General features: G+C 64.3%; 58 protein-coding genes and 2 riboswitches (1 of these 60 only partly in view). Of the genes, 41 read left to right on the top strand and 17 right to left on the bottom strand.

From position 1 onward, the window contains the following. The first annotated feature begins 104 nt into the window (after window positions 1-104). From purU to AU175_RS13760, 4 genes are all read left to right on the top strand, one after another. A complete protein-coding gene (gene purU / locus AU175_RS13775) occupies window positions 105-1,019 on the top strand; it encodes a formyltetrahydrofolate deformylase (RefSeq protein ID WP_082979161.1) in 915 nt (304 codons plus the stop codon). Window positions 1,020-1,070: 51 nt separating this feature from the next. Further along, complete coding sequence (locus AU175_RS13770; RefSeq protein WP_066289870.1) at window positions 1,071-3,563, top strand: GcvT family protein; 2,493 nt, start codon at window positions 1,071-1,073, stop codon at window positions 3,561-3,563. A gap of 131 nt (window positions 3,564-3,694) precedes the next feature. After that, window positions 3,695-4,321 carry a cyclodeaminase/cyclohydrolase family protein gene (locus AU175_RS13765; RefSeq protein ID WP_066289868.1) on the top strand — a complete coding sequence of 209 codons (627 nt, stop codon included), beginning with the start codon at window positions 3,695-3,697 and terminating at the stop codon, window positions 4,319-4,321. Then, window positions 4,318-5,193, top strand: a complete 876-nt coding sequence (locus AU175_RS13760; RefSeq protein ID WP_066289866.1) for a bifunctional 5,10-methylenetetrahydrofolate dehydrogenase/5,10-methenyltetrahydrofolate cyclohydrolase — start codon at window positions 4,318-4,320, stop codon at window positions 5,191-5,193. Before AU175_RS13765 ends, AU175_RS13760 begins: the two co-directional genes overlap by 4 nt. 102 nt (window positions 5,194-5,295) lie before the next feature. Here the strand turns inward: AU175_RS13760 and AU175_RS13755 are convergent, their stop codons facing one another. Further along, window positions 5,296-5,991 carry a GntR family transcriptional regulator gene (locus AU175_RS13755; RefSeq protein WP_082979160.1) on the bottom strand — a complete coding sequence of 232 codons (696 nt, stop codon included), beginning with the start codon at window positions 5,989-5,991 and terminating at the stop codon, window positions 5,296-5,298. A gap of 177 nt (window positions 5,992-6,168) precedes the next feature. On the opposite strand from AU175_RS13755, the gene AU175_RS13750 reads away from it, so the two are divergent. The 10 genes from AU175_RS13750 to AU175_RS13705 all read left to right on the top strand — a co-directional run bounded on the left by AU175_RS13750 (window position 6,169) and on the right by AU175_RS13705 (window position 17,236). After that, on the top strand, window positions 6,169-7,044 hold the full coding sequence (locus tag AU175_RS13750) for a methylenetetrahydrofolate reductase (RefSeq protein WP_066289864.1): 876 nt from the start codon (window positions 6,169-6,171) through the stop codon (window positions 7,042-7,044). A 14-nt stretch (window positions 7,045-7,058) separates the two neighbouring features. Next, the gene (locus AU175_RS13745) at window positions 7,059-9,386 is read left to right on the top strand and encodes an FdhF/YdeP family oxidoreductase (RefSeq protein ID WP_066289861.1); all 2,328 of its coding nucleotides are present in this window, start codon (window positions 7,059-7,061) and stop codon (window positions 9,384-9,386) included. Then, entirely contained in the window at window positions 9,383-9,985 is a 603-nt protein-coding gene (folE, locus tag AU175_RS13740) for a GTP cyclohydrolase I FolE (RefSeq protein ID WP_231938569.1), read from the top strand. Before AU175_RS13745 ends, folE begins: the two co-directional genes overlap by 4 nt. Window positions 9,986-10,113: 128 nt before the next feature. After that, the gene (locus AU175_RS13735; protein WP_066289856.1) at window positions 10,114-10,518 is read left to right on the top strand and encodes a GlcG/HbpS family heme-binding protein; all 405 of its coding nucleotides are present in this window, start codon (window positions 10,114-10,116) and stop codon (window positions 10,516-10,518) included. Between the two features lie 250 nt (window positions 10,519-10,768). Next, window positions 10,769-11,986 (top strand): formaldehyde dehydrogenase, glutathione-independent, encoded by a 1,218-nt coding sequence (fdhA, locus tag AU175_RS13730; protein WP_066289855.1) that lies wholly within the window; start codon window positions 10,769-10,771, stop codon window positions 11,984-11,986. Window positions 11,987-12,097: 111 nt separating this feature from the next. Further along, the gene (locus AU175_RS13725; RefSeq protein WP_082979159.1) at window positions 12,098-13,414 is read left to right on the top strand and encodes a molybdopterin molybdotransferase MoeA; all 1,317 of its coding nucleotides are present in this window, start codon (window positions 12,098-12,100) and stop codon (window positions 13,412-13,414) included. Further along, a complete protein-coding gene (gene fdhD / locus AU175_RS13720) occupies window positions 13,402-14,283 on the top strand; it encodes a formate dehydrogenase accessory sulfurtransferase FdhD (RefSeq protein ID WP_066289853.1) in 882 nt (293 codons plus the stop codon). The genes AU175_RS13725 and fdhD overlap by 13 nt, the downstream gene beginning before the upstream one ends. Next, a complete protein-coding gene (locus AU175_RS13715) occupies window positions 14,270-14,731 on the top strand; it encodes a molybdenum cofactor biosynthesis protein MoaE (protein WP_066289851.1) in 462 nt (153 codons plus the stop codon). The genes fdhD and AU175_RS13715 overlap by 14 nt, the downstream gene beginning before the upstream one ends. Before the next feature lie 29 nt (window positions 14,732-14,760). After that, window positions 14,761-16,242 (top strand): catalase, encoded by a 1,482-nt coding sequence (locus AU175_RS13710; protein WP_066289850.1) that lies wholly within the window; start codon window positions 14,761-14,763, stop codon window positions 16,240-16,242. Between the two features lie 193 nt (window positions 16,243-16,435). Then, window positions 16,436-17,236: an IclR family transcriptional regulator gene (locus tag AU175_RS13705; RefSeq protein WP_066291116.1), complete on the top strand. Its 801-nt coding sequence runs from the start codon at window positions 16,436-16,438 to the stop codon at window positions 17,234-17,236. Between the two features lie 43 nt (window positions 17,237-17,279). On the opposite strand, the gene AU175_RS13700 is transcribed toward AU175_RS13705, so the two are convergent. Next, window positions 17,280-18,416 carry an aromatic ring-hydroxylating oxygenase subunit alpha gene (locus AU175_RS13700; protein WP_066289847.1) on the bottom strand — a complete coding sequence of 379 codons (1,137 nt, stop codon included), beginning with the start codon at window positions 18,414-18,416 and terminating at the stop codon, window positions 17,280-17,282. 73 nt (window positions 18,417-18,489) lie between these two features. Then, complete coding sequence (locus AU175_RS13695) at window positions 18,490-19,692, bottom strand: NAD(P)/FAD-dependent oxidoreductase (protein ID WP_066289840.1); 1,203 nt, start codon at window positions 19,690-19,692, stop codon at window positions 18,490-18,492. Between the two features lie 255 nt (window positions 19,693-19,947). Between AU175_RS13695 and AU175_RS13690 the strand changes: the two genes are divergently transcribed. From AU175_RS13690 to AU175_RS13665, 6 genes are all read left to right on the top strand, one after another. Beyond that, window positions 19,948-20,298, top strand: a complete 351-nt coding sequence (locus tag AU175_RS13690) for a bifunctional 3-phenylpropionate/cinnamic acid dioxygenase ferredoxin subunit (RefSeq protein ID WP_066289838.1) — start codon at window positions 19,948-19,950, stop codon at window positions 20,296-20,298. Between the two features lie 36 nt (window positions 20,299-20,334). After that, window positions 20,335-22,314, top strand: a complete 1,980-nt coding sequence (locus AU175_RS13685; RefSeq protein WP_066289836.1) for a BCCT family transporter — start codon at window positions 20,335-20,337, stop codon at window positions 22,312-22,314. A 99-nt stretch (window positions 22,315-22,413) separates the two neighbouring features. Beyond that, a complete protein-coding gene (locus AU175_RS13680) occupies window positions 22,414-22,602 on the top strand; it encodes a hypothetical protein (RefSeq protein ID WP_066289834.1) in 189 nt (62 codons plus the stop codon). 88 nt (window positions 22,603-22,690) lie between these two features. Beyond that, window positions 22,691-23,296, top strand: coding sequence for a TetR/AcrR family transcriptional regulator (locus AU175_RS13675; RefSeq protein WP_066289831.1), 606 nt, complete (start codon window positions 22,691-22,693; stop codon window positions 23,294-23,296). Beyond that, window positions 23,293-24,270: a DMT family transporter gene (locus AU175_RS13670; RefSeq protein ID WP_231938568.1), complete on the top strand. Its 978-nt coding sequence runs from the start codon at window positions 23,293-23,295 to the stop codon at window positions 24,268-24,270. The genes AU175_RS13675 and AU175_RS13670 overlap by 4 nt, the downstream gene beginning before the upstream one ends. A gap of 273 nt (window positions 24,271-24,543) precedes the next feature. Next, window positions 24,544-26,715, top strand: coding sequence for an amylo-alpha-1,6-glucosidase (locus AU175_RS13665; protein WP_066289828.1), 2,172 nt, complete (start codon window positions 24,544-24,546; stop codon window positions 26,713-26,715). A 63-nt stretch (window positions 26,716-26,778) separates the two neighbouring features. On the opposite strand, the gene AU175_RS13660 is transcribed toward AU175_RS13665, so the two are convergent. The 3 genes from AU175_RS13660 to AU175_RS13650 all read right to left on the bottom strand — a co-directional run bounded on the left by AU175_RS13660 (window position 26,779) and on the right by AU175_RS13650 (window position 28,951). Continuing rightward, window positions 26,779-27,150, bottom strand: a complete 372-nt coding sequence (locus tag AU175_RS13660; RefSeq protein ID WP_066289825.1) for a VOC family protein — start codon at window positions 27,148-27,150, stop codon at window positions 26,779-26,781. A gap of 157 nt (window positions 27,151-27,307) precedes the next feature. Then, window positions 27,308-28,327, bottom strand: coding sequence for a manganese catalase family protein (locus tag AU175_RS13655; RefSeq protein WP_231938567.1), 1,020 nt, complete (start codon window positions 28,325-28,327; stop codon window positions 27,308-27,310). A 9-nt stretch (window positions 28,328-28,336) separates the two neighbouring features. After that, window positions 28,337-28,951 (bottom strand): MarR family winged helix-turn-helix transcriptional regulator, encoded by a 615-nt coding sequence (locus AU175_RS13650; RefSeq protein ID WP_066289824.1) that lies wholly within the window; start codon window positions 28,949-28,951, stop codon window positions 28,337-28,339. Window positions 28,952-29,199: 248 nt separating this feature from the next. Here AU175_RS13650 and AU175_RS21430 point away from each other — a divergent pair, with 248 nt between their 5' ends. The 8 genes from AU175_RS21430 (at window position 29,200) to AU175_RS21790 (ending at window position 34,171) form a co-directional block, all read left to right on the top strand. Next, on the top strand, window positions 29,200-30,006 hold the full coding sequence (locus AU175_RS21430) for a hypothetical protein (protein ID WP_082979158.1): 807 nt from the start codon (window positions 29,200-29,202) through the stop codon (window positions 30,004-30,006). After that, window positions 30,003-30,434 carry a phage holin family protein gene (locus AU175_RS13640; RefSeq protein WP_066289821.1) on the top strand — a complete coding sequence of 144 codons (432 nt, stop codon included), beginning with the start codon at window positions 30,003-30,005 and terminating at the stop codon, window positions 30,432-30,434. Before AU175_RS21430 ends, AU175_RS13640 begins: the two co-directional genes overlap by 4 nt. After that, the gene (locus AU175_RS13635) at window positions 30,431-31,060 is read left to right on the top strand and encodes a DUF3618 domain-containing protein (protein ID WP_066287479.1); all 630 of its coding nucleotides are present in this window, start codon (window positions 30,431-30,433) and stop codon (window positions 31,058-31,060) included. Before AU175_RS13640 ends, AU175_RS13635 begins: the two co-directional genes overlap by 4 nt. 194 nt (window positions 31,061-31,254) lie before the next feature. Next, window positions 31,255-31,731 carry a hypothetical protein gene (locus AU175_RS21795; protein WP_197497107.1) on the top strand — a complete coding sequence of 159 codons (477 nt, stop codon included), beginning with the start codon at window positions 31,255-31,257 and terminating at the stop codon, window positions 31,729-31,731. A gap of 89 nt (window positions 31,732-31,820) precedes the next feature. Then, on the top strand, window positions 31,821-32,276 hold the full coding sequence (locus AU175_RS13625; protein WP_066289817.1) for a DUF4383 domain-containing protein: 456 nt from the start codon (window positions 31,821-31,823) through the stop codon (window positions 32,274-32,276). 78 nt (window positions 32,277-32,354) lie between these two features. Next, window positions 32,355-33,410, top strand: a complete 1,056-nt coding sequence (locus tag AU175_RS13620) for an iron-containing redox enzyme family protein (protein ID WP_066289814.1) — start codon at window positions 32,355-32,357, stop codon at window positions 33,408-33,410. Beyond that, on the top strand, window positions 33,407-33,661 hold the full coding sequence (locus AU175_RS13615) for a CDGSH iron-sulfur domain-containing protein (RefSeq protein ID WP_066289809.1): 255 nt from the start codon (window positions 33,407-33,409) through the stop codon (window positions 33,659-33,661). The genes AU175_RS13620 and AU175_RS13615 overlap by 4 nt, the downstream gene beginning before the upstream one ends. A 246-nt stretch (window positions 33,662-33,907) precedes the next feature. Then, entirely contained in the window at window positions 33,908-34,171 is a 264-nt protein-coding gene (locus AU175_RS21790; protein WP_156642321.1) for a hypothetical protein, read from the top strand. Window positions 34,172-34,402: 231 nt separating this feature from the next. Here AU175_RS21790 and AU175_RS13610 read toward each other — a convergent pair whose 3' ends face one another. Then, window positions 34,403-34,645, bottom strand: coding sequence for a hypothetical protein (locus AU175_RS13610; protein ID WP_066289806.1), 243 nt, complete (start codon window positions 34,643-34,645; stop codon window positions 34,403-34,405). A 154-nt stretch (window positions 34,646-34,799) separates the two neighbouring features. Next, window positions 34,800-35,669 carry a methylenetetrahydrofolate reductase gene (locus AU175_RS13605; RefSeq protein ID WP_231938566.1) on the bottom strand — a complete coding sequence of 290 codons (870 nt, stop codon included), beginning with the start codon at window positions 35,667-35,669 and terminating at the stop codon, window positions 34,800-34,802. A 51-nt stretch (window positions 35,670-35,720) separates the two neighbouring features. Continuing rightward, a riboswitch (glycine riboswitch) is annotated at window positions 35,721-35,827 on the bottom strand. 1 nt (window position 35,828) lies between these two features. After that, a riboswitch (glycine riboswitch) is annotated at window positions 35,829-35,927 on the bottom strand. 192 nt (window positions 35,928-36,119) lie between these two features. Between AU175_RS13605 and AU175_RS13600 the strand changes: the two genes are divergently transcribed. From AU175_RS13600 to AU175_RS13590, 3 genes are all read left to right on the top strand, one after another. Further along, the gene (locus AU175_RS13600) at window positions 36,120-37,316 is read left to right on the top strand and encodes an AI-2E family transporter (RefSeq protein ID WP_066289800.1); all 1,197 of its coding nucleotides are present in this window, start codon (window positions 36,120-36,122) and stop codon (window positions 37,314-37,316) included. A gap of 250 nt (window positions 37,317-37,566) precedes the next feature. After that, window positions 37,567-38,934 carry a pectate lyase family protein gene (locus AU175_RS13595; protein ID WP_066289798.1) on the top strand — a complete coding sequence of 456 codons (1,368 nt, stop codon included), beginning with the start codon at window positions 37,567-37,569 and terminating at the stop codon, window positions 38,932-38,934. After that, on the top strand, window positions 38,934-40,814 hold the full coding sequence (locus tag AU175_RS13590; protein ID WP_066289796.1) for a pectinesterase family protein: 1,881 nt from the start codon (window positions 38,934-38,936) through the stop codon (window positions 40,812-40,814). Before AU175_RS13595 ends, AU175_RS13590 begins: the two co-directional genes overlap by 1 nt. A gap of 89 nt (window positions 40,815-40,903) precedes the next feature. On the opposite strand, the gene AU175_RS13585 is transcribed toward AU175_RS13590, so the two are convergent. The 5 genes from AU175_RS13585 to AU175_RS13570 all read right to left on the bottom strand — a co-directional run bounded on the left by AU175_RS13585 (window position 40,904) and on the right by AU175_RS13570 (window position 44,977). Then, a complete protein-coding gene (locus AU175_RS13585; protein ID WP_066289793.1) occupies window positions 40,904-41,431 on the bottom strand; it encodes an OsmC family protein in 528 nt (175 codons plus the stop codon). A gap of 202 nt (window positions 41,432-41,633) precedes the next feature. After that, a complete protein-coding gene (locus AU175_RS13580) occupies window positions 41,634-41,978 on the bottom strand; it encodes a hypothetical protein (protein WP_066289790.1) in 345 nt (114 codons plus the stop codon). Between the two features lie 139 nt (window positions 41,979-42,117). After that, window positions 42,118-42,252: a hypothetical protein gene (locus AU175_RS22555; RefSeq protein WP_269449484.1), complete on the bottom strand. Its 135-nt coding sequence runs from the start codon at window positions 42,250-42,252 to the stop codon at window positions 42,118-42,120. A 316-nt stretch (window positions 42,253-42,568) separates the two neighbouring features. Continuing rightward, the gene (locus tag AU175_RS13575) at window positions 42,569-43,690 is read right to left on the bottom strand and encodes a sensor histidine kinase (protein ID WP_066289788.1); all 1,122 of its coding nucleotides are present in this window, start codon (window positions 43,688-43,690) and stop codon (window positions 42,569-42,571) included. Window positions 43,691-43,939: 249 nt separating this feature from the next. Next, window positions 43,940-44,977, bottom strand: coding sequence for a metallophosphoesterase (locus AU175_RS13570; RefSeq protein WP_066289786.1), 1,038 nt, complete (start codon window positions 44,975-44,977; stop codon window positions 43,940-43,942). A 349-nt stretch (window positions 44,978-45,326) separates the two neighbouring features. Here AU175_RS13570 and AU175_RS13565 point away from each other — a divergent pair, with 349 nt between their 5' ends. Together AU175_RS13565 and AU175_RS13560 are read left to right on the top strand one after the other, a co-directional pair. Then, window positions 45,327-45,791: a hypothetical protein gene (locus tag AU175_RS13565; protein ID WP_066289783.1), complete on the top strand. Its 465-nt coding sequence runs from the start codon at window positions 45,327-45,329 to the stop codon at window positions 45,789-45,791. Then, window positions 45,788-47,476, top strand: coding sequence for a DUF5671 domain-containing protein (locus AU175_RS13560; protein ID WP_066289780.1), 1,689 nt, complete (start codon window positions 45,788-45,790; stop codon window positions 47,474-47,476). Before AU175_RS13565 ends, AU175_RS13560 begins: the two co-directional genes overlap by 4 nt. A 12-nt stretch (window positions 47,477-47,488) precedes the next feature. Here AU175_RS13560 and AU175_RS13555 read toward each other — a convergent pair whose 3' ends face one another. Then, on the bottom strand, window positions 47,489-48,265 hold the full coding sequence (locus AU175_RS13555; protein WP_066289777.1) for a GOLPH3/VPS74 family protein: 777 nt from the start codon (window positions 48,263-48,265) through the stop codon (window positions 47,489-47,491). A 123-nt stretch (window positions 48,266-48,388) separates the two neighbouring features. Here AU175_RS13555 and AU175_RS13550 point away from each other — a divergent pair, with 123 nt between their 5' ends. Beyond that, complete coding sequence (locus AU175_RS13550) at window positions 48,389-48,706, top strand: hypothetical protein (RefSeq protein WP_066289774.1); 318 nt, start codon at window positions 48,389-48,391, stop codon at window positions 48,704-48,706. Window positions 48,707-48,772: 66 nt separating this feature from the next. Here AU175_RS13550 and AU175_RS22435 read toward each other — a convergent pair whose 3' ends face one another. Beyond that, window positions 48,773-49,096: a recombinase family protein gene (locus AU175_RS22435; protein WP_156642317.1), complete on the bottom strand. Its 324-nt coding sequence runs from the start codon at window positions 49,094-49,096 to the stop codon at window positions 48,773-48,775. Window positions 49,097-49,367: 271 nt separating this feature from the next. Between AU175_RS22435 and AU175_RS21780 the strand changes: the two genes are divergently transcribed. The 5 genes from AU175_RS21780 (at window position 49,368) to AU175_RS13520 (ending at window position 53,121) form a co-directional block, all read left to right on the top strand. Beyond that, window positions 49,368-49,820 (top strand): DUF6278 family protein, encoded by a 453-nt coding sequence (locus tag AU175_RS21780; protein WP_156642315.1) that lies wholly within the window; start codon window positions 49,368-49,370, stop codon window positions 49,818-49,820. 131 nt (window positions 49,821-49,951) lie between these two features. Next, entirely contained in the window at window positions 49,952-50,473 is a 522-nt protein-coding gene (locus AU175_RS13535; RefSeq protein WP_197497106.1) for a GNAT family N-acetyltransferase, read from the top strand. A 468-nt stretch (window positions 50,474-50,941) separates the two neighbouring features. Next, window positions 50,942-51,817, top strand: coding sequence for a glycosyltransferase (locus AU175_RS13530; RefSeq protein ID WP_156642313.1), 876 nt, complete (start codon window positions 50,942-50,944; stop codon window positions 51,815-51,817). Window positions 51,818-51,987: 170 nt separating this feature from the next. After that, window positions 51,988-52,680, top strand: a complete 693-nt coding sequence (locus tag AU175_RS13525) for an LmeA family phospholipid-binding protein (RefSeq protein ID WP_082979154.1) — start codon at window positions 51,988-51,990, stop codon at window positions 52,678-52,680. Between the two features lie 240 nt (window positions 52,681-52,920). After that, entirely contained in the window at window positions 52,921-53,121 is a 201-nt protein-coding gene (locus tag AU175_RS13520) for a hypothetical protein (RefSeq protein ID WP_066289758.1), read from the top strand. A 99-nt stretch (window positions 53,122-53,220) separates the two neighbouring features. On the opposite strand, the gene AU175_RS13515 is transcribed toward AU175_RS13520, so the two are convergent. After that, a complete protein-coding gene (locus AU175_RS13515; protein WP_066289755.1) occupies window positions 53,221-53,787 on the bottom strand; it encodes a hypothetical protein in 567 nt (188 codons plus the stop codon). A 225-nt stretch (window positions 53,788-54,012) separates the two neighbouring features. Then, the gene (locus AU175_RS13510) at window positions 54,013-54,804 is read right to left on the bottom strand and encodes an alpha/beta fold hydrolase (protein WP_066289753.1); all 792 of its coding nucleotides are present in this window, start codon (window positions 54,802-54,804) and stop codon (window positions 54,013-54,015) included. A gap of 80 nt (window positions 54,805-54,884) precedes the next feature. Between AU175_RS13510 and AU175_RS13505 the strand changes: the two genes are divergently transcribed. After that, on the top strand, window positions 54,885-55,439 hold the full coding sequence (locus AU175_RS13505; RefSeq protein ID WP_066289752.1) for a hypothetical protein: 555 nt from the start codon (window positions 54,885-54,887) through the stop codon (window positions 55,437-55,439). Further along, window positions 55,436-55,752, top strand: partial view of an ATP-binding cassette domain-containing protein gene (locus AU175_RS13500; RefSeq protein WP_066289751.1) — the 5' portion only. 2,521 nt of this gene lie beyond the right edge of the window; the window shows 317 of its 2,838 coding nt (coding positions 1-317); it begins with the start codon at window positions 55,436-55,438; its stop codon lies off the right edge, out of view. The genes AU175_RS13505 and AU175_RS13500 overlap by 4 nt, the downstream gene beginning before the upstream one ends.

Below are 55,752 nucleotides of genomic sequence, written 5' to 3'. Positions count from 1 at the left end.
TTCAAGCCAAACAGGCTATTGACCTCGCCCACTGACCAGTATACGCTGATTCCCAACCCTAATATATCAGTTTATGATCTTGGAATATATCTAAAGGAGGAGACATGACCCTAATGGCAACAGACTCAACAACGAGCACGCTGGCTCAGACCGAACCCCGCGTGGAAGACAAGGCCCAGAAGTTCGTACTCACACTGTCGTGCGTCGAACGTGCCGGTATCGTCCAGGCCGTCACTACCTTTCTCTTCGAACGTGGCTTCAACATCGACGAGCACCAGCAGTTCGACGACGGGCTCCGCCAGACGCTGCACCTGCGCACGGCATTCTCGGGTTCCCCCGAGTACACGCCGGAGCGGCTCCAGGAGGAGTTCAGCGCCATTGCGGACCGCTTCGAGATGAAATTCAGCTTCCATGACCAGACCAAGCAGCGCATCCTGGTGATGGTGTCCAAGTTCGGCCATTGCCTGAATGACCTGCTCTTCCGCTGGCGCGGCGGCAGCCTCGGCGGCGATATTGTCCTGATCGTTTCCAATCACGAAACCCACCGGGCGATGGCCGAGGCTGCAGGCCTCCCCTTCCTCTATGTTCCGGTGACGCCCGAGACCAAGGCAGACGCCGAACAGCGTCTGCTGGACCTCATCGACGAATATGACATCGACCTCGTGGTGCTCGCTCGGTACATGCAGGTGCTCTCCGATGACCTCTGCCGCTCCCTTGAGGGCCGGGCCATCAACATCCACCACTCCTTCCTCCCTGGATTCAAGGGAGCACGCCCGTACCACCAGGCGTATGACCGCGGCGTCAAGCTGGTAGGCGCCACAGCCCACTACGTGACTGCGGAGCTGGATGAGGGGCCAATCATCGAACAGGAAGTCATCCGGGTCGATCACAGCTACGGCCCCACCGCACTGTCCACCGTCGGGCGGGACGCGGAAGCGCTGGCACTGTCCCGCGCCGTGCGCTGGCACTGCGAGCACCGTGTGTTGCTGGACCAAACCAGCACTGTCGTGTTCCGGTAGCCACGACCACCAATCAGCAGACAACACACGAAAATCAGCAGGAGAAACCACATGGCTTCGACGCCAAGCATTGTCATTATTGGAGCAGGAATCGTCGGCACGAACCTGGCCGATGAACTGGTCACGCGGGGTTGGAACAACATCACTGTCCTGGACCAGGGCCCCCTGAACATGCCCGGGGGTTCCACCTCGCACGCACCGGGACTGGTTTTCCAGACCAACCCCTCAAAGTCCATGGCACTTTTCGCCAAGTACACGGTGGAAAAGCTCCTGTCCCTCACGGAGGATGGCCAAAGCTGCTTCAACCAGGTGGGCGGCCTTGAAGTTGCCACCACGGAAACCCGCCTCGCGGACCTGAAGCGGAAGCTCGGCTATGCCGCCGCATGGGGTATCGACGGCAAGATCCTCTCCCGCGAAGAGTGCAAGGAGCTCTACCCGCTGATCAACGAGGAAGACATCCTGGGCGGCCTCCATGTACCTACCGACGGCCTGGCCCTGGCTGCTCGCGCAGTCCAGTTGCTCATCAAGCGCACCGAAGCAGCCGGCGTGAAGTACATCGGCAACACCGAGGTGACCGGGATCGAACAGTCCAACCGCCGCGTCACCGGCGTCGAGACCGCCGACGGCGTGATCCCGGCGGACATCGTGGTTTCCTGCGCAGGCTTCTGGGGCGCTAAGGTGGGCGAGCTGATCGGGATGTCCGTCCCGCTTCTCCCGCTGGCCCACCAGTACGTCAAGACCACGCCGGTTCCCGCCCAGAAGGGCAAGAACGAACTGCCCAACGGCGCCCAGCTCCCCATCCTGCGCCACCAGGACCAGGACCTCTACTACCGCGAGCACGGCGAGCGCTACGGCATCGGCTCCTACGCACACCGACCCATGCCCGTAGACCTGGACGAACTGGGCAGCTACGAGCCCAGCAGCATCAGCGAACACAACATGCCTTCCCGCCTGGACTTCACCCTGGAAGACTTCCTTCCCGCGTGGGAAGCAACCAAGCAGATCCTGCCGGCACTGCGTGAAAGCGAAATCGAGGATGGCTTCAACGGCATCTTCTCCTTCACCCCGGACGGCGGCTCCCTGGTGGGCGAGTCCAAGGAAGTGGACGGCTTCTTCGTTGCCGAGGCTGTGTGGGTCACACACTCCGCCGGCATCGCCCGTGCTGTGGCAGAGCTCCTCGTGGACGGAAAGTCGCAGATTGACCTCGGCGACTGCGATATCCACCGCTTCGAAGAGGTCCAGCTGACCCCCGAGTACGTCAGCGAGACCTCCCAGCAGAACTTCGTGGAAATCTACGATGTCCTGCACCCGCTTCAGCCCAAGCTCTCTCCGCGCAACCTTCGCGTCAGCCCCTTCCACGCCCGCCACAAGCAGCTGGGCGGCTACTTCCTGGAGGGCGGCGGATGGGAGCGCCCCTACTGGTTCGAAGCCAACGCCGAACTGCTCAAGGAGATGCCTGACGAATGGCAGCCGCCGGCACGTGACGCCTGGTCCGGGATGTTCAGCTCGCCCATCGCCGCGGCCGAAGCTTGGAAGACCCGCACCGCAGTTGCCATGTACGACATGACTCCGCTCAAGCGCCTTGAGGTCTCCGGCCCCGGAGCCATGAAGCTGCTGCAGGAGCTGACCACCGCCGACATGACCAAGAAGCCGGGGGCCGTCACCTACACCCTCCTGCTGGACCACGCCGGCGGGATCCGAAGCGACATCACCGTGGCCCGCCTGAGCGAAGACACGTTCCAGCTCGGAGCCAACGGAAACATCGACACGGCCTACTTTGAGCGGGCCGCACGCCACCAGACGGAAAACGGAACCGCCAGCGACTGGGTCCAGGTGCGCGACACCACCGGCGGGACATGCTGCATCGGTCTCTGGGGACCCCTCGCCCGGGACCTGATCAGCACCGTCAGCAGCGACGACTTCTCCAACGACGGCCTGCGCTACTTCCGGGCGAAGAAGGTTGTCATCGGAGGCGTCACCGTCACCGCAATGCGGCTCTCCTACGTCGGCGAGCTGGGCTGGGAACTGTACACCAGCGCGGACAACGGCCAGCGCCTGTGGGACGCACTGTGGAAGGCAGGGCAGCCGTTCGGCGTGATCGCTGCCGGCCGCGCCGCGTTCAGCTCGCTGCGCCTGGAAAAGGGCTACCGCTCCTGGGGCACCGACATGACCACCGAGCACGACCCGCTGGAAGCGGGACTCGGTTTCGCCGTGAAGATGACCAAGGAAAACTTCGTCGGCAAGGCAGCACTGGAAGGCCGGACCGAGGAAAACTCCGCCCGCCGCCTGCGCTGCCTGACGGTCGACGACGGACGCAGCATCGTGCTGGGCAAGGAACCTGTCTTCTACAAGGACCAGGCAGTTGGCTACGTCACGAGCGCCGCTTATGGCTACACCGTGGCCAAGCCGATCGCCTACGCGTACCTGCCCGCCGCCGTCTCCGTGGGTGACTCGGTTGAAATCGAGTACTTTGGCCGGCGCATCCAGGCCACAGTCACCGCGGATCCACTGTACGACCCCACGATGAGCCGGCTCCGCGGCTAACAGCCGCAGGGCCATTCAAGGGCACGCGGCCCGGACTCACTCCCTCGCAACCAGAGTCCGGGCCGCTGCTTTTCCATGGCCCGTCCCATGCCCCAGGCCAGTCGACTAGAGCTTCAGCCCCAGGAAGACACATGATCAGTTCAGAAACAATAAACGACTATCTCGCCAGGCTTGCCTCGCGCGAACCCACCCCAGGCGGCGGCGCAGCCGCGGCGCTCCACGCCGCCCAGGGGGCGGCGCTTGTCGCCATGGTGGCCAGGTACACCACCGGCACCAAATACGAGCAGCATGCCGAACTCGTGACAAGAATCATGAGCACCGCAGACGAACTGGTGGTCCAGGCCCTGCACCTCGCGGACGCCGACCAGCATGCGTTCCAAGGCGTCATTGATGCCTACAAGCTCCCGACCGGTACTGACGACCTCAAGGCCGCACGGACAGCATCCATCCAGGACGCGCTCATCCTGGCCGCGCAGACACCGGCACAACTGATCCTCCTGGCCGGCGCCGTCGTGGATCTTGCCACGGAACTGTTCGAGGTGGCCAACGCCAACGTCATCAGCGACGTCGCGGCCGCCGTCGACGCAGCCCGGGCAGCTGCCACCACTGCACGGGTGAACATCGACATTAATGTGGTGGCCATCAAGGACACCGAAGCCCGTTCCCGGCTGGCCGAGCAGACCGACGGCCTTGAGGACAAGGTCATCCTGGCGGCCGACTCTCTCGTGAAGCGCGTGCGCGAAAGGATTCTCGGTTGAGCACCACACTCCTTCCTGGACGAACACTGGCAAAGCTTATCCAGCAGAAAGCCCACGACGATGCCCGGGAGCTCGAAAGTGACGGCCTGCGCCCCACCCTTGCGGTGGTTGTGGCCACCGACGACGGCTCCACGCACTGGTATGTGCGGTCCATCGAACGGGCTGCAGAAAGCGCGGGCATCAATTGCCGGATCGTGGACCTGGGCCACGACGCAACAGGACAGGTACTGGCCTCAGTCCTGAAAGACCTCAGCGCCGAGCCATCGGTCAACGGCATCATCCTGCAGACGCCACTGCCTCCAGGCGTCGATCCAGCTGCCCTGGTTGGGCACATCGCCCCTGAAAAGGACATCGACGGCGCGAATCCACTGAGCCTCGGCCGCCTGGCGGTCGGCCAGCCCTCGTTCGCGCCTGCAACGGCCCAGGCCGTCATCGAGATCCTTGACCACTTCGATATCCCGGTGGCGGGCCGCAACGTCGTCGTGATTGGGCGTTCCGCCGTCGTCGGAAAACCGCTGTCCCTGCTGCTGCTGGAACGCGACGCCGCGGTCACCGTCTGCCACTCCAGGTCAGGGCCGCTGGAGGAATACACCAAGACGGCCGACGTCGTGGTGGTCGCCGCCGGGCGCACCGGCCTGCTGAACGGCGGTCATATTTCCTCGAAAGCCGTAGTGGTCGACGTCGGCACCAACGTCCTTGCCGACGGCTCCCTCGTGGGGGACGTGGACGAAGCCAGTGTCCGGGGCATCGCCGCGGCGCTGACGCCCGTTCCGGGCGGCGTCGGTTCAGTCACGACGTCCCTGCTCCTAAAACACACCGTCGACGCCGCGCGGGAACAGTCGCGCGCCTTGGTCCGGGGCACTGCCGGCTGATTCCAGGGCAGGTACCCCTGCTTGGCTTAGGCCAGTCGTCAGCGCGCCCGTGCAGATCGATGCGATCTGCACGGGCGCGGACGCCGTTGTCCTCCCAATGGGCTACAGGACCGCCCTGATCAGGTTCTCGAAGTCCGTCACGTGCTTGGTGGTCAGCCGCGCAGCAGCTTCGGAATCCCCTTCCGCGATGCACTCGAGCAGCTCAATGTGCTGGGCAATATGCTCGGATACGGGAGGAAGTTTCTCCAGCACAAGGCTCCAGATCCGCGTCGCCAGGTTGTCGTACCGGATCAGGACATCCTCAAGATGCCGGCTCCCTGTGGCCCGGTAGATCATCCGGTGCACGCGCATGTCCAGGCGCATAAGGTCCCGCTGGGAGTGCATCCCTGGCAGGAGCTCTCCAACTTCCCTGGCAAATTCCTTGATCTCCTGCCGGAGCTGCGGCGACGCCATCCGGGCAGCCCGTGCTGCGGCCGCAGGCTCCAAAAGCTGCCGGATTTCGGAAATTTCGGCCAGATCCGTGATGTCCACCCCCGCGGCGAATGTTCCCCGGCGGGGATACGCCACCACCAGGTGGTCGCTCTCCAGGCGCTTCATGGCCTCCCGGATGGGTGTCCTCCCCACTCCGAGCCGCCTGGAAATCACTTCGTCATTCAATGGTTCGCCCGGCTTGATGTCCAAAACGATGAGTTCATCGCAGAGCACCCTGTAGGCGAAGTCGGCGAAGGACTCGTCCTCCTGCCTCCCGGGCAGGAAGGGCCCCCCAACTTCCGTCGGTAGTTCTCCAGCGCTTGCCATTTTCAAGTCTCCTCCCGGTGCACGGCTGAGCCTTGACGCGAAGGCCTCGTGTACATAGTATTCCTAGAACTGATATATCAATATTCCATCAAAAAAATGTCAACCCTCCGGTAGGTACCAGTTGGAGATTTTCGCTCCGGCAGGCAGTGTTGCGGTGATGCCGAAGAACGGAGAGTAATGAGCAAGGAAGCTGTTGCAAGGGTACGGCTGGAAGTGGTTCCGTCCGCCGACCTGCTCACGCAACTCCCTGCGGCTTTTGGCACCTCGGGATCCGTCAGCGTCACGTGCCTTCCGCACCACGGGCCCGCACGGACCGTGGAGGCGGCCGTCAACCTTGCCCGCCTGGGGTACCACACCGTCCCCCACCTCGCGGCCCGCAGCATCACGGGTGAGGCCGAACTCCATTCCCTCCTGCAGCAACTGCAGGAGGCCGGCGTCTCGGAGCTGTTTCTCGTTGCCGGCGACCGGCGCACGCCCGCCGGCCCTTACAGCTGGAGCGGACAACTCCTTGAGGCCGTGAATGCCTATTCACCCGACTTCTCCATAGGAATTGCCGGTTACCCGGAAGGCCACCCGCAGCTTAGCCAGGAGCAACTCAGCAGCAGCCTCCACATGAAAGCGCCCTTGGCGTCCTCCTTGGTCACGCAGATGTGTTTTTCCGCCGGGTCCATCAGCCGATACCTCAAGGCAATCCGAAACAGCGGCATCCAGATACCCGTGTGGGTTGGAGTCCCCGGTCCAGTCTCCGTCAGGAAGCTGGTATCCCTGGGAGCACGCCTCGGGGTCGGCCGCTCGCTCAAGCTTGCCCGCGGGACAGGGATGGCGGGAGCCCTCTGGCGGCGGGACGACTTCCTCAGCTATGACAGCGCCGGCCTGATTCGCGAGATTCACCAGGAGTTGGCGGGCGATCCCCTCTTTGCCGGGTTCCATGTCTACACCTTCAACGACCTCGGCCGGTTGCCTGGCCTCCTGCATGGTCTGCAGGCACTGCAGCCGGCCACCACGTTGTCCCCAGGCAACATCTCCATTCCACTGTTTCCTGCCAAGATCTGAAGGGAAAGATCCCCATGGCTTCAAAAGCCCCCAAGCAGAACATCGACGAGTCAAAGCTGAGCCTGACTAAGCCCAAAACGACTGCGGTCGGCCTTCCTGCTGTTGCAAACGCGTTGAAGATTTCCCTTGAGCAGATGGGGCCGCTGCGCAGCATCCAGACGCTCCTGGCAGTCAACCAGGTTGACGGCTTTGACTGCATGGGCTGTGCCTGGCCTGAACACGAAAAGCGCAATGCTGCGGAATTCTGCGAGAACGGCGCCAAGGCGGTGGCCGAAGAAGCCACGCGCCGCCGCGTCACGCCCGAATTCTTTGCAGAGCACTCCATTGCGGACCTGAAAACGCGCGACGACTACTGGCTGGGCCAACAGGGCCGGCTGACGCACCCGATGCTGCTTGACGAAGGCGCCACCCACTACAGGCCCATCGAGTGGGACGACGCCTACGAGCTGATCGCCCAGGAGATCAGGGACATGGAGCACCCGGACCAGTCAGTCTTCTACACCTCGGGGCGGACATCGAACGAGGCAGCCTTCGCCTACCAGCTGCTCGTTCGCGGCATCGGGACAAACAATTTGCCCGACTGCTCCAACATGTGCCACGAATCGTCCGGCTCGGCCCTGGTCGAAACCATCGGCATCGGCAAAGGCTCCGTCAGCCTCACGGACCTGGAGACGGCGTCGCTGATCTTCGTTGCAGGTCAAAATCCCGGCACCAACCACCCGCGCATGCTCAGCGCGCTGGAGAAGGCGAAGAAGAACGGCGCCGTCATCATCTCCGTGAATCCGCTTCCCGAGGCCGGGCTCCTTCGGTTCGAGAATCCGCAGAACATTTCCGGCATGGTGGTGGGCACACAGCTGACCGACGACTTCCTCCAGATCCGTGCCGGCGGGGATCAGGCCCTCTTCCAGGGGCTTGGCAAGTACCTTCTCGAAGCCGAAGCGCAAGGGCGCAAGACACCCGGCCTCCCCACCGTGCTGGACCATGAATTCATCAAGGACCACACCGTGGGCATCGACGAATACCTGCGGTACCTCGAAAAGGCGGAATGGGACGACATCGTCGAAGCCACCGGACTGACACTGGAACAGATCAGGTCCACTGGCGAGCGGCTCCTGGCCTCGAGCGCCACCATCGTCTGCTGGGCCATGGGCCTGACCCAGCACAAGCACTCGGTTCCCACCCTCCGCGACGTGGTCAACGTCCTGCTTCTCCAGGGCAACATCGGCAAACCGGGAGCCGGGGTCTGCCCCGTCCGCGGCCACTCCAACGTCCAGGGTGACCGGACCATGGGCATCTTCGAGAAGATGCCGGAGAACTTCCATGACCGGCTTGACCATGAGTTCGAATTCCTCTCCCCCCGGGCACACGGCTTCGACACCGTGGCCGCCATCCGCGCCATGCGGGACGGCAAGGTCCGCGTTTTCATCGGCATGGGCGGCAACTTCGTGCGGGCGGCCCCGGATTCAGAGGTCACGGAACAGGCGCTGGCGAACACCCGCCTGACGGTGCAGATCTCCACGAAACTGAACCATTCCCACGTATCGACGGGCCGTCGTGCGCTGATTCTTCCGACACTCGGGCGTACCGAGAAGGACACCCAGCGCACGGGCGACCAGAGGGTGACCGTGGAGGATTCCATGAGTGCGGTGCACGCCTCCCGCGGACGCCTTAAGCCCGCCAGTGAGCACCTCCATTCCGAGGTGGCCATCGTGTGCAACATCGCCCACAGACTCTTCACCGACAGCGACAACCGCCGGCTGCCCAATACCCCCAAAGCCGACTGGCTTGCCATGAGGGACGACTACTCCATCATCAGGAAACACATCGAGGCGGTCCTCAGCGGCTTCGAGAATTTCGAGGAACGGATCCAGAACCCTGGCGGGTTCGTCCTTCCCCACCCGCCCCGGGACGCCAGGAAGTTCGACACCGCTTCGGGCAAGGCCCACTTCACAGGCAACGAACTGGAATTCATCAGGGTCCCCGCGGGACGCCTCGTCCTCCAGACCCTGCGCTCCCATGACCAGTACAACACCACCATCTACGGCAAGGATGACCGCTACCGGGGCATCCATGGCGGGCGCCGAGTCGTGATGATCAATGCCGACGACATTACTGAGCTGGGGTTCACGGACGGGGACATGGTTCACCTCATCTCCGAATTCCAGGGGACCGAACGCCGGGCCGAAAACTTCCGCATCGTTTCATACTCGACGCCCAAGGGCTGCGCGGCGGCTTACTACCCGGAAACCAACGTCCTCGTGCCGCTTGATTCCGTAGCCGACACGAGCGGGACACCGACGTCCAAGTCCGTTATCGTGCGGCTGGAGCGGGCCGAATCGTGAGCGCTGTCCTGACGACGGAAAAAATCGATGCCAAGGGCGTCGACGGGCCAAGGGTGGAACGGGCTGTCCGCGAATATCTTCTGGCCATCGGGGAGGACCCGGAAAGGCCCGGACTGGCGGACACTCCGGCCCGCGTGGCACGCGCCGCCGCGGAAATGTTTGGCGGGCTCCATGAGGATCCCCTTGCCGTCCTGGACAGGACCTTCGACCTCGGCCACGGTGAAATGGTCATCGTCAAGGACATCCCGTTCTATTCCACCTGCGAGCATCACCTGGTGCCGTTCCATGGCGTGGCACATGTGGGCTACATCCCGTCCGCCGAGGGACTCGTGACCGGCCTCAGCAAGCTGGCAAGGCTGGTGGACGTCTTCGCGCGAAGGCCGCAGGTTCAGGAACGGCTGACAACGCAGGTGGTGGACGCGCTGGTCACCTCGCTGCGGCCGCTCGGCGCAATTGTGGTGGTCGAGTGCGAGCACCTGTGCATGTCCATGCGGGGTATCCGCAAGCCGGGGGCAAAGACCATCACGTCCGCAGTCCGCGGTGAACTGCGCCTGCCGGCGGCCCGGGCCGAGGCGCTGAGCCTGATCCACGGCCGCTAAGAAATCCCTAGACATGACCTTTGGGCTGCCCTACGATGTACTGATATATCGTTACTGCATATGTAAAAATATCAGCCCTTTTCGCACAGCTCAGCCCCACCCCACCAGACACCATCAAGGGAGAAGCAATGTCTGATATCACTCAAGCCCAGGCCGATGCCGTCCTCGGCGCCGCCCGCGAGTCGGCCCGCGAAACCGGCACTGCAATGAACATCGCGGTGGTGGACGCCGGAGGCAACCTCAAGGCCTTCACCCGCATGGACGGTGCCTGGCTCGGCAGCATCGACATTTCCATCAAGAAGGCCCGCACTGCCCGCTACTTCGACATGGCCACGGGATCGATCGGTGAACTGTCCCAGCCAGGCGGCCCGCTGTTCAACATCGAACACTCCAATGGCGGACTCATCACGTTCCCGGGCGGACTCCCGCTGCACGATGGGGACGGCACCATCATCGGTGCGATCGGCGTCAGCGGCAGCACCGTGGAGAACGACCACACCGTAGCTTCCGCGGGCGCCGCTGCCCAGCGCTAGGAAGGACCGGGATGCTGTGCCAACCGGCGCCGCATCCCACTGACAGCCTTCGTCCTCGCGAAGGATGATCTGTCCCGTACCCGTGAATGGTGCTTCGATGGCCTGAAACCTGGGGAGGTATCCTCATCGAAGCACCGCTTTCGGGCAACGGGGCAGCGCCGGCAACTTTGCCGGACCAGTGCAAGGCAATCCGACAATGGCGGGCCTGGCACGAAATCCCAGCACCACCCCCGTAGCCAAAGGAGTGTCCATGTCAGGAAATAGAGCGGTCGCCTACAAGGAACCCGGTGTCGTCGAAATCATCAATACCGACTACCCGACGTTCGAACTGAAAGACGGGCCTGGCGTCAATCCGGCCAACGTCGGCCGGAAAGTACCCCACGGTGCGATCCTGCGCACGGTGACAACCAACATCTGCGGCTCGGACCAGCACATGGTGCGCGGCCGCACCACCGCTCCCCAGGACCTCGTCCTCGGACATGAAATCACCGGCGAAGTGGTGGAAGTCGGTCCGGATGTGGAGTTCATCAAGGTCGGAGACATCGTCTCCGTGCCTTTCAACATCTCCTGTGGCCGGTGCCGGAACTGCAAGGAGCGCAAGACCGGCATCTGCCTGAACGTCAACCCGGACCGCCCGGGCAGCGCCTACGGTTACGTGGACATGGGCGGCTGGGTGGGTGGCCAGGCAGAATACGTGCTCGTCCCCTACGCTGACTGGAACCTGCTCAGGTTCCCGGACCGCGACCAGGCCCTGGAAAAGATCATGGACCTGACCATGCTCTCCGATATCTTCCCCACCGGGTTCCACGGCGCCGTCACAGCCGGAGTCGGCGTCGGGTCCACCGTGTACATCGCCGGAGCCGGCCCGGTCGGCCTCGCCGCCGCCGTCGGCGCGCAGTTGCTTGGTGCCGCCGTCGTGATTGTCGGTGACATGAACGAAGACCGGCTGGCGCAGGCCCGCTCCTTCGGGTGCGAGACGGTGAACGTCTCCAACGGAGATCCGAAGGACCAGATCGAGCAGATCCTTGGCGTTCCTGAGGTGGACTGCGGCGTCGACGCTGTGGGCTTCGAAGCCCGTGGCCATGGCAAGGATGCATCCCACGAGGCTCCGGCCACCGTGCTGAATTCCCTGATGGACATTACAGCCGCAGGTGGGGCCCTGGGCATCCCCGGGCTGTACGTCACCGGCGACCCGGGTGGAATCGACGACGCAGCCAAGCACGGCTCCCTGTCGCTGTCATTGGGCACGGGATGGGCAAAGTCCCTGTCCTTCACCACCGGACAGTGCCCGGTCATGTCTTACAACCGCCAGCTGATGATGGCCATCCTGCATGACAAGGTCCAGATCGCCAAGGCAGTTAACGCCACAGCGATCCCGCTGGAGGACGCACCGCGCGGCTACGCCGAATTCGACGCCGGCTCGGCGACGAAATTCGTGCTGAACCCGAACGGATACATCAAGGCCTAGTACCCCAACTGGTGGGGCCGGGGACTGTGGGGCAAGTACCGCGTGGTGCAACCCTCACAGTCCCCGGCCCCACCTTTCAGCGCACCACTAAGTTTAGAAAAGGGGGCACCGTTGCTCGCCCGAGAAATCGACACCGACGGCCGCGCTTCGGAGTTGCACTCCGTCTGGCGCGCCGCGCGAGATCCCGCCCCTACGTGGGCCGAAGCCCGGCAGCTGGCCTTCGATTCCGCTGTCCCGCTCGCGCCGGTGGATGCGCCGCTCCACTCGGCGGCCGGCTACACCCTGGTCCGCGAAGTCGCCGCCCTGCAGGAACTCCCCCACTACGACTCCTCTGCCATGGACGGCTGGGCCGTCAATGGCATCGGTCCATGGATCCTTACCGACCCTGGGCCCTTTTTGTTCCCCGGGCAGGCCAGCGTCATCGCCACCGGCGGACTGGTACCTTCCGGCGCCCAATCGATCCTCCGCAAGGAAAGCGGCCAGATCCACCAAGACGCTGATGGCCGCCCGCTCCTGCTGCTCAATGACAACGCAAAGCAGGGCGAGCCGTGGCCGGGCCAGCACATCCGCCCCGCGGGCCAAGAAGCTTCGGCCGGTGAAGTGCTGATCCCCGCCGGCACAAAACTGAACCCGGGACACATTGCCCTCGCCGCCGTGGCTGGCCACGACACTCTGCAGGTGCAGGCCAAGCCGATGGTCGGAATCGTCATGACCGGTTCCGAAGTGGTCACCTCGGGCGTTCCGGATCCAGGGTACGTCAGGGACACTTTCGGTCCCCAGCTGGGCACGGTCATTTCCCTTCTGGGGGGCACCACCGCCGGCTCCCTGCGGATCGGGGATTCCTACGACGAATGGCTCGCGGCACTTGGCGGTTCAGAAGGGTTTTCCGGGCGGCTGCCGGACGTGACCATAACCACTGGGGGAACCGGCTGTTCCGGCACAGATCATTTTCGCGCCGCGATCGCGGCTCTGGGCGGCGAGCTGCTGCTGGACGGCGTCGCCATGCGGCCCGGCCACCCGGCTGTCCTGGCCGGGCTCCCGGACGGCCGCTTCGTCGTCGGACTGCCCGGTAATCCGTTGGCAGCCATGATGGCCCTCATCACCATTGGTTCACCGCTGCTGGAGGCACTCGGAGGCAGGTCCCTGAGCGCCGTCGGACAGGTGACTTCCGCCGCTGACGTTGATCCGTGCCCTGGCCGTACGCGCCTGATTCCGTGCACGTTCATCGAGGGCCTGGCATTCCCCGCCTCGCACACGGGGCCAGGCATGATGCGTGGACTGGCCTGGGCCGACGGCGTCATGGCTGTTCCTCCTGGCGGAGTCCAGTCCGGCGAGCCTGTTCCTGTGCTCCCACTGCCCTGGACGGAGCCCAACGGGTCGATCATCTCCACCACCAACCGAGCACGGAGCACCGCATGGCACGCATGACACAGCGCCGCAAGATCCACCGCTTCCGCCTGGACGGTTCCGGCACTGAATACCCGGTGCGGTTCAAGGAAGACGAACTCGCTGCTGAGGAGCCCCTGGAAATCCGCATTGGCGGCCGCTCCTTCGCGGTCACCATGAGAACCCCCGGGGACGACTTTGATCTTGTGGCCGGATTCCTGGTGTCTGAAGGCATCATCCGTGCCCAATCCGAGCTCATCTCGCTGCGTTTCTGTGCCGGAGATGCCGGCGGCGCCCAGTCGTTCAACGTCATCGACGCCCAACTAAGGCCAGATGTACCCATGCCGGACACTATGCGGCATGTCTACACTTCAAGCTCATGCGGCATCTGCGGGACCGACTCCATCGAAGCCGTCCGCAAGACCCTCCACTTCGATCCTTCCCAGGACGCGCTGCGGATACCCCTGGACGCCCTTGCCGAACTCCCCGAGCGGCTTCGCGAGGCACAAGGCCTGTTCGACAAGACCGGCGGCGTCCATGCCGCCGGCCTGTTCAAAGTGGACGGTACGAGCCCGGAACTGCTTTGCCTTCGGGAAGACGTCGGCCGCCACAACGCGGTCGACAAGGTGGTGGGGTGGGCCCTTCGCCAGGACCTGCTGCCGCTGAGCGGCACCGTGCTCCAGGTTTCGGGGCGGGCGTCCTTCGAGCTTGTCCAGAAAGCCGCCCTGGCCGGGATACCCGTCCTGTCAGCCGTGAGCGCACCGTCAAGCCTGGCCGCTGACCTCGCAGCCGAAACCGGTGTGACGTTAGTGGGATTCAGCAGGGGGCACAGCCTGAATGTCTACGCGGGACGCGAAAGGGTGGACCGTCCGCGGAAGGTGAGCCGTGAGGAAAACCATGCCCGGCTTTGACGTTGTCCTCGCCGAGCTCAGCAGCGACCCCATCTCCGTGGACCGGGCGACGGCCGCGGTCGAGGGTGACGAAGCAGGCGCCGTTGTCAGCTTCAGCGGAGTGGTGCGCAACCACGACAACGGAAAGTCGGTTGCCCGACTAAGTTATTCGGCCCACCCCACCGCACATCAGGTCCTGGCCGGACTCGTGGAAGAACTTGCTGCGGAACATACCGGGGAGGCGGAAATGCCGGTCCGCATCTGGGCTGCCCACCGGGTGGGGATGCTCCGTGTAGGTGACCCCGCACTCGTCTGCGCCGTCTCGGCAGCCCACCGCGGCCAGGCCTTTGCTGTGTGTTCAGAGCTTGTGGACCGCATCAAGGCCCGCGTACCGATCTGGAAAGAGCAGTTCTTTACGGACGGCACCGTGGAATGGGTTGGCGCAGGCCATCCAACAGCTGCCCCTTAAACATTGTTTAGCCAAGAAATAGGAGAAAAATGACTGCCATTTCAACGACCCAGTCAGGTGCGCCGGTTACGTCCGACGCGCATTCGAAGTCAGTTGGTGCCGACGGTGCCATCATCCTGACTGACCACTACCTGGTGGAGAAGCTTGCCCAGTTCAACCGCGAGCGGGTGCCGGAGCGCGTAGTGCACGCCAAGGGCGGCGGCGCGTTCGGCACGTTCACGGCCACCGAGGACATCTCGGCCTACACCAAGGCCGCGTTCCTGCAGCCGGGCGTTGAGACCGAGATGCTGATCCGTTTCTCCTCCGTCGCGGGCGAGAACGGCTCCCCTGACACCTGGCGGGACCCGCGCGGTTTCGCCGTGAAGTTCTACACCTCCGAGGGCAACTACGACCTCGTGGGCAACAACACCCCGGTGTTCTTCATCCGCGACGGCATCAAGTTCCCGGACTTCATCCACTCCCAGAAGCGCCTCCCGGGCACCCACCTGCGCGACGCGGACATGCAGTGGGACTTCTGGACCCTGTCCCCCGAGTCCGCGCACCAGGTCACCTGGCTCATGGGCGACCGCGGCCTGCCCGCCTCCTGGCGCGAAATGCAGGGCTACGGCTCACACACCTACCAGTGGATCAACGCCGCGGGCGAACGCTTCTGGGTCAAGTACCACTTCAAGTCCAACCAGGGCGTGAACACCATCACCGGTGACCGCGCCGAGGAACTGGCCGGCTCCGACGCGGACTTCTACATCCGCGACCTGGCCGAAAACATCGAAGCCGGCAACTTCCCCTCCTGGGACCTGCACGTCCAGGTCATGCCGTACGAGGACGCCAAGACCTACCGGTTCAACCCGTTCGACCTCACCAAGGTCTGGCCGCACGCGGACTACCCGCTGATCAAGGTCGGCACCATGGAACTGAACAAGAACCCGGAGAACTACTTCGCGCAGATCGAACAGGCCACCTTCGCGCCGTCGAACTTCGTGCCCGGCATCGCCGCGTCCCCGGACAAGATGCTGCAGGCCCGCATCTTCTCCTACGCCGACGCGCACCGCTACCGCGTGGGCACCAACCACGCCCAGATCCCGGTCAACCAGCCCAAGAACGAGGTCAACAACTACAGCCAGGACGGCGCCGGACGCTACCTGTTCAACGCCCCCACCGTCCCGGTCTACGCCCCGAACACCGTGGGCGGCCCGGCCGCCGTTGAGCCCCAGAACCCGGCCGGCGGCTGGGAGAACGACGGCGAACTGACCCTCTCCGCGCACACCCTGCACGCCGAGGACAGCGACTTCGGCCAGGCCGGCACGCTCTACCGCGAAGTCTACGACGACGCCGCCAAGGCCCGCTTCCTGGACACCATCACCGGTGCCGTGGGCGGCGTGAAGAGCCCCGGCATCAAGGAACGCGCCATCCAGTACTGGACCAACGTCGACGCCGAACTCGGCGCCAAACTCCGCGCCAACCTCGGTACCGCCCCGCTCTCCGACGCCGAAGCAGCCAACAAAATCGGCTAACCGGCACTCGCAAAGGAAGGCACCCCTCTGTGGGGTGCCTTCCTTTGCTTAACTGCGGCTGCAGTGCAGGGGCCGCTGTTGCGAATGACGCGTCAGGACGCGAGTCGGTCTAGGATGGAGCCTTGACGAGGGCGCTGGTTGGCTGGGGCCTCCAGTCCCAAAGCACCCTGCATGGACTATGACACGAGGCATGATGGCCGCACGCAACGACCACGACCCGGACGCAGACGCCCAGGGCGGAGGCGTCCAATCGGTGGACCGCGCCCTCCAGATTCTGGAAATCCTGGCCCGGGATGGTGATGCCGGCGTCAGCGAGATCGCTGATGAGATGGGCGTCCACAAATCCACCGTGTCCCGGCTGGTGGGGTCACTGCTGGGCCGGGAACTGGTCCGCCAGAACAGCGAACGTGGCAAGTACCAGCTGGGGTTTGGAATCCTGAGACTGGCATCGTCCATCCCTGGCCGGTTGAGCGTGGTACGCGAGGCACGGGAGGTTTTGGAGAGCCTGGCTGGGCAATACAAGGAGACGGTAAACCTGGCCGTCCTGCGGTCGAACTTTGCTGTCAACGTGGACCAGGCCATGGGCCCCTCCACTCTCGCGACGTACGACTGGGTAGGCAGCCTGACGCCGCTGCACGCCACGTCCAGCGGCAAGGTACTGCTCGCTGCCCTGCCGACAGACGAAAGGGACACGATCCTCAAGAGGGTCGGTCTGCCGGCCCGCACGCCGCGCACCATAACCAACCGCGCGGAGTTGGAAAAGCAGCTGCTGGACGTCGCCCGCCAGGGCTACGCGGTGGTCCACGAGGAGTTCGAGATCGGCCTGACAGCGGTCGCCGTTCCCATCTATAACCACTTGGGGAATGTCATCGCAGCGGTGAGTATCTCCGGTCCTGCGTTCCGGTTCAGGCCCGAAGAGGACCCCGGACTCATTGAAGGCCTTCGCGACGCCGGCCTGGCCATCAGTGCAAAAATGGGCTACAGACGCCGGTAGGCCCGACCCCAACGGGCCGGGCCTGCCGGTTCCTCACAGTGGTCTAGGAGGAGTGAATGATGTCGCCTACTTTTTCCTCGATCCAGTCGTGGAAGGCGCGGATGTGGTGTTCGCTGGGTACCAGCACACCGCCCTTGGAGTAGATCTTCGAGCCCATGGCAGGCTGGCAGCGTTCGCACGCGTCGAAGTCCTGCTGGTTGACGCGGTGGAACAGCTCCACTGAAGCCGTGACGTCCTTGCCGCTTTCCACCACACTGGGCAGGTACAGCCAGTCGCATTCGACGATGGTGTGGTCCGCAGCCATCGGGAACATCCGGTGGATGATGACGTGGTCCGGGACGAGGTTCACGAACACTGTCGGCTTGATGGTGATGGCGTAGTAGCGGCGGTCCTGGTCCTCGCCCACACCGGGGATGTGGTCCAGCCCTTCTGAGCCGTCGATGGTGAAGCCCTTTATGTCTTCGCCGAATTCGGCGCCGTGGCCTACGAAGTACTGTGCGGCAAGGCCGTCTGCGAATTCGGGCAGAACTTCGGTGAGTTCCGGGTGAATGGTGGCACAGTGGTAACACTCCATGAAGTTCTCAATGATGAGCTTCCAGTTGGCCTTGACGTCGTACTTGATACGGCGGCCCAGGCTGAGGTTGGCGACATCGTAACCGTCAATGGCGTGTACGTTGCCGAGGCGCTCCTCGATCGCGCCCATAACGTCTTCCTCAAACGACGGCGGCTCATCGGCCAGGCAGACCCAGACATAGCCCAGGTATTCGCTGACGTGAACCTTGGCCAGTCCGTACTCGTCCCGGTCGATATCCGGCATCTTGGTCAGGTTCGGGGCAGCAATCAGCTTGCCTTCGAAGTCATAGGTCCAGGCGTGGTACGGGCACTGGAAGTTGCGGGCAGCTTCGCCCTGCTCCTCCATGCACAGCTTGACGCCTCGGTGCCTACAGATGTTGTAGAACGCGCGGATCTGGCCTTTGCGGGTGCGCGAGATCAGGACGCTCTCACGACCTACCTGGACGGTCCGCCAGGCTCCGGCCTTGTCCAAGTCAGCGGACCGGATGGCACAGAACCACATCTGCTCGAAGATGCGCTCCTGCTCGGCACGGAATACGGCCTCATCCACGTATGTCGACCCCGGCAGCGTGGGGATAAGGCTCGGAGTGGTTACCTCAGTGCTCAATCGTTCCTCCTCAGAACTGCAATGTTGCGTGTGGAAGCTTGGAAAAGACTAAGAAGCAAGAGGTGCGGTGGTCCTAGGACGCGACTGCGGAAGCAAGTCCGGCCGGGACAGGCTTGGCAACCGGCTTGCCAATACTGCGCCGCCACTTGGTGAACAGCCGCGGCTGGTTCATGCCGAGTGCTGCCACAGGGATCTCACCCTGGTAGTAGACAGCAAGGAAGCTGTGTTCCTCCGGGTCGCCGGCTTCAATCTCGAGCCGGTCGTAACCTGCGGAGTGGCCGGCGAACTGGATCTTCACGCCGTGCTGGTCAGACCAAAAATAGGGGGGCTTAAGCGGCTGCTGTGGGGCGTCGTCGTCGAGCAGCGCCTGGACGGCGAGAGCAGCGCGCTCCAAAGCGCCAGTCCAGTGCTCAACCCGGCGGTGCCTGCCCAACTTGTCCTCAAACCATGCAGCGCAGTCGCCCACGGCGACGATGCCCTGCACGCTGCTGCGTCCCATGGAATCACAAAGCACCCCGTCCTGGAGCTGAATACCCGAGCCCTCAAGCCATTCCACGTTGGGCTCGGCACCGATGCCGACCACAACTACATCGGCGGGAATATGCCGGCCATCAGCGAGGCGGAGACCAGTGACTTCGCCATCAGCCGTGTCAAAATCTTCGATGCCAACACCGCAGACCAGATCCACCCCGTGGGCAGTGTGGAGCTTGGCGACGGTTGCACCCATGTCCGCACCCAGCTGCGCTGTGAACGGGACCTGGTTGTTGTTGATCATGGTGACGTCCATGCCACGGGATGCTGCCACCGACGCGGCCTCAGCCCCGATGAAACCGGCGCCGATCACCACCATCCGGTTGCCCGGGACCAACCTCGGAGCCAGTCCTTGGGCATCGGCGATTGTCCTCAGGTAAAAGACATTGTCCAAGCCCTTGAGTGCAGGGAGCTGACGGCACCGTGCGCCAGTGGCAATAACGATGCCGTCGGCGGTAACGCTCCTGCCGTCCGCCAGTTCGATAGTCCGGGTTTCGGCGTCCAGACCAACTGCGCCAACCCCGAGGATCCATTCGGCGTGAAGCCCCTCGTCCTCGTTTTCAAGGAAGAGGTCCTCAGCGGTCATTGTGCCGAGAAGGAAGTCCTTTGACAGCGGGGGCCGGTCATACGGACGGTGCTGTTCATCGCCAATGATGATCAGGCGTCCGGTGAAGCCTTGAGCGCGGGCTGCCCGGGCCGCGGAAAGACCAGCCAAGGATGCTCCCACCATCGCGAGCGTCTCCATATTTCACCCTTCCAATACTGCTTCTTGCGCAACAAGAATCACTATATGCAACAGAGTGACTCACGCCACGTGTACTGTCAAGAAGTGGCACGAGGCGACAGAAATACGACGGGGGCTTCTGAAAAACCTTGACATTCAGCTGTGAGGTGGCGCACTCTGTTGCTTACCGCGAAATGTGTTGATCCCTGCGGAACGCTTGAGGGCCCCGGCCTCTAGCGTTTGCAAACCTGACCCCAACCCGAAGAGGTGCCACGAATGCACAAGGCCTGCCCGCTCAGCGATCTCGCTCCCGGGGAGGCATTAAGGCTCGATACAGCTCCACCCATTGCCGTCTTCCACACGGAAGAGGGTGAGATCTTCGCCATCGACGACACGTGCACCCACCAGGATGCCTCACTGGCCGATGGCTACGTAGAGGACTGCTGGGTTGAGTGCCCGCTTCACGCCTCCAGGTTTAACCTGCGCACCGGAGGCCTGGACGCACCGCCGGCCAAACTGCCGGTCCGCACGCACGAAGTTCAAATCATTGACGGCAACATCATGGTCATTGAATCGGAGGAAGCCCCCAACCTTCCCCCCGGGCTCACCCCCCATGGCCATGTTTAAAGGCAAGCCCATGACTCCCAAGAAAAGGACGCCCTCATGGCTATAAACAGTGACATCAAACCCCCCAAGAAACCTCCCGTAGGCGAAAATGATGGCGGGGACCAGAGACTTGAAGAATTCGCTTCAGAGGATGCGCTCGAAACGGGTACCCTCACCCCGGCAGACGAAACCGCAAGCGTGCCCTCTGAGGAAGAATACGATGAGATCCTCCAGGAGCTGCGTCAAACCAAAACGGAGCATGCCGTTACGGAGAGGCGGAACCGAACGCTCAACCTGGATAAGGTGACTTTCGGAATCACGGGTGTCATGGCCGTGGCTTTTGTTCTCTGGGGATTCCTCGGAAGGGACAGCCTCGCAGCGACCTCCACGGGTGCCCTCAATTGGGTCATGGAGTACACCGGGTGGCTCTTCATGGTCATGGCCTCGCTCTTCGTCTTCTTTGTCCTTTGGCTTGCCCTCGGTAAGTTCGGCAACATTCCCCTGGGCAAGGACGGCGAAAAGCCGGAATTCCGCACTGTCTCCTGGATAGCGATGATGTTCGCCGCCGGCATGGGCATCGGACTGATGTTCTACGGCGTGGCCGAGCCTCTTTACCACTACGTCTCTCCCCCGCCCGGCACCGTGGACGGCCAGACGCCTGCCGCCATCCAGACCGCCATGGCCACCTCGATCTTCCACTGGACCCTGCACCCCTGGGCCATGTACGCCGTGGTCGGCATTGCCATGGCTTACGGCACCTACCGCCTGGGCCGCAGGCAGCTGATCTCCGAGGCCTTCACCTCCCTTTTCGGCATCCGCGTCGTCGAAGGCCCGGTCGGTAAGTTCATCAACATCCTGGCCATCTTCGCCACGCTCTTCGGCACCGCCGCATCCCTTGGCCTGGGCGCCCTGCAGATCGGCAGCGGCATGAGCACCAACAGCTGGTTCGGCGAAGTCGGCACTCCGATGCTCGTCGCGATCGTCGGTGTCCTGACCTTCTGCTTCGTCGCCTCCGCCGTGTCGGGCATCAGCCGCGGCATCCAGTGGCTGTCCAACATCAACATGGTCCTGGCCGTCATCCTGGCCCTCATCGTCTTCCTGGTGGGCCCCACCCTCTTCATCCTGAACCTGATCCCCGCCGCCGTGGGCGACTACGCCCGCGACCTCGCGGAAATGTCCTCCCGGACCGAGGCCGTCGGTGACGAAGCACTGCGCAGCTGGATGTCCAGCTGGACCATCTTCTACTGGGCCTGGTGGCTCTCCTGGACACCCTTCGTGGGCATGTTCATCGCCCGCATCAGCCGTGGCCGCACCATCCGCCAGTTCGTCACTGGCGTCCTGCTGGTACCCAGCGTGGTCAGCGTCATGTGGTTCAGCATCTTTGGCGGCACCGCCTTCCACCTGCAGCAGGAAGCCGACAAGAACAACACCCCAGGCCTGGTGACCATGGTCGACGGTGTGCCCACCGTCAACTTCAACGGCGCCCTCTTCGACGTCTTCCAGAACCTTGGAATGCCCGGCTGGGCCACCGCAGCAGTGGGTGTGCTTGCCATGGTGCTCGTGGGCATCTTCTTCGTCACGGGCGCCGACTCCGCCTCCATCGTGATGGGAGCCCTCAGCTCCAATGGATCCCTGAACCCCCGCCGCGGAGTCGTCATCTTCTGGGGCGTGCTCACCGGAGCAGTCGCTGCCGTCATGCTCCTCGCCGGCGGCGACGACCCCTCCGAAGCCCTCTCAGGCCTCCAACGCATCACCATCGTCGCGGCTCTTCCCTTCGTTATCGTTATGCTGCTGCTCTGCATCGCCCTGGCGAAGGACCTCCGCCGGGATCCGCTGGCCCTGCGGCGACGACTGGCCACCAACGTGATGGAACGTGCGATCCGTACCGGGGTGGAGCAACACGGCCATGTCCAGTTCGACCTCGTGACAAGGCACGAATGCGCCGAAAAGTGCTCCGACTCGGACTGCGTGGGCGGTACCCCCACAGGGAGCATCCCGACCGTCGAGACCCGGCGGGCGGAACGGGACAGCCTGTAGCTGCCCACCGTCTGTAGCAACCCGCCCCGGTGGCACGCGGCTTCCTGCCCGTGCCACCGGGGCGTACCACTTTCCCCCGCGTGAACAAAGGCTGGCTACATGTCCCATCGCCACGACGAAGAACCGACTCTCCGCATCAGCAGCAACGGGACGGAGTCGGTGGATATCCAGCTGGAATCATCAAGTCCAGTGACCGTCCGGCTGCAGCTGGATGGTGGCTGCAACTGCCAGCACAGCTCCGGGAACCGCCCGGGTTCGTACGTTGACAGTGACCTCGGCCGCCGCTGACGGCGGAACCTCCCGCCGTCGGCCGTTTGGCATGAGTAGGTAGACTGGTCTAACTACTGGCGCTCTACCTAGCTGATGAGGACTGGCCATGGCAGCAAACCAGACGGCCCCGGCAACCCGTCCCGGGAGGCGGCCTGCCCGTGATGCCCTCCTCGAGGCTGCCGCCAAGCACTTCTACGCCCACGGCCTGACCGGGACGGGCATCGACACGATCACCGCCGAGGCGGGCGTGGCAAAAAAGAGCCTCTACAACAACTTCGCCTCGAAGGCGGACCTGGTGACGGCGTACCTGTACGCCCGCCATGAGGAGTGGCTGGGGCTGTACCGGGCAAGGCTGGAAAAGACGAACACTGCCATGGACCGGGTTCTGGCGGTCTTCGATGCCTACGCGGACCACGCTGATCTGGCGTACGAGAACGGCTTCCGCGGCTGCGGGCTGCTCAACGCCGCGGCCGAACTCCCTGCCGGCGATCCCGGACGGGCGGTGGTCCGGCAGCACAAGGAGGAGGTCCAGGCCCTGTTGTTGGAGCACCTTGCCGAACTGCTTCCGGACTCGGCCGAGCGGGCAGCGGCCATGGCAAGGCATCTGGCGTTCCTCCTGGAAGGCTCGATGGTCCGCGCCGGCCTCGAAGGCAACGACAACTGTATCCGGCAAGCCCGAGGGATCGCGGCTGCCCTGATCGGCAGCCGGTGAAGCCGGCGGGCTTCCCGGGAACAACGTGGGGTGCGCTGTTTGTACTCGCCGCGTCTGTCCTGTGGGGCACCACCGGCACTGCGGCCACCTTCGCCCCGGACGTGAGTCCGCTGGCGATCGGAGCGGTGGCTATGGGATTCGGCGGCCTGCTGCAGGCCGCGATTGCCGCCCGTCCGATGCTGGCGTTCGGCACGTCCCTGCGCCGCCAGTGGCGCACTGTGGCACTGGGTTCCCTCGCCGTTGCCCTGTATCCGCTCGCCTTCTATTCGTCCATGCACCTGGCGGGTGTCGCTGTGGGGACAGTCGTCTCCATCGGCTCGGCACCCCTGGCGTCGGCCGTCATCGAACGGGTGGTGGACAACAGGCGATTCACTCGCCGGTGGGCCGTCGGCGCGGCTCTCGGCGTCTCCGGCGCGGTGCTGCTCTGTGTCGCTGATGCGGGGCACGGCGGGGCCGGCGCAGTGGGTGCGGGATGGTCGACGCCGGCGGGCGTCGCCCTGGGGCTGGTGGCCGGACTGACCTACGCCCTGTATTCGTGGGCGGCACACCGCGTGATCAACACCGGGGTGCCCTCAAAGGTGGTCATGGGCATTGTTTTCGGGATCGGCGGCCTCCTGCTCATGCCCGTGCTTGCCGCCACGGGAGCCCCGTTCCTCGCGTCCTGGCAGAACTTTTCGGTGGGCGCGTACATGGCGGTGGTTCCCATGTTTGCCGGCTATGTCCTGTTTGGCTGGGGCCTGGCCCGCGTCCGCGCCAGCACAGCCACTACGCTGTCCCTGGCGGAGACCGTTGTGGCGGCGCTCCTTGCAGTGGTGGGGGTTGGTGAACGCCTGCCTGCACTCGGCTGGACCGGCGCTGCGCTGACCGCAGGCAGCCTGTTCGTCCTGACGCTGCCTTCCCGCCGGCCCCCTGACAGCCGCTTCGGGGAGTCTAGCCCGGCAGCACTTCCAAATGCAGCGCGAACGTACACTTGAGGCCCTGCGGGCAGGGCCTCAAGTGTACGTTCGCGCTGAACTTTTCTAGTGGGGCCGAAGCTGCGGAGCACTTTTCCTGACTCAGCCGAGTTGCGCGCGACCCAATAGGACGACGGCGGGACTGGCCCGCCGTCGTCCCTTTGAGCCGGGCGCGGAAAACGCAACAGCCAAATGGGCACAAACGTCAGTGCGCCGCAGCGCCTATCGTCAAATGGAATGCAGGCGTACCGTCTATCCAAGGAGTAAGGCTGCGAGCCGTCGTAGGAGGCCGGGATGGCTGGATGGAATGCTGACACGGCTGCCGGGCCGTTGGGGTCTGGCACGGTTACCTTGGTGGAAGGTTCATCCTTCTGTATTTCCTTGGCGAATGGGGACATCCATCCGGAACACCCGCATGGGGTTTTCCATGAGGACACCCGCATCCTCTCGCGCTGGAACCTGGCCATTAACGGGCAGCCACTGGAGCCGCTGACAGCGTCGACGCAGGAACCCTACCGCGCATTGTTCATTGGCCGTGTTCCCCGCTCCGACGGGTACGCGGACAGCCCCCTCATCGTGGAGCGCCGGCGCGAAGTCGGCGCGGGGATCCTGGAGGAGATCACCATCCGCAACTACTCTTCGGAGGAAGCCGAATGCGTGGTCACCTACAGTGTTGAATCGGACTTCGCGGATCTCTTTGAAGTCAAAGAGGCGCGGGTCCAGCGTCGCTGGGAAGAAGACCGGCACGTTGACGGTGAAGCCCTGAGCATTAGGGCCGTTTGGCAGGACGTCCGGAAGGGCGTCGTCGTGAACGCGAGCGGCGCCGACGTCACGCCGGACGTACTGACCTACCGCGTAGTTGTCCCGCCGCACGGACATTGGAGCACCTCGCTGACCGTGGTGCCCGCTGCCGACGGCACCGGACCGGCGGCATCGTTCGTCCATCCGGCCCCAGGTGAAATTTCCCGCAGTGACCGCCGCCGCCAGGAGTGGGTAGCGAAGATTCCCAAACTGCACATAGGCAACCGTTCCATCGAACGGACCCTGCGGCGCAGCTATGACGACCTTGGCGCCCTCCGCATCGAGGATCCCGCCCATCCAGAGCGGATCGTCGTGGCCGCCGGCGCGCCATGGTTCATGACGCTCTTCGGCCGCGACTCCCTCTGGGCCTCGGAAATGGCACTGCCGGTGGACCCGTCCCTGGCGCTGGGCACCTTGCAGACGCTGGCCGACCGCCAGGGCAGCGTGGTGGATCCCATGAGCGAGGAGGAACCGGGCAAGATCCTGCACGAGGTCAGGCTCGGCGTCTCCAGCGGCCTTTCCCTGGGCGGCAAGTCCGTCTACTACGGGAGCGTGGACGCGACTCCGCAGTTCGTCATGACACTGGCATCGGTGAGCCGCTGGGGTTTTGCCAAGGACACCATCGCGGCGCTGCTGCCGCACGCGGACCGGGCATTGGACTGGGTCCGGAATTACGGCGACAAAGACGGAGACGGATTCGTCGAGTATGAACGCCTCAACGAACAGGGCCTCATCAACCAGGGCTGGAAGGACTCCTGGGACGGCATCAACTTCGCTGACGGCCGTATCGCCGAACCCCCCATCGCGCTCTGCGAAGTCCAGGCTTTGGTCTACTCAGCCCTCCTTTCCCGGGCTTGGATGGCCTACGACGCCGGCGACGCGCCCCTGGCGGCAGAGCTCGCCAGTGAAGCGGCGCAGTTGAAGAAGCGGTTCAACGAGGAGTTCTGGATGCCTGACCGGGGCTACTACGCGGTCGCCCTGGACGGCAGGAAAAGGCAGGTCGATGCATGCGCGTCCAACATGGGGCAATGCCTGTGGCAGGGCATTATCGATGAGGACAAGGCTCCGCTGGTTGCCGAACGGCTCATGTCCCCCGAGATGTTCAGCGGCTGGGGCGTACGGACCCTCGCGACCGACATGGGCGCCTACAATCCCGCCAGTTACCACAATGGCTCGGTCTGGCCGCATGACAACGCGATCATTGCGGCGGGCCTCATGCGCTACGGCTTCGTCAACGAGGCACAACGGATCTCCACCGCCCTCTTCGAAGCGGCCGATTACACCGACGGCCGGCTCCCGGAACTCTTTTGCGGCTTCAGCCGTGACCAGGTCCCCGAGCCCGTGCCCTATCCCACGGCGTGCTCCCCCCAGGCCTGGGCCGCGACCACACCCATCATGCTGATTACGAGCATGATGCGGTACGACGCCCATATTTCCCGGCGCGGATTCTGGATGGACCCGGCACTCCCGGAGTCATACGGCGACCTGCACATCACCAATGCCCCTATGGCGGAAGGCCGGATTACCATCGACATCACCGGTTCCGAGCCTTTCGTGCAGGGCCTGCCCGAAGGCATAGCTTTCCACCGCGAACACCGCCCCTGGCTCACAGAGCTGATGGAGGAAGCGGGGCTGGGTGGCGGCTACCCGGCCCAGCAGGACTGAAGCAACGGACGACGGCGGGACATCCCGCCGTCGTCCGTTTTTGTTGGGTGTGTATCCGCTGGGTCAGACGTGCTGATCGACGAGCACCGGGTTGCCGTCCGGGTCCACGACGATGAAGCTGGCCGGGCCCGTCGTTGCTTCGTCTGCCTCGGCAACGAACTCCATGCCCTTGGCCTTGAGTTCCCGCTGGAGATCGCGCACATCGGTGAACGGGTCCACCGCCTCCGCGTTCTGGTTCCAGCCGGGGTTGAACGTGAGCATGTTCTTCTCAAACATCCCCTGGAAGAGGCCGATGACTGTCTCGCCGTTCTTCAGGATCAGCCAGTTCTGGGTGATGTCGCCGCCGAAGCTGCTGAAGCCGAGGTTCTCGTAGAACGCAGCGGAGGCCGCGATGTCCTTGACGGTGAGGCTGATTGAAAACGCGCCGAGCTGCATGTGGTGCTCCACTCTTATGGGACGGATCGTTCCGATGATACGCGCGTCGGGTCGTCTCTGGACCAGCACAAACGTCTCAGTTTTTGTCCAGATACGGAGACTTCCGGGGCTCCTAACCCGCCGTATCTGGACAAAAACTCCCTTGGCCGGGAGGGGCCTAGGGCTTTTTTGCGGCCTTTGCAGACTTTGCGGTCCCTGCAGTGCCGCTGGAGCTCTTTGCAGCGCCGCTGGAGGTGGTGTCCTTGGGGTTGTCGGCGTCCATGAGTTCCACTTCCGCGGTGGCCTGGATCAGGGCGAGCAGGTCGGGATCGAGTCCGGGCGCGAATTCCTCGCGGCGCTCCGGGGACATGGTCATCGGGAAGCCATCCGGCATGACGTCCGTGGTGAGCTCGGTGCCGTCGTTGGACGGTGAAGCCCCGCGGTAGAGCTTTCCGGCTTCACTGAGGTTGTCGGCACTGAACGTGTACTGGATGCTCTGCAGCCCCAGGTCAAGCAGCTTCTTGACCTCGGGAAACTGCTCGGCGTTGGTCTTCGGGATGGGCAGCACCTTGCCCCAGTTGACGCCCAGGCTTTCCAGCGCCTTGGCGAAGGCGTTTTCATGGGCCTGGTCCCGGACGATGAGGTAGGCGATGGTGGAGCGCGCGGTTTTGTTTTCCGTCATTTCGTAGATCCGGCACTTCTGCAGCCGGCCAGTGGATTCCAGCATCAGGTTGTAGAGCAGGTCCAGGACCAGGTTTCCGCTGTTGTAAACGTAGGATCCGCTCCAGGGGTTGCCCGCCGCATCCACGGGCAAAGCGCCTTGGGCGCCAACCAGATAGTGGTGGATGTTGCTGGTGTCCAGCGCGATCTTCAGCGGGGTGGCGCCTTTGGCGCCTGGCTGGTCCACGGGGTCGGTCTTTTTGCCCTGGTACCGCGGGGAACCATCGAGGAGCTGGGAGATGGTGGTGCCGATGAGCTCGACGTGGCTGATCTCCTCGGTACCGACCCCCTGGAGCAGGTCCTTGTAGGGCTTGGAGGCCGGATCACCCCGGAAGTTCATGCTCTGGAACAGGTACTGCATCATGGTGCGCATCTCGCCGAACTGCCCGCCGAGGCCCTCCTGCAGCGCGTTGGCTGCGGCGGGATCCGGCTCGTCGGCGGCGATTTCGTTGATCAAAAGCTGTGTGTGCAGGTACATGTTTTTTCCTCACTTTTTGATCTGATAACTCGGGTGGACTGCTGGTTTCAACAGGGGTTCACGGGTGCGGCTGCGGCTCGTGATGGGGACCGGCTGGGCGGACGACGGCGGCGCGGCAGGCTCTGGTGCCTCGGCTGCGGGGCTCCCCCGGTGGCGGTTGGCCGCCCGGGCCGGGAGCCAGGCTGCCCCATGGCTGTCCTGGTTTTGCAGCGACGTCACGAACCGGGCCAGGTCCTCCCGCAGTGTTTTCCAGCCCTGGGCGCCCAACTCCGTCGGAAGGACCTGGGCCTCTGCCTGATGGGCCGCAGCGAGGGCATCCCGGCCCGCGCCGGTGAGTCCGATAACCAGTTGGCGCCTGTCGTGCGGATGGCGGGTCCTGCTGACGAGTCCAGCAATCTGCATCCGGGCCAGAATCTTGCCCAGCGTCTGGCTTTTGGCGTGGACCGCGGCGGCCAGCTGTTCCTGGTTCAGGGCACCGGCGGCCAGGCCCTCAAGGGCAATGACCGCCGCACGGGTAAGCCCCAGCGGCGCGAGGGCGTCATCCTGGCGGCGCTGGACCAGCCGCGCGGCCAGGGACAGCAGGCGGCATCCATCGCGGAGATCGCTCTCAGGTTCAGCAGTCATCGCAAGCTGTCCCTTCCATGGGAGCGTTCGGTGTGGGACCCACCATAAGCATGCTTAGCATCCATTTGGCAAGCATGCTTAGTATTTACCTGACACTCAGCCGTCATTGCGGCCCACCCGGAGGTGCCGCACCTTGCGCTTCCGATAGCAAGTGTGCTTAGTATCTAGGTAGTAACCATGCTTACTATTGCGAAGCCAGCAGTGCTGGCGGCTCTTGCCAGCGAAACCCTTCACGAAAGAGAGCGACCATGACTGAAAACCAATGGCCCCAGACGGCGTCACCAGCGACCCTGGACCAGTACGGTAACCCCGCCCCCGCGTCACCTCCGGGAGCAGCGGGCGGCTCCGCCTCCAAGTCCGAAGCGGCCAAGACAGAGGCTTCACAGGTAGCCAGCCACGCTGCCGGCGCGGCCCAGGGCGTGGCAGAGACGGCCAAGTCCGAGGCTTCCAACGTCGCCGCCGAAGTGAAAACCAACGCCCGGGACCTCCTCCACCAGGCCAAGTCGGACCTCACCAGCCAGGCAGGCGCCCAGCAGCAGAAGGTCGCGGACGGCATCCGCTCCATTTCCACGGAGCTGCGCACCATGGCAGACGCCCCGGACCAGCAGGGCGTGGCCTCGGACCTGGTCCGGCAGGCCGCCGAACGCTCCCAGTCTGTGGCGTCCTGGCTTGACGGCCGGGATCCCGGCTCACTGCTCACCGAAGTTAAGAGCTTCGCCCGGCAGCGGCCCGGCACCTTCCTTCTGCTGGCTGCCGGAGCGGGCATCCTTGCAGGGAGGCTCACCAAGGGCCTGACGGCCGGCGCACCGGAGACACAGGGCGGCCCGTCCACCCCTTCACGCCAGCCAGCCGGGGCACCCCAAAGCCGCATCCGCCAGGAGACGGTCTTCGCCGCAGGCGATGACCGTGGCCTGTTTGAAGAGCCCACTGTCTCGGGCGGCCCGATGTCCACCCAGACATTGCCGTCCGGAACCGCCGCGGACACCCCGCTGAGGGAAGAGGACGATCCGTTCCGCAGCAGCACGGCACGGGATACGGAAGGACGTCACCTGTGAGCAGCCAGATTCCCGAAACTCCTCCTTCGGCGGCTCATGAGAAGGCGGACAACACGTCCCTGGGTGATCTGCTGGGTGAGGTGACCCGCGACCTGTCCACGCTGATGCGCCAGGAAGTGGAACTCGCCAAGGCCGAACTGAAGCAGTCCGCCACCAAGGCCGGCAAAGGCGGCGGCATGCTCGCCGGTGCCGGCGTCGCCGGGCACTTCGTCCTGCTCTTCCTCTCCATCGCCCTCTGGTACGCCCTGGGCGAGCTGATGGGACTGGGCTGGTCCGCCGTCGTCGTCGCCGTGATCTGGGGCATCATCGCCGCCATCCTGGCCTCCATCGGCCGCAAGGAACTCAAACAAATCAAAGGCATGCCCCAAACAGGGGAAACCCTCTCAGAAATCCCCCCAACCCTGAAACCCGGTGAGGTAAAACGATGAGCGAAAACCCGGACGCAATCCGTTCAGACATTGAAGCAACCCGAGCCCGGCTGGGCACCAACGTGGACGCCGTGGCCGACAAAGTCACCCCCTCCAACATCGTCCACCGCCAAACCGACAAAGTGAAAGACGCCGTCTTCGGAGTGAAGGACAAAATCATGGGAGCAGCCGACGACGCCACCACCACCCTGCACACCCGGGCCGGGAACACCGGCAACGCCATGACCAACGCCGGAGACGCCGTCGGCTCCACCCTCGGCGACGCCGGCCACGCCATCGGCGAGGCACCCCAGCAGGTCAAAGCCAAAACCCAGGGCAACCCCCTGGCCGCAGGCCTGATCGCCTTCGGCGCCGGCATGCTGCTGTCCTCCCTGATCCCGGCCAGCGAAAAGGAACGCGAAGCAGCCGACGCCCTCAAAACCGCGGCCGAACCACTCACCACCGAACTCACCGACGCCGCCAAGGACATGGCCCAGGGACTGAAGGAACCCGCCCAGGAAGCCATGGAAAACGTCAAAGCCACCGCCACCGACGCCGCCGAACACGTCAAAGCCGAAGGCCAAGGCGCAGCAGCCGACGTCCGCGACAAAGCCACAGACGCCAAAGACCACGTCCAAAACGCCTAAGGCGCCAGTGCCGCCCGGGCCGTCCTTCCTCCGGGAAGGGCGGCCTGCGGGCTTATCCCCCAAACTACGAAGGGAACCGTCGTGAAGAAACTGTTGCTCGCCTTTCTCCCCACCATCATCAGCCGTGTGTTGCGCGCCCGCCGGGCCAAGCAGAACCCTGCCGCCAACCCCCGCCAGCGGAACCGGTTCTGACCTTGTCCGCAGCGGCGCCGAGCACCGGGAGGACGGGCCAGGAGGCCGCGCGCCACCCGAGGTTCGCCGGATGGCTTGCCGGCCCCGTTGCGGTGGGACTGGCCGCGGTGGCGCACCTGGCCTCGGGGGCGTCCCCGCCGGCGCTGCCCATCGTGGCGGCAGCCGCCGCACTGCTCAGCATGGCCGGCTCCATGATTGCCCGCCTCAGACTTCCGGGGTGGTTCCTGCTTTTGCTCGCCGGGCTGGGCCAGCAGGGCCTGCATCTGCTCTTCGCGGGCGCCACGGCCGCTGCACTCCCGGGGACCGCTGCCGGGCATGGGCACCGTGACTCCGCAGACGCGTTCCGCATTGCCACGGGCGGCACCCCGGACGCTGGAGATCCCGGTTTGATGCTCCACGCCCACCTTGCCGCCGCGCTGCTCACCGCGCTGCTGCTCGCAAAGCTCAGCGTCACGCAAAAAACCACTAAGTATACTTAGCATTTTTTAGTAATCATGCTTACTATGTTGTTGGGAAACTATTCCGCCGCAGTCCCCACCACCCGAAGGCAAACGAAGGAGCAGGCATCATGGTTACGGCAAACAGCAGGGCAGGACACAGGACCAACATCCAAACGGCGTCACTGGCAATGGGTGCAGTGTTCCTGCTCGTCGGCATTTTGGGCTTCATCCCCGGCGTTACCACCAACTACAGCTCCCTTGGCTTGGCTGGGCACGGCTCCGAAGCCCTGCTGCTGGGGATCTTCCAGGTCTCTGTGCTGCACAACATCGTGCACCTGCTCTTCGGCGTGGCCGGCATCCTGATGGCCCGGACTGACGGACAGGCCAGGAACTTCCTCCTGTACGGCGGCGTGGTGTACCTGGTCCTGTGGCTTTACGGCCTTCTCATTGGCCATGACACGCCCGCCAACTTCGTCCCCGTCAACGACGCGGACAACTGGCTCCACCTCGTCCTCGGCCTCGCCATGATCGCCCTGGCTGTCGCCCTTTCCCGCGGCACCGCCCGCGGAGCCGACCGCCGCTGAGCGCCGCTGCGCTCAACACCGCCCGGCGCGGACGCCCCAGCGGCGCCCGCGCCCGGCTGAAGAATCCATAGGAGAACCATGCACATCCCCGAACAGCGGGGTCCGGTCAGCGCCGCCCTGCTCGCGATCCTCGCCGGCCAGCCTGAAGGGAACGCAGCAGCACTGACAGACCTTCTGGCACTGGCCTCCGCACGGCAGACCGAGTCGGCGGACGTCATCGAGGACGACGACATCCAATTGGCGCTGTTCTGCCTGTACGAGCTGCATTACGGCGGGCTGGACGGCGTGGATGACAGCTGGGAGTGGAATCCGGGCCTGATCGCCGTCCGCCGGATCCTGGAGCAGCCGTTTGAAAAAGAACTGCGGAGAGAGGCCAGGACTGCGGTCCCCGAGGTTCCCCAGGTTGCCACCGGAGGTCCGGTCAGCGACGGCGTGGCCAACGTCCTCTTTGCCCTGGCGGCTACGGACACCGGCCCCAGCCTTTCGAAGCATGTGTCGAAGAAGGCCACGCTCGGCCAGCTCCGGGAATTCCTGATCCACAAATCCGTCTACCAGCTCAAGGAGGCGGACCCGCACACGTGGGCCATCCCGCGCCTCTCCGGCCGCGCCAAGGCGGCCCTGGTGGAGATCCAGGCGGACGAATACGGCGGCGGCCGCCCAGACCGGATGCACAGCGCCCTCTTCGCCAGGACCATGCGTGCATTGGAGCTGGATGACCGGTACGGAGCCTACGTTGATGCGGTGCCTGCCATAGCCCTGGCATCGGTCAACATGATGTCCCTGTTCGGCCTGAACCGCCGCCTCCGCGGTGCGATCGCCGGGCATTTGGCCATCTATGAGATGACGTCCTCCCGGCCCAACCAGCTGTACGGGAACGGCTTCCGCCGCCATGGCTTCGACACGGCGGCGACGGCCTATTTTGATGAGCACGTGGAAGCCGACGCCGTTCACGAGCAGATCGCAGGCCGGGACCTCGCCGGAGGGCTGGTGGAGGCAGAACCGGGCCTGCTCCCGGATGTGCTGTTCGGCGCTACGGCTGCCATTGCCCTGGACGCCAGGCTCACCCTCCACATCATGGACGCCTGGGAGAACGGGCTGACTTCGCTGCGCACCGACCTCGCCGCGGCGGCATGACCACTCAACAGGGAGGACGCGTGAGCCAGGAACCCGCCGACGGATCGATTGTCGTCTGCCCGGACGGGCCCCTGCTGGTCCGCGGGGACTTCGAGATTGTCACGCCATCCGGGGAAGCCGTGCCGAGGCAGCGCCAGACGGTGGCACTGTGCCGGTGCGGCGCGTCGGCGATCAAACCGTACTGCGACGGGACACACAAGCTGATCAAGTTCAGGACAGAACCTGCCGGACCGGCAGATCCCGGGGCCTAGGCACCGGGCCCGGCGCGGCATCGGCGCCCATCACCAAAGCTGAACGGACGACGGCGGGACCTCCCGCCGTCGTCCGTTGCTGTTTTGGCCCCCCGGGACATTCGCCAATCAGTCATTTTTGGTGACCTGTATCCTGCAGAAAACATCGCTTTTCCTTAACGCTCCGCAGAGACATACTGGGACGCAGACCACATAAATCCCTCATGGATTTAGCCCAAGGCGTCCGCACCGATCGAAGAAGCAGTGATGAAGAAACGTCTCCCGCACCGGCAGTTCCACGGCAAGAGTTCCCGTACGGTCCGCGAAGTACGAACCGGTGAGCATTGTCCCGTGAATGGGTGGTGGGTGCCGGCCAGCAGGAAAGCAGAAGCGCACTTTGTTGCCGAAGGAAGCATCATGCCGCCGCACCAGGGCAAAAGCATGGCCTGGACAATGGTCGCGAGCCAATTCGGCTCACGCAAACCCAAATACACCCACCCCGCGGCAGGAGACTCCTTTGACACCTTTTAGCCCCCCGTCCACCCAGAACGGCTGTGAAGACGGCTGTCATTTCTGCGACGGGCCGGAGACGGACTGAGCCTCGTCCGTGGAAAACGCACGCGAAGGTTGCATCTGTACCGGCGCGCTACGCAGGAGTGCGGGCCACCTGGATCACTGGTATGACTCCGGGGAGCCATGCGCCCAACACGGCCAGCGCAGTAACCCAGGTTGTTCTCCGCCGTTTCCGGCCCGCACGCTCCCTTAGCTCGAAACGTCCTTTTCAATCTCTTCGGCAAGGTCGTCTATGGCTTCGGGACGCAGGTCGATGCCTGCAGCCTCGAAGCGTTCCTCGAGCACATGGCTTACGTCATCCTGGACGTGGCCCAGGCGGATCTCATCACGGACTTCGTCTGCGATGCTTTCCGCTGTCTCGACTCCGTCAACCTCCGGCACGCTGCCATCTTCATCTAAGGGGACATCTGCGGCATCCGTTGGGTCAGTCATATCTCATGGTTGCCCGTTGCCGGTGAGCGGTCAATAACCGGACACCGGAGACGGCAAAGCGGCCGGCGGCGGGACCTCCACCCGAACGCGGTCCGGTCGAACATCCGCCGTTCAGGCCAGCCTTCCGTGACAACCCCGGTGAGGGAACGTGGCTTCAGGCCTCACGTGCCGTTCCTCGAGCCAATGCTGTCTCGAGTGCCGAGGCTGGCGCCTGATCCGGCCCGCCGGGAACCGAATCGAGGCTGTTGAAGCTGTAGAGGTGGATGCCCGCGATGTTGCCGGAAGGGCTTTCCAGCAACCGGGCAAGCAGGGAGTCGGGCGAGTAACGGTCGCCGCTGAGGAGTTTGCGGGCCAGCGGTCCTTTCCGGCTGAGGAACTTCAGCGAACTTCCGACGCCAATCTGCGTACCAAGTGAGAGCAGCCTGGTCCGCGGAACGGCGCCGGCCACCCCTGCCCAGACAGGCAACTCCACGCCTTCACGGCGCAGGAGCGCTGCGTAATCGAGGATTTTCTCCGCGGAGAAGCACATCTGTGTGACGACGTGCGTGGCCAGGTGCTGTTTGGCCAGCAGGTTGTCCAACACGTCCAGGGGGCCAACAGAGGGATGACCCTCGGGGTAGCCCGCAATGCCGGCCCGCATCATCCCGCCCGAGTACTGCGCGATGTCTTCCAGCACCGGAAGAGCGGATTGGTAAATTCCTGCCGGCTTCTTCCGGTCCCCGCCGATCACGAACACTTCGCCGATGCCGGCAGCGTTGCATTCACGAAGGATTCCCGTCAGCTCCGCGCGGCTGTGCAGGCTCCGCGCGGCGATGTGCGGGATGGCCTTGTAGCCGAGCACTCCCAGCTGCACAGCGGCGCGCATGGTCCGCTCGATGCCGTGGTGGGGCAGGCAGGTGACGGTGAGCGTGGTGGTCAGCGGCAATGTGGCCGCAACCCGCTCAACGATTCCCTCTGTGGGGATAATTTCGATTCGAGTGGGTCCGAGACGGCGGTGCGGGAACATGGACGGCTGAATCGTCATGGGGGAACTCCATAATTCAGGTGGCGCCAAGGCGCCACGATGATTCGGGTTCCTCCCCGCTCTGTATTGGACCTGAGAGTTTCCGTCTTGCCCTGCTGTTGCAGCGCGCCACTTGCACCGTCGGTGAGCCCGGTTGCCCGGGCTGCTTTCCAGAGTTGCCTTGCCGCGGCGGTACGTGGGCCTGAGAGATTCCTGGGAAGGGTTTGCTCCTACGGCGCCTGCACGAACGTACCGGCAGGACTCTCCCGCCGCAGATCATCAGCGTGTGCCACTGGTGGGTGACACGGCCACAGGCTATCTGGTTGCGGTGCGGGAAGCAAAAGTTTGGGCGAGCAGAGCGGGTCCATGAGAGGTTTAGGAGGCGGCAGGGCGGCTCCCGCGCGCCGGGCCTCGCCCTGACGGGGCGTAACCCTTTTCGCACCGACAACAGTTGATCTAGGAGATTGCCGAATGCAGACCCAGGAACCGTCCAACCCCTGGCGGGACGGCCTCGGCCGTGTGAGCATCAGGGCCGGCCAGGCATTGTTGCTGCTGGCCCTGGCGGCGGTACTCGTTTACGCGCTGATCCAGGTGCGGCTGGTGGTCGTTCCGCTGCTGCTGGCGCTGATACTCGCGGCTGCCATCGCGCCCCTGGTGAACTGGCTGCGGAGGAAAGGCTGGCCAAGTGCGGCCGCGACGTTCCTCTCCTTCCTGTTGCTCCTGCTGGCCCTTGGTGGACTGGTGACGGCCATCGTTTTCGCCGTGGTGGGTCAGGCAGGCGAACTTGCGCGCAGCGCCACCGAAGGATTCGACCAGCTTTACGGCTTCGTCAGGAACGGCCCGATTCCGGTCGATGACGATCAGATCCAGCAGGCAAGGGACGCCGTGCTGGACTTCGTCACCAGCAGCACGGCGGGAGCTGGCGTGGTCAGCGGGCTGAATGCTGCCGGAACGTTCCTCACCGGCGCCCTGCTCATGGCCGTGATCCTTTTTTTCTTCCTCAAGGACGGCGAACGCATCTGGGCATTCATCCTGCGCGCGTTCAAAGGCACGCGGCTGGTCAAAGCCAGGCGCGTGGGACAGGACAGCCTCGCCGTGCTCGGCGGCTATGTCCGCGGGACCGCGATCGTGGCCACGGTAGACGCGTTCTTCATTGGATTGGCCCTGATCATCCTCGGAGTTCCGCTCGCGCTGCCGCTTGCCGCAATTGTGTTCATCGGTGCCTTCATTCCGCTGGTGGGGGCCACCCTCGCGGGCGTACTGGCCGCGCTCGTGGCCCTGGTGGCCAATGGGCCGGTCATCGCCCTGATTGTGATCATCGTTGTGATCGTCGTGAACCAGCTCGAAGGCAACTTCCTGCAGCCGGTGGTCATGGGCCGCACCCTCAGCGTGCATGCCCTTGTCATTCTGCTGGCCCTGACAGCCGGCACCATCCTTGCAGGAATCATCGGCGCCATCCTCTCTGTCCCCTTGGCGGCTGTTACCTGGGCCGCGATCAAGGCGTGGAACGAGACTCCGGACAGCCAGATCACCGCTGAAGACGTACTCAGAGCCGAACATGAGACAGACCGGGACGCACAAGGTCAACTCTCCAGTGCTGCACCGGCACCGGATCAGCCATCCCGGGAAGCAGCGGCACCCCAGGGCAGCGCAGGAACCGAGGACTGAAACCGCAGCCTCCGGGCATTCCCGGGTAGCGCTGCAGCAGGCCCCGCAACGGAAAAGCGGACGACGGCGGAACCTCCCGCCGTCGTCCGCTTTTGCATTGCCGCTTCCGCTCCTCCCAATCTTTCCGCAGGAAAGCCCTTGCCGAGAAACCGCTTTCTCGGTAATGTCCTTCTCAGCGCTTCCGCAGTGACCGGCGTCATAGCAGCCGCCGGACCGGAGCGCAGTTCATTCCAATGACGGAAGAGAGAACATGCGAAAACGCACTACTTTGTCCATGTCCGCAGCCATGGCAGTGGCAGGAGCACTGATCATTTCGGCTCCCGCAGGGGCTTCTCCCAATCCCGTGGCGGATCCAACCGCCCAGACCGCACAGATCCCGCTGGAGCGCCAGGTTCTTGCCCAGGGGAACGGCTGGGCATCTGCTGGAACAGGCACCACCGGTGGTTCGGCAGCCTCGGACGCACACATCTATGACGTCTCCACGAAGGCCGAGCTGGAGGCCGCCTTCGCCACCGGGGGCACCCAGCCGAAGATTGTCCGCGTCCACGGAAGCATCGACGCCAACTCGGCACCGGACGGTTCGCCGCTGACCTGCGAGAACTACGCGGAAGGCACCGGCTACAGCCTGGCGCAGTACCTTCAGGATTATGACCCGGCCACCTACGGCCGCAGCCAGGAGCCCGCGGGCGCCCAGGAAGACGCCCGACGGGCAGCCGCCGGCAAGCAGGCCAGGAACATCCGTGTGGACATCCCCAGCAACACCACCATCGTCGGCGCCACGCCGGACAGCAGCATTACCGGCGCAGCCCTCCGCATCAACGGCGCCAGCAACGTGATCGTCCGCAACCTCACGGTACGGGACGCCCATGACTGCTTCCCGTCCTGGGACCCCACCGACGGCGCTGAGGGCAACTGGAACAGCGAGTACGATCTGCTCCAGGTCGTCAACAAGGCCACCAACGTCTGGATCGACCACTCCGAATTCACGGACGCCCCCAACCTGGACAGCAACCAGCCCCTCCACTTCGGCCGCCCCTACCAGGTGCACGACGGCGCCGTGGACGTCACCAACGGTTCGGACCTGGTGACCATGTCCTTCAACCGCTTCGCGGACCACGACAAGCTGCTGCTGATCGGCTCCACTGACAACACCAACCGCGGGGACCCCGGAAAGCTGCGCGTCACCATCCACCACAACGTCTTCGAAAACGTGGGCCAGCGCGCCCCGCGCGTCCGTTTCGGCCAGGTGGACGTGTACAACAACCACTTCAAGGTGAACGAGGACAGCACCGTCCCCTACGGCTACACCTTCGGCGCCGGATTCGAGTCGCACCTCTACGCCGAGGCGAATGCCTTTACGCTTCCGGCCGGAATCGACGCCGCGAACATCATCGGGCGCTACAAGGGAACGGCAATCACCACCGTCGCGAACGCCGTCAACGGCAAGATCACCGATCTTCGCGCCGCCTACAACGCCGCTGCCGCGCCGGCAGACCAGTTGGCCGAGGACACGTCCTGGACTCCCACGCTGCGCACCCAGGTCCACCCGGCCCAGGCCGTTCCGGCACTGCTCCAGAACTCCACCGGCCCGATCTTCACGGCAGGCGGGGAAGGCTGATGGCCGCCATTCTGCCGAGCCGGCGGAGCGTGCTGGCCACCCTGGCGGTCACCGCGGGAACCATGGCCCTCTCGGGAACGGGTATGGCCAACGCCTTCACGCCAGCCGCCCAGGACCCCGCGAAACCCCGCACCAAACCGGTGGTGTTCGTCGTCGGCGACTCGACGTCGTCGGCGTACCAACAGTCCGAACGCCCCCGCGCCGGCTGGGGCCAGGCGCTGCCGCTCCTGCTGGGGCCGCAGGCCACAGTGTTTGACTATGCGTGGTCCGGTGCCTCCTCCAAGAGCTTTGCCGACGCCGGGCTGCTGGACCGGGTGCTGGCCGTGATGCAGCCGGGTGACTACCTGCTGATCGCCTTCGGCCATAACGACGCGAAGGTGACGGACCCGGCCCGGGGAACGCTCCCCGACACCACGTTCAAGGAGTACCTGAGCCGGTACGTCGACGGCGCCAGGGCACGCGGAGGCAAGCCCGTCCTGGTCACCCCCGTGGAACGCCGCCGCTTTGACTCCTTCGGAAACGCCCGGGATTCCCACGGCGCGTACCCGCAGGCTGTGCGGGAACTTGCTGCTGCGTCCGGCACTCCGCTGGTTGACCTGACGGCTTCCTCCAAGGAGCTGTGGCAGCAGCTGGGGCCGGAAGGAACCAAACAGCACTTCCTCTTCCTGGCTCCGGGCGAGCACCCCCAGTATCCGCAGGGTTCGGAAGACAACACGCATTTCCAGGCCGCCGGTGCGCTGGCCGTGTCCCGCCTCGTGGCACGCGAGCTGCAATCCAAGCAGATCGTCCCGCCGGGCTACTTTCTGAATATCAACGGCGGCACGGACCCGCTGCTGGGCATGTATTGGCCTGCTGAACGCCCCGTCGATATTCCGGTAACGCTCGACGTCGGGCCGGGCAGGACGTTCGCGACCGTACAGTCCGCCGTCGACTCCGTTCCCTCGAACAGCGCCCAGCGTACCGTCATCAGGATCCAGCCCGGCACGTACCGCGAAGCCGTGCGGGTGCCGAGCAACAAGCCCCGGGTCTCCTTCATCGGGCAGGGCAGCAGGCCGGAGGACGTGGTGCTCGTGTACAACAACGCCTCCGGCACACCCAAGCCGGACGGCAGCGGGAACTTCGGCACCTCAGGCAGCGCGTCCGTCCGGATTGACGGGCCGGACTTCGTGGCCCGGAACCTCACGTTCAGCAACGATTTTGACGAGGCCGCCAACATGGGGATCAAGGACCGCCAGGCCGTCGCCCTGCACATCACCGCTGACCGCTCGGTGCTGTCCAACGTCAGGTGTCTGGGCAACCAGGACACCCTGCTGGTCAACTCACCGGGAGCTGGCGTCCCGGCGCGCTTCTACTTCGAGGGCTGCTACGTGGAAGGCGACGTTGACTTCATCTTCGGCCGCGGGACAGCTGTTTTCAGTGGCTGCGAGATCAAGTCGCTGGACCGGGCCTCCGCCACGAACAACGGTTATGTGACCGCGGGAAGTCTGGATCTGTCGATCAAATATGGCTACCTCTTTGACCAGTGCCGACTTGTCTCGGAGGCTGCAGCGAACAGCGTCCACCTGGGCAGGCCGTGGCACGCCGGCGGTGACCCGAACGCGGTGGCCCAGGTCCTGGTCAGGGACTCCTGGCTCGGCGCCCACATTTCCGGTACGCCCTGGACGGACATGAGCGGCTTCTCCTGGCGGGACGCACGGTTCCACGAACACAACAACCGCGGGCCCGGCGCACAGGTGACCCCCGACCGCCCGCAGCTGCCCGCGGCTGAGGCGGGCAACTACACGGTCCGGACTTACCTGCAGGGAACGGACGGCTGGGCACCGCAGCTTGCCGGTTCGACGGCGGACAGCAGCGTAGTGCCGTCCGCACTGGCCGCCTAGCTTCTTCAGGCGCAAGGAAAGCCCGGTTCCTGGTCAGGAACCGGGCTTTCCGGCACCGCGTTGAGTTCTCGGCGGTCACCAGGCGCCGTCTATTTTTCTCCGGCTACGCGGACGTCCAGGTCTATCGGGACCGGGACCGGGCGCCGGACTGCATCATCCACAGGGCAATGCTTCAGGCCCCACAGGACTATCTCCCGTACGGTTTCTTCTTCCGTGGCCGACTCCGCCCGAACGGTTACCCTCATGCTGACCGGGCCGGCTGGAACGTCCTCGGCAATGCCCAGAATGCCCCGGTCATCGGATTCGCTGTCCACCTCGACCTCCAAGGCAGACAGGACCACCCCCTGTTCCGCGGCGCGCATCACGATGAGCGTGGCTGCACACGAGGCATACGCCGCACGGAAGAGCCACCCCGGCGAGGGCGCTGACGCCGTTCCGCCCACCCCCGCCACCATGTCTGTGACGAGGGACGAACCATCAGGGCCGGTGACACGGACCCGGAGGCCGTCCTCCACGACGGCGGATGCAACGGAGTCACGGTAACGGGCCTCGTCAGGGTGCGCGGCCAGATACGCCTTGGCTGATGTGATCGCCCCGGCTATTCGTGCGTTGCTCATCCTTCTTGTCCTCCACCGTGGGTTTCAGTTTTCCGCCGTCACTGCGCGGGTGGCATTCCGGCCGCTGACGTGCGGCGACAGGGTGCTCTAATGCTGAACCCTCCGAGGCCCTCAGGCAAGGCAAGCGGCGCCCATTGTGCCGGTCGAAGGGCGGGCCCGCCGTCACTCCCGTGAGGTGGCGGAGGTAGTGGTGTAGGCGAGGCTACGCGGCCAGCGGCAGATCGAAAAGCTGCTCGGCGAGCCTGACGAGGTGGTGGGGAGCATCTGCATCCTCGCCGCCGTTTCGGCGGCCCAGGAAGATGGCGGTCCCGTGGACAGTGCCGTCGAGGTCAACGCCCGCTTCGCGAATGAGGATTTCCGCCCGCATATTCTGGGCGGTGCGGTTCCCGTCATGGTCCAGGTAGACATGCCAGTCCCGGCTGGCGATGAACCCGATTTCCCCTGCAGCCACCCGCTGCAGTGCTGCCATGTCCAGCTCCACGGGTCTCATGTGGACCGGATGGGCGAGGCGGGCCGGGACAACTAAAGCATTGAAGGAAGTGTTCATGGTTGTGTCCTTGTAACTGAAGACTGGGATGCCGGTCCGGGTGCAGGCGCGGACCGCGGAACAGCTTCAGGCCCCAACGGGGAGGACGCGGGCAGCCGAGAGGGCTAGGAGTCCCCCATGCGGCTGCCCGCGGGCCTGTTTAGCGCTGGTTTTTGCGCGGCTTTACGAAATTGATTTCGCTATTCTCATTTTTTGCTCTTTTGTCGGCCCGCTTTTCGAGAATCGACTTGCCCACTTTTTTAGCGGCGCCGCTTTTAGGGGATTTTCCTGACATCGGAATCACGCCTTTCTATGCTTTGCGTTACCCAGTACCATACCTACTTTTAATTTTTAAGCCAGTCCGGCAATAAACCGCAATGACAACCGACAGCCCTTGTGGCGGCGGGTACAGACAGCGTGACCTAAACCGTTAAGCAGGTTTCCGAATCATGACCCAGGAACTTGAACGGGTATTTTCCTGTCACCGACCTTTACGTCAAACTAAAATGCGAAATTTCGTTTCGCCCATTTTATTGTGGCGCCCAATAGCTAAACGCTGGCAAACCAGGACGTCCCCTGCATTTCGCGCGTGGTCGACGTTGGTGCCCGGTTCAGGGAGCGGGACTGTCAGGTCCCCCAAGGTAGAGGCTGACAGTCGTTCCGCTGTTTGGACCCGGGGAGATCTCCAGGCGCCCGCCGTGGGCGGCCGCGATCCTGGCGCACGTCGCCAGGCCCAGCCCCGACCCTGGCGGGTCCCCCGCGCGGTGCAGCCGGACGAGCGGTTCAACCACCCGGCGTCGGTCCTCGGCACGAATTCCCTTGCCGTTATCAGTCACCTGCAATACGACGCCGGCACTCGAGTTTTGCCCCACGATCCGGATGACGGGGGGAACCCCTTTCATCCGGTATGCCACGGCATTTTGGATCAGATTCTGCAGCGCCACCCGCACCTGGCTCCCGTCAGCGTCGAAGTCAAAATCCTCGCACTCGACCATCGCCCCAGCTTCCCTTAGACCGAGGCTCAGGTCATCGGTGACGTCCTTCACAAGGTCTGCAAGCGATAGCCGGGACCGAACCAACGAACCACCAATGGATGCGAATGTGAGCAGCTCCTCAACCATGGACAGCATCCTCCGCGCACTATGCCCGACGGCTTCGAGGTACTGGGCGGTGGCGTCCGGATCAGCTTCCGCTGAAGCGAGCTCCACATATCCAAGGATCGACGTCAAAGGATTGCGAAGGTCGTGGCTGACCCGGCCGGTGAATTCGGCCAGGCGCTCGTTGCTGCCCCTCGTTTCAGTCAGGGCATCGGCCAAGGCACCGTGAAGTGTTGTGACCCGCCGAGCGGCCAGCAGGCGGGTGTGCAGGACGAAGGGGTCCAAGGGTTTGGTCACATAGTCGTCGGCTCCGGCCTCCATTCCTTCCAGGACGTCCTCCCGCGCCCCGTGCGAAGTCAGCAGGACCACGTAGGCATAGGAGCCGGATTCTGCGGCCCGGATCGCCCGGCAGAGGTCAAACCCGTTGAGCCCGGGCATCATGAGGTCGGTGACCACCACCTCAGGATGATGGACCTGGTAAAGCTGCCACGCCATATCCCCGTCTGAGGCAACGATGCAGTTATGGCCTAACTTCTCGACGGCGGCCTTCGCAACCAGCAGTGACCCTTCATCGTCGTCGGCCACCAGCACTGTCATGGACGGCGGGGAGTGGTTAGCGGAGCCGGGAATCTTCACGGCATCCGCGACTGAGCCAGGCCCCACCACTTGTCTTTGAACCGGTCCGGGACGGACCCGAAAAGATTCCCTCACCATTTGCCCCCCGGCCCGTACCCGCTCAAGAAACGTACCGCCCCGCCACACTGCTGGCAGTAGCGTGCTACGAACAGGCTAGCCCCGGTCCTCTCCAAGTTGAATAGTCCAAAATACCTTTGCTGCGTCCACGACGGCGGGAGGCCCCCGCCGTCGTCCCCTTCCGTCTGGTCCCTACTGGCTGAAGGGCACCTTCTCCCAGCTCAGGACACCTGCGCCGTCGCTGCTGTTGCCGGCCACCGTGAACCGAACGTAGTTGGTGGCGTTGGCGGATCCGTCCACGGTGATGCGCTGCAGGTCATCGGCGGCGGGCTGGCCGTAGATGTCCACCCACGGTGAGCCCTCCGCCAGCGGCTGGTTCTCGGCAAAGACGTGGCTGTCGCCGTTGATCAGATAGACCGGGCGGTCGAAGCTGTTGGTCTCCTCAATGATGGCCGCCACGATCTCGCGGAACCCGGAGACCATTTCCGGATTGGCGGTAGCGGCGTCAAGCAGCGACGGATCGAACATGTCGGCCTGCGTCATCAAAACCACGGCCCGGTCATTGCGCCGCTCGGCGTCAGCGAACGTGGCTCGGATCTGGTCCAGGACGGCGTCCGTCCGGTGCTCAACCTCGGCCTGCTGCTCTGGCGTGGGGGCCGTTTCGCCCAGGCCACCCCAGGGAAGCAGCGAGTTGTTGCTGCCCTGGATGTTCACCACGGAGAAAGCCACACGGTTCTGGGTGAAGCGGACATTTTCCGGAAGCCCGAGGTTCTCCTGGGTCTTGACCGGCATGGTTTCGCCAAGGGTCTTGCCGGGCTCGTCGAAGAAGACTTCCCGCAACTTGTCCAGCCGTTCCAGCGGGTTGTACGCGCCGTTGTTGGTGCGGTGGCAGTCCACCCATTCGTTGTCGCCCGGGGTGAAGACCAGCGGGTGGGCGAAGGTGTCGAACTGTGAGCGGATCCTGGCGAAGTACTCGTCCGAGCACACCGAGGAGCCGTTCTTGATATCGCCCACGTGGGTGACGAACTTCAGCGTGCCGTCGGCGTTGATGTCCTGGATGCGGGACGGGAACTTAGCGATTTCGGCGTCGCCGTAGGGGATGTCGCCGATGACGCCAAAGGTGAACGCCTTGCTGTCGGCTGCGGCGGAGGGATTCGCGGCCGGCGGGGCGGCGAATCCGGTCAGGGGAGTAATGGCCACAAGGGCTGTGACGGCGGTTTTCAGGAACACGGGGTTCTCCTTGCTACAGCAGGGTCGTTTCATATCCCAGACGACGGGGGCGCCGGGGCGGCGGTGCGTGAAAAGACTTCCGGCTGCGGGAGAACGGGTATTGCCCCGGCGGTTTCGGGACGGTGAACGGGAGGCGTCGCTTGGACCATAGGCACGCCGTCGCTCCCCCGCGGGTTCGAGGCCGAGAGCGCACCAGACCGCGGCGTGATGGCGTGCTTTCGGTACCATGCGGACGACGGCGGGACCTCCCGCCGTCGACCGTGTTCCTGTGATGCAGGACTGTGAAAGGTGACCAAATTGGGGCCGAAAAGCACGGGCAAAGCCGGGCCTCGTGGCTCATACTGGCGGCATGGGCGATACAGCCAGAAAACCCGACAGGATCCTCATCGTTCTGCTTGGTGCCATCGCGGTGCTGGTGGCTGTGGCGCTGGCCGTCGTGTTCATGCGGGGTGAACCCGAGCCGCTGGACGAGAACAGCGCGGCGGGGGTGGTCCAGCGGTATAGCGCTGCGGTAATGGACGGCGATACCGCCGCCGCCGATTCGTACCTTACCGAACGGGCCAAAACGCAGTGCACCGGAAAATTCGGCGGCATGCCCCGCCCCGCCCGGGTGGTCCTGGTCTCCACCACCGAGCGGGCGGAATCGGCCACGGTCACGGTCTCCATCGTCCAGTCTGACGACGGCGGTCCCTTTGGCCCGTCCGAGTTTGAGTCGGAGGACAGTTTCTCGCTCCTGAAGGTTGACGGCACCTGGAAGGTGGAATCGGCGCCGTTCACGCTCATCTCCTGCACCGGAACGCCGACGAGACCATGAGCTCCCAGCTGCAGCCAGTAGAAACGGGGCTGTCCCGGGCCCAGGTGATACTGCGCCGCATCATCCAGTACGCCCTCCTGTTTGTCCTGGTGCTGATCGCGGCTTCCGGCCTCAGCGGACTGCTGGAGCGCCTGTTCAACTCCGGGGCTGTGCTTGCGGCCACGGATGTCGCAGGACTCGCGGGCGGACTTGCCTTCACCCTGATCGGCGGGCCACTCGCCCTGCTCCTGTGGTGGTTTCTGTGGCGCAGGCTCGACGAGGCGGAGCGGACAGCAGTTGGCTGGGGCCTCTACCTGGCGGGGACGTACCTCGTCTCACTGATCATCGCCACCACGTCACTGCTGGGACTGGCAGCGTCCCTTATCGGCGAACCGCGCGGCCCATGGGCGTCGCCGCTGGCCAATGGACTGGTCTGGGCCGTCGTCTGGGTATGGCACCGCTGGATGTGGAAGCACCCGGACAAAGGCGCTGCCCATCTGGAGGACATCCGATGCACCATCGGGACAGTTTTTGGCCTGCTCGTCGGCACGATTGCAGCGATCATCGCACTGAGCGGGATATTCGACGTCGCTATCCGCGGCGGCAGCATCCTGGCCGGGGCCGCGGATCCCTGGTGGCATTCCGTGCTCCGGTCACTGGTGTGGGCGGCCGGCGGCGGTGTGGTGTGGTGGTGGCACTGGATCCATGAGGGCGGCCGCCGCCTAAGGACGGGTCTCGTTGACGTGAGCATGGTCGCCGTCGGAATCTTCGCGGCCGGCATCACCGCACTCGGCGGGAGCGCGGTGGCGCTGTTTGTGCTGCTGCGGCTGGCTTTTGACGGGACTGATCCGATGGGTGAACTCCTGGAGCCCCTGGCCCCTGCCCTGGCTGCCGCCCTGATCGGCGCAACGGTATGGCGCTACCACCGTGCAGTGTCGGTCCAGCGCTCCAGTGAAACCCGGCGGGCAAGCCTCCTCGTGACGTCGGCAGTGGCCCTGGCTGCGTCAGCCTCCGGCATTGGTGTGATTGTCAGTTCGCTGCTGGCCGCCGCGGTATCGCCCCTGGCGGGAGGCGCGGAGCGGACCCTGCTCCTGGGTGGCATCAGTTCCCTGGTGGTGGGTGGCACGGTCTGGTGGCTGGCATGGAGACCGGCGAAGCAGCCGCACAGCGCCGATGCCATCCCGCACGGGCGGCGGATCTACCTCATCGCGTTCTTCGGGGTCAGTGCCGTTGTGGCGCTGATTGCCCTGCTGGTGATTGCGTACCGGATCTTTGAATTCCTGCTGGGTGAGGTGTCGGGCGGCAGTGCCATTGACCGCGTCCGCGGCCCGCTCGGACTCCTGGTGGCCGCCGGGCTGGTGGCCGGCTACCACTTCGCCTTGTGGCGGCGTGACCGGGCCCTTCTCGCAGCGGCCGGGCCTGCCCGGCGGCGTTCCATCGACCACGTCACCCTGGTGGCAGGGTCCGGTTCAGAGGCGATCGCACAGGGAATTGCCGAGGTTACCGGGGGTGCGAAGGTCACCGTCTGGCTGCGGGCGGACGACGGCGCCGCGGCACCGCCGGAGCCTGTCGCCTCTCCGGCGTCCGAGGAGAGCGCGGGGCAGCTGGCGAAGGCACTGGAGGGAATCACGGCCCGGCACGTCCTGGTGGTGCTGGGCCCGGGTACGCGCGTGGATGTGATTCCTGTGGACACCAGAGGGCATTGAGGTGACCCGGGGTCACAAGGCCGGGGCTTCTTCCTCCGCCAGCCTGATCATGCGGAGTTCGTCCTCCACCGCACGGGCCGGCCAATATTCCTTCGCCAGCCCGTCTGCCCATACCCTGTCGGCTGACGGGAATAGCTTGTGGAGCAGCCCGGCCGCATGAAGCAGAGCGATCAGAGCTATGGTCCGCGCATCGGGCGCCTGGGCAGCAGGTTCCGGGGCACCAGCCTTCGCCCCGTCGCCCGGAGCGGCGTCGGGCATCCCGGAGTCAGCCGTTCCCTCATCGGCGGCCCCGGCGTCGATCGGTGCGGAATCAGGCACCCCGGTATCGGACGGCCCACCGTTAAGGGCGGCCTCGACCTTCTTCAGGAGGGCCGCCTCGGGAGCGTGGTCCTTCTCCGGATACCGCACGGACCGGAACAGGCCCAGGTGCTTTTCGCCGACAGGTTCCAGGAGGCCCCGTGACACCATCCCCTCGTAGACACGCTGCGCTTCCGCACGGCCTTCCAGCATGGACACCCACCGCTTTGGCTTGTGCGGCCGTGATTTGTGACGGATGAGCTCCAGCTCGTGCTGGAGGTCAGTCTGCGGGGCGTCGCCGGTCACCCTGACATGCTTCCCCTGCAGTTCGATCGCACCGATCAGGTCCAGCTCGGCCAATATTGCCCCGGCCAAGGTGGTCCTGAGTGCGAACACCGGTATTTCGGGTTTGCCGGTCGTGTCGTTCGTTGCCAGGAGGAGGAAGGCCTGGGGAAGGTTCAGTTCCTCCGCCTTCGTTGTTTCAGCATCCATAGGATCATGGTGGCCCTGTTGGGCGCCCACCACAACGGGAATTTGTAAGCATCGCAGTTGCCGCACGGAGCAGCAGGAATAAGCTGATACCAGCACGTCTCTTCCAGCACCGGGGAGGTCATCATGGACACTGAAACCGCCGATGTTATCGGTCATGATGTCACCACCATCACCTGTGTGTGCGGCAACACCGTCAGCAGGGACGGGCTGATCCAGGCCAATTCAGAAGGCGTTCCTGTCTACAGCGGAGAGAACCGCCCCGCGGAGCTGGCGGCATGGCCTCCGGATGAGGATCTTTACACCCTGTGTCCTTCATGCGGGCGCGTGTACCGTGACTCGGTCATCGAAGAGACAGGGACCGCGCCGGTTGCCTTCCGGGTAGACGTCACCGCTGGCCGGATTGCCGACGCCATCGGGGTCCACTGGGACATCAGCTCCTAGGCTCTCCCCTAACGGTCAGGCGTGACGTCCTCATGCTGCTGGCAACGCCGTCGGCGGTGCTTCCACTCACCGTGGCAATAGGTTCGGCTTGCAGGCAACAAGACCCTGTTTGGCCATTGAAAGCCTCGCCGGGCCGCCGTGCCTGAATGATGGGATCGGAGTGTGCCAGAGGGAGCACCACTGCGCTTCACTGGACAGGTCCTCGACGATGGCAAGCGCCGCGGCCAGCATTTCCCCGAGCCCGGGCCGTGCCCGGTTGGCACCGACAAGGCCTTGGGTCGATGAAGGCCTTATCCAGCGATACCCCAGAGCGGCCAGGGCATTGTTCTGGGCGGCTAGGTCTTGGTCGTTGGTGGATACGCGCCCATGGCCGATCAGCAGTCCGGTCATGGTCTTGGACGTCCCGTTTATCCCCCCGTCACCGGGCATTTTCTCGGGCGGGTCTTATGGGAATCTGGCTGTCGCGGAAGCCCGGCGAATCGTGATCCGGAAATTTTGGGTGTCCCTCGCCCCTGTGGGGACCGGCTTACGGGACGAAGTGCGAACTCACCCCCACGGGACGAGTGGCGGCGAACCACGTCTTTCAGAAGGCCCGGGCGCGGCGGAATCTACTCATGGAAGCTGGACCCAATTTGCAAATTTGCAGCACTACGATAACCAGATGAGCGCTCCGGATGATTCAGGCGAACCTCTGCAGAAACTGCCTGCAGGAATGCCGAAAAGATATGCGGAATATAAGCCAGTCACCTCGGAAGCCGTAGCACCCCCTCCAACTAACGTTGGCGGATATGACGAACTCCTCAACTACTTCCAAGAGCGAGGCCAAACACTGCCTCGAAAGGCAGAAAGCCTCGCCACTCTTGATCAAGCCATTAATGATGGCTTGGCGGCTGAGCTTGTCCGCCCTATCGGAATGTTCTATGGAGATCTCCTCACCCACACTGTTCCTGGCGCCCACTGGGAGGTGGTCGAGGAGGGCTACCCTCTGGTTCGTGTAACAAGAAACGTGGCCATTGACGTCGTCCACATCGCATTACGGCGCATAGCTACTCCGAATCCCACACTCGAACAAAATTATGCCCACGTCCTCGAACTCGTTAGGCAAGAACAGTAAAGCGTTCGCCTTGAAGGATAGGGGGCGGGCAGTCCTGGGGATCACGACCTGCGTCGCGGGAATTGGCTAGGGCGGTAGACGACGGTGCGCCAGTAGAGGCGAAAAGGCCAATGGCGGGTACAAAGGTAGGGATGGAAAATCTAAATTTACGTAAGCACTCGCTCCTTCCCTGGACCTTGCGTGAAGGAGCCGAAGCAGATTTCCTGCAGTGTTCAGAGCTTTGGATGAACGCCATCGCGCTTCGTGACGGCACGCCGAACGATGTTCGAATGAAAGACCGAGCATTGGCGAAGCTAGGCGTCCCGGGAAGTATCCTTCAGGTCGCGGAAACCGGCGCGGACATTCAGGGATTCGTGTTGGCAGCTGAAAAGACCGCTCCTGGCCTTGGCCGGACAGCTCACCTTTCATTGCTGGCGGTAAAGCCTGCTTACCAAGCCCAAGGACTGGGACGGTCCCTGCTCGCCGGCCTCACGCAGACACTTGCCAGAGAAGGATTTGCAGGGGCAACCCTCGGTGTCTTGGAGGACAATCTTGGGGCACGCAAGTTATACGAAGCCGCGAGTTGGCAGGTCACTGGAGGCGGGTTCTTTGAGGACTCTGGTCGCCCATGTGTCTATTACAGCTTGGACCTGCAAAACCGAACGCCCAATTAGCGGGTGGCTACATGCAGCACCAGCTAGAGGCGCCGCTTCTATCTGAAGTGCTATTTCGCCTGCCGTCCTGGACAAGCCAAAAACACTCCCGTAAAAGGTTCGGCTAACGGGCGCCAACAGTGGGTCATCGACCGCCGTAACGGGCAGGGTTACGGTTTAGCGACCAGACGTGCGAGTCTCCCCGCGCTGGTACTGGAAAGGACGCACGGCCGCGGCGTTAATCTTGGGAACGTGAAAATACTTTGCTCCTTTGTTGGTGGCGCCGGTCATCTCGTTCCTCAGTTTCCTCTGCTTCGGGCACTCGTCGATGCGGGCCATGACCTCACCCTGGTCGGCCGGGCTTCTGGAGCCCGGTCGGCTCCTGAGGGAATGTTTCGGCGGATGGAAACTCGCCCGGATCGTCGAGCCCGCGTCAGCAATGAGATCTCCCCTTTGCTACCCGTGGATCGGGATGCGGAGGTGGCTGTTGTGGCTGAGTACTTCGCAGGCGATGCTGCGCGCCAGTCGGCGGAAGCTGTCGAGGCGGTGCTTTCGAGCACGGATTTGATCGTGTGCGATGAGCTGGACTTTGGGGCGATGGCAGTAGGTGCAAGGGCGGGCGTTCCGGTCGTAGTTGTATCCGTGATTGCATCGGGATCACTCGTGCGCGCGGATCGCATCGGTGATGCGCTCGAGCGATTGCGTCTCGAATTTGAACTGTCAGAGCCCATCAAGTACCAGGGCGACCTATTTGTTATACCGTTCACACCGACCATGAGAGCTCCAGACTTTCCCGCCCCAGCTAACGCAGTATGGATGCGGCCTGATCACGGGCTCAAACCCGACCCGAACGGGTCGATTGTCGCAACCCTCGGGACCGAGTTCAATACGGAATCGGGCGATCTATTTGATCGGATTCTCGGCGCACTCGCCGAAGTGGATGCTCCCTGCGTAGTGGCAGTTGGACGCGATCTCGACCCCGCCCGATTCGGCCCTCAACCATCGCATGTGCGCGTGGAGCGGTACGTCGATCTTGAAGCCCTCATCCCACGTGCCAGCGTCGTTCTGCATCACGGGGGTAGCGGCCTCTTCATGAGGTCCGTTCTGGGTGGGGCCCCGCAGATCCTCTTTCCCATGGGAGCAGACCAGCCTTTCACCGCTGATCGTGTCCAGCACCTCGGCGTGGGACATGTGCTCGACTCGCAGACTGCGGATTCGATCGTGATCAGGGAGCAAGTAGCGGCCCTGCGTGACGACGCTAAGATGCGCAACCGCGTTATAGCTCTACGAACGGAAACGCTCGCACTTCCAGACCCGACAGCTCTAGTGCGCAAGGTGGAAAACCTCGTCGCTACCGCCCGCTAAGGGATCCTTGGACGGGTCACTCCGGTGGTCCATTTTCGCCCGGGGCCGGTCACTGGATCTGATCTTTTCCGCCGTTCTGCGAGGCACATAGCCGGAAACGCACCACACCCTAGCGGCGTGACCAGTTTCAGGGTCTCGCGCGGCAGACGGCGAGCCATCAGACTGTTCTAGTGGAGTGGACGCGTGTGAAGGACTGGCTGATCGGTGCCACTGGGATGGTCCTCGTCCTGGTGGTCGGAGTTGCGATCATCTTCTGGGTGGTGAGCGACCCGGCCGGCGGGGACGAGTCAGGGCCCGCGCCGTCGCCGACGCTGGGCACCGAGCGCCCGCCGGACGCAGAGCCTCCCGCCGAAATGCTCGAGGACGAGTTGTGGCTCGCCGACCTGGAGCTGGACGCTGGGATGGTGGTGACTGCGGGATCGGTGCTCCGTGACGTCCGGGCCGTCGGGCAAGACGTGGTCACGGGGCCGGACGGGCTGGTCGCTGCCCAACTCGCCGTGGACGCGACCGTGCCGTTCGAGGTTGTCGCCGACGAGCTCGGTAACGGGACCGTGGTCGGCGCCGCCGACGGCGGCCAGGCCACGGTGGTTCGCACCGTCGAGGCCTTCGGCCGCGAACTGCGCGTCATCGCCACTGGCACGGTCGAGGTTGAGGCCGGCAGGATCGTTGTCGAGCCACGTTCCATCGACTTTGGTGGGCCGGACTTCCTCTCCGACGCTACCGCCGCCGTCGTGCGCAGGCTCGTGACCATCGAGCACGACATAGAGGGCCTGCCCGAGGGCCTCGTGCTCCAGGACGTCGCCGTCCAGAACGATGGGTTTCGGGCCAGCCTCCGGGGCGAGGACGTCAAGATTGTCCGGTAACTTCCTGCCCTGCCGGAGAGGGAACGCTCCACGGGACATATGCGGTTCAAATGCGGTATCGGGCATCGCCATCATTGGTCGCGCCGTACCTTTCCGCATAGGGTCCCGGGTCCCGTGAGACCGGTCCGCGAAGGGGTCCGACGAACGGACTGCAGGCCTCAAACCGTCGCGGCTATGGACTCCTCCAAATGCCCCGAGTACATTCGAGGCGAGCCGTCGGAGTTGCAAACAGGAGGGCACATGATCGGTCCTGCAGCCGAAAACCAGGTGCGGGCGGCGGTGGACAAGGCCGCCGAAGAAATGATCTACATCGGCCCGGACCACCCCTACTATCCGCTGCTGGCCGAACTTGTGTCCGCCGTGGGGAAGGCTTGGCAGCAAGGGTACGAGCACGGCCGCCGTGGCGGGCACCACGTTAACCCCTATCTGTGGGATACCTGAATGCCACCGGTTGCAGCCCGCGTTCTCAGCTGCTCCTGAGCCTCCTGAACCTTTTAGGGTGCGGCCAGCGGGCACCAAGGGGGCGGTGATCGACCCCCGTTACGGCCGCCGTCGTCCGTCCTCGACAATGGACATCGGCAAGCCGAACCCGTGCACGGAAGGGGAGATGCTGTCTAGCTGCCAGCCATCCGTGGAAGCCCGGAACGTCGCGGTCTGCGGTAACGAGTAGCCCGACGGGACGTTGCTCGGGCCATTCGCTGTCGAGGCGAGGTGTTCCTCGGTCAATTCCTTGAAATGGATGATTGCCTCCGACCCGGTCACATCGATGGACTCCACCGTCACCGTCGTAGAAAAGGACGTATACCAGAAACCAGATGACCTGAATCCCGCCTTCGACCGGGTCACTACCGGGATGTCCTGTACGCGCTTGGCCCGGTAGGCCGCCGTCGCCTGCCCCTCGGCGAGGCGCGGAGCCGGGACAGTGTCGAGAACGGTGCCGTTGCGATCCTCCACTGCAGCCTGGATGATGGCCTCGAACCCGGACGACGACGAAGTGGGCACCGCGGCGGGCGCTTCCACCGTGAGCGACCCGCCTGCGGCTTGACAGCCGGAAAGTGCCAACCCGAGCAACACCGCAACGGCGGTCAGAGTGCGCGGGTACTTCATCACGGCCCCCCTCGTTATTCATGTCCTCACAGCTTGCCCTTGCGGACCCACTCGGTCAACGAGGCTCAAGCATGTCCTGTTCCAGGATCGCGCGGGCCAAACCCACCCTGCGGCGAATCTGTCCCGTTGCGGTTCCTCAATCGAGACAGCAAGGCCATCAGGCCCGCCCCAACCGTGGTTCCCTCCATAGAGGTTCCTTGGGTTCTTGAATTGCAGCCCGGTCGGTCACGAGTCTTCTGCTCGAGCTCGATCGAGCCAGTCGCCCAACAACGTGGCGAGCAGTTCGGGGCGCTCGTGCATGAGCGCATGGCCGGCGTCCTCGATGACAGCCAGGGTGGCGTGCGGGTAGCGCTCGAGCAATTCGGCCGCGTCGGCATACCCGACGACCGAATCGCGCCGTCCCGCCACCACCAGGGTCGGCGCAGAGAACGCGGTCGTCCCGACGTCGACGGTCCACCCGGCAAAGATGCGCCCCAGCGCAGCCTCGTCCACAAGCGCCGTACTCGGCGCAACGCGGTCGCGGTACCGGCGGGCCGTGGCCCGTGTGCGCAACACAAAGTACTCCTCGAACCCCTCCCGTTGCCCAGGTTCAAGTTCGTCGTACGCGTCGGCGTCCTGGTGAACCACGTCGTGGCCGGGCACACTTCGCGACCGCTCGGCGACGGGGCACAACAACGCCAGACCGAGCACGGTGTCCGGTCGCTGTGCGGCCACCCCACGAGCCAGGTAGGCGCCGTAAGAGTGCCCGAGCAGCATCACCGGTCCCGTGCCGAGATGATCGATGAAATCGCCGAGCAGCGTCACCACATCGTTGTTGCAGGTCAGGCCGTCCGCCGTCGAGAGGCCCATCCCCGGCAGATCCGGATAGATCCGCCGGTATCCCGTGTCGGGAACGATGGCCTCAATCGCCGCCTCGATCTCGCGGTGATCAACACCGGCGCCGTGTAACGCCACCAGCGGCACACCGGCGCCATGCTCGACGTAATGGACCAGGACTTCGTTGATCCGGCACTCCATACCCACACCCTAATGGAAGCCTAACGTCACACAACGCGACGGCATCCGGATCCTGACCAGCAACGATCTACCCTTGACAGGTGACTTTGACTACCATTCGTACCGCCGCCGCGAGGTCCCTCGCCGCCGGTCTCCTGTTTACCCTCGCCGCCTGTTCCACGCCGGCCGCCACCCAGCCAACTGCCTCCGCACCGGATTCCACCGCAACGGCTTCATCCAGCGCCGCCGCCGGGCCCTGCGCCGGTGTGAAGGTCATCGTCGACTCGGGCGCCCTGAAGCAGGATGCCGCTGACAAGTCCGTCTGTGTGCCTGTGGACGCGAAGACTCCCGCTTCCAAGGTGCTCGAAGAGGCAGAGGTAAAAACCGTCGGCACTACCCAATATCCCAACGAACTGGTGTGCCGTGTCAACGGTGTACCCGCCGCGGACTTCGAGATCGTCCACAAGGGCGGCACGTACAAGGAAGAATGCAGCGGCATGCCCGCTGCATTCGCCTACTGGTCCCTCTGGGTCAAGCCCGCCACCGGTGACTGGGCCTACGCCCAGGAAGGCCTCGCCACCCTGCAGGTCAGCCCCGGTGAGAGCCTGGAACTGCTCTACACGGTCGACGGCGAACCGGCCGCCCCGAAGGCATGACCTTTCGACCCGCGCCGCTACGTGCAGGGGCGGCACTCGCCGTCGTCTTCATCGCGGCGCGGGTCATCTACCGCGTCCTTTTCAACGGGGCGGGCATTGGTGCACCGGTGCTGCTCGACCTGCCGGCGGTTCGGCTGGCTGCCCCGTACGCGCATGTGGTCCTCCTCGGTCCGGTAACCGGGCCTGGCCTTTGGCAGGCGGTCCTGTCCGCCCTGCCCATTGCCGGGGTGCTCCTCGGTTTCGGCATCCTCAACTCCCTGGTGGACGTGGCCCGCGGCTTCGTGCACCTGGCCCGCCGCGGCCCCATGCAGGG

It is taken from the genome of Arthrobacter sp. B6, assembly GCF_001663775.1.
Lineage (GTDB): Bacteria > Actinomycetota > Actinomycetes > Actinomycetales > Micrococcaceae > Arthrobacter.
Note: the sequence above shows the minus strand (reverse complement) of the source record. Positions and strands in the feature narration are given on the sequence as shown.

Coding starts and splice junctions, on each gene's coding strand:
- purU (WP_082979161.1), top strand. CDS start 105: ATGACCCTAATGGCAACAGACTCAACAACGAGCACGCTGGCTCAGACC.
- AU175_RS13770 (WP_066289870.1), top strand. CDS start 1,071: ATGGCTTCGACGCCAAGCATTGTCATTATTGGAGCAGGAATCGTCGGC.
- AU175_RS13765 (WP_066289868.1), top strand. CDS start 3,695: ATGATCAGTTCAGAAACAATAAACGACTATCTCGCCAGGCTTGCCTCG.
- AU175_RS13755 (WP_082979160.1), bottom strand. CDS start 5,991: ATGGCAAGCGCTGGAGAACTACCGACGGAAGTTGGGGGGCCCTTCCTG.
- AU175_RS13750 (WP_066289864.1), top strand. CDS start 6,169: ATGAGCAAGGAAGCTGTTGCAAGGGTACGGCTGGAAGTGGTTCCGTCC.
- AU175_RS13745 (WP_066289861.1), top strand. CDS start 7,059: ATGGCTTCAAAAGCCCCCAAGCAGAACATCGACGAGTCAAAGCTGAGC.
- AU175_RS13735 (WP_066289856.1), top strand. CDS start 10,114: ATGTCTGATATCACTCAAGCCCAGGCCGATGCCGTCCTCGGCGCCGCC.
- fdhA (WP_066289855.1), top strand. CDS start 10,769: ATGTCAGGAAATAGAGCGGTCGCCTACAAGGAACCCGGTGTCGTCGAA.
- fdhD (WP_066289853.1), top strand. CDS start 13,402: ATGGCACGCATGACACAGCGCCGCAAGATCCACCGCTTCCGCCTGGAC.
- AU175_RS13715 (WP_066289851.1), top strand. CDS start 14,270: ATGCCCGGCTTTGACGTTGTCCTCGCCGAGCTCAGCAGCGACCCCATC.
- AU175_RS13710 (WP_066289850.1), top strand. CDS start 14,761: ATGACTGCCATTTCAACGACCCAGTCAGGTGCGCCGGTTACGTCCGAC.
- AU175_RS13705 (WP_066291116.1), top strand. CDS start 16,436: ATGGCCGCACGCAACGACCACGACCCGGACGCAGACGCCCAGGGCGGA.
- AU175_RS13695 (WP_066289840.1), bottom strand. CDS start 19,692: ATGGAGACGCTCGCGATGGTGGGAGCATCCTTGGCTGGTCTTTCCGCG.
- AU175_RS13690 (WP_066289838.1), top strand. CDS start 19,948: ATGCACAAGGCCTGCCCGCTCAGCGATCTCGCTCCCGGGGAGGCATTA.
- AU175_RS13685 (WP_066289836.1), top strand. CDS start 20,335: ATGGCTATAAACAGTGACATCAAACCCCCCAAGAAACCTCCCGTAGGC.
- AU175_RS13680 (WP_066289834.1), top strand. CDS start 22,414: ATGTCCCATCGCCACGACGAAGAACCGACTCTCCGCATCAGCAGCAAC.
- AU175_RS13675 (WP_066289831.1), top strand. CDS start 22,691: ATGGCAGCAAACCAGACGGCCCCGGCAACCCGTCCCGGGAGGCGGCCT.
- AU175_RS13665 (WP_066289828.1), top strand. CDS start 24,544: ATGGCTGGATGGAATGCTGACACGGCTGCCGGGCCGTTGGGGTCTGGC.
- AU175_RS13660 (WP_066289825.1), bottom strand. CDS start 27,150: ATGCAGCTCGGCGCGTTTTCAATCAGCCTCACCGTCAAGGACATCGCG.
- AU175_RS13655 (WP_231938567.1), bottom strand. CDS start 28,327: ATGTACCTGCACACACAGCTTTTGATCAACGAAATCGCCGCCGACGAG.
- AU175_RS13650 (WP_066289824.1), bottom strand. CDS start 28,951: ATGACTGCTGAACCTGAGAGCGATCTCCGCGATGGATGCCGCCTGCTG.
- AU175_RS21430 (WP_082979158.1), top strand. CDS start 29,200: ATGACTGAAAACCAATGGCCCCAGACGGCGTCACCAGCGACCCTGGAC.
- AU175_RS13635 (WP_066287479.1), top strand. CDS start 30,431: ATGAGCGAAAACCCGGACGCAATCCGTTCAGACATTGAAGCAACCCGA.
- AU175_RS13625 (WP_066289817.1), top strand. CDS start 31,821: ATGGTTACGGCAAACAGCAGGGCAGGACACAGGACCAACATCCAAACG.
- AU175_RS13620 (WP_066289814.1), top strand. CDS start 32,355: ATGCACATCCCCGAACAGCGGGGTCCGGTCAGCGCCGCCCTGCTCGCG.
- AU175_RS13615 (WP_066289809.1), top strand. CDS start 33,407: ATGACCACTCAACAGGGAGGACGCGTGAGCCAGGAACCCGCCGACGGA.
- AU175_RS21790 (WP_156642321.1), top strand. CDS start 33,908: ATGAAGAAACGTCTCCCGCACCGGCAGTTCCACGGCAAGAGTTCCCGT.
- AU175_RS13610 (WP_066289806.1), bottom strand. CDS start 34,645: ATGACTGACCCAACGGATGCCGCAGATGTCCCCTTAGATGAAGATGGC.
- AU175_RS13605 (WP_231938566.1), bottom strand. CDS start 35,669: ATGACGATTCAGCCGTCCATGTTCCCGCACCGCCGTCTCGGACCCACT.
- AU175_RS13600 (WP_066289800.1), top strand. CDS start 36,120: ATGCAGACCCAGGAACCGTCCAACCCCTGGCGGGACGGCCTCGGCCGT.
- AU175_RS13595 (WP_066289798.1), top strand. CDS start 37,567: ATGCGAAAACGCACTACTTTGTCCATGTCCGCAGCCATGGCAGTGGCA.
- AU175_RS13590 (WP_066289796.1), top strand. CDS start 38,934: ATGGCCGCCATTCTGCCGAGCCGGCGGAGCGTGCTGGCCACCCTGGCG.
- AU175_RS13585 (WP_066289793.1), bottom strand. CDS start 41,431: ATGAGCAACGCACGAATAGCCGGGGCGATCACATCAGCCAAGGCGTAT.
- AU175_RS13580 (WP_066289790.1), bottom strand. CDS start 41,978: ATGAACACTTCCTTCAATGCTTTAGTTGTCCCGGCCCGCCTCGCCCAT.
- AU175_RS22555 (WP_269449484.1), bottom strand. CDS start 42,252: ATGTCAGGAAAATCCCCTAAAAGCGGCGCCGCTAAAAAAGTGGGCAAG.
- AU175_RS13565 (WP_066289783.1), top strand. CDS start 45,327: ATGGGCGATACAGCCAGAAAACCCGACAGGATCCTCATCGTTCTGCTT.
- AU175_RS13560 (WP_066289780.1), top strand. CDS start 45,788: ATGAGCTCCCAGCTGCAGCCAGTAGAAACGGGGCTGTCCCGGGCCCAG.
- AU175_RS13555 (WP_066289777.1), bottom strand. CDS start 48,265: ATGGATGCTGAAACAACGAAGGCGGAGGAACTGAACCTTCCCCAGGCC.
- AU175_RS13550 (WP_066289774.1), top strand. CDS start 48,389: ATGGACACTGAAACCGCCGATGTTATCGGTCATGATGTCACCACCATC.
- AU175_RS22435 (WP_156642317.1), bottom strand. CDS start 49,096: ATGACCGGACTGCTGATCGGCCATGGGCGCGTATCCACCAACGACCAA.
- AU175_RS21780 (WP_156642315.1), top strand. CDS start 49,368: ATGAGCGCTCCGGATGATTCAGGCGAACCTCTGCAGAAACTGCCTGCA.
- AU175_RS13535 (WP_197497106.1), top strand. CDS start 49,952: ATGGAAAATCTAAATTTACGTAAGCACTCGCTCCTTCCCTGGACCTTG.
- AU175_RS13520 (WP_066289758.1), top strand. CDS start 52,921: ATGATCGGTCCTGCAGCCGAAAACCAGGTGCGGGCGGCGGTGGACAAG.
- AU175_RS13515 (WP_066289755.1), bottom strand. CDS start 53,787: ATGAAGTACCCGCGCACTCTGACCGCCGTTGCGGTGTTGCTCGGGTTG.
- AU175_RS13510 (WP_066289753.1), bottom strand. CDS start 54,804: ATGGAGTGCCGGATCAACGAAGTCCTGGTCCATTACGTCGAGCATGGC.